Annotated in this window: 45 protein-coding genes (1 of these 45 running past the window's edge); 21 read left to right on the top strand and 24 right to left on the bottom strand. The window is 69.3% G+C overall.

Annotation, left to right across the window (positions count from 1 at the left end):
* On the top strand, window positions 1–315 hold the 3' portion of the coding sequence (wrbA, locus tag CSC78_RS12350; protein WP_162338153.1) for an NAD(P)H:quinone oxidoreductase. 285 nt of this gene lie to the left of the window's left edge; the window shows 315 of its 600 coding nt (coding positions 286–600); its start codon lies beyond the left edge, outside the window; the stop codon is at window positions 313–315.
* 15 nt (window positions 316–330) lie between these two features.
* Here the strand turns inward: wrbA and mobA are convergent, their stop codons facing one another.
* The 21 genes from mobA to CSC78_RS12245 all read right to left on the bottom strand — a co-directional run bounded on the left by mobA (window position 331) and on the right by CSC78_RS12245 (window position 33,079).
* Window positions 331–879, bottom strand: coding sequence for a molybdenum cofactor guanylyltransferase (gene mobA / locus CSC78_RS12345; RefSeq protein ID WP_162338152.1), 549 nt, complete (start codon window positions 877–879; stop codon window positions 331–333).
* A complete protein-coding gene (locus CSC78_RS12340) occupies window positions 876–2,123 on the bottom strand; it encodes a molybdopterin molybdotransferase MoeA (RefSeq protein WP_162338151.1) in 1,248 nt (415 codons plus the stop codon). The genes mobA and CSC78_RS12340 overlap by 4 nt, the downstream gene beginning before the upstream one ends.
* A gap of 478 nt (window positions 2,124–2,601) precedes the next feature.
* Window positions 2,602–3,969: an ATP-binding protein gene (locus CSC78_RS12335; protein WP_162338180.1), complete on the bottom strand. Its 1,368-nt coding sequence runs from the start codon at window positions 3,967–3,969 to the stop codon at window positions 2,602–2,604.
* Window positions 3,970–3,986: 17 nt separating this feature from the next.
* Window positions 3,987–4,661 carry a response regulator transcription factor gene (locus tag CSC78_RS12330; protein ID WP_162338150.1) on the bottom strand — a complete coding sequence of 225 codons (675 nt, stop codon included), beginning with the start codon at window positions 4,659–4,661 and terminating at the stop codon, window positions 3,987–3,989.
* Between the two features lie 24 nt (window positions 4,662–4,685).
* Window positions 4,686–5,315: a tetratricopeptide repeat protein gene (locus CSC78_RS12325; RefSeq protein WP_238391266.1), complete on the bottom strand. Its 630-nt coding sequence runs from the start codon at window positions 5,313–5,315 to the stop codon at window positions 4,686–4,688.
* A gap of 16 nt (window positions 5,316–5,331) precedes the next feature.
* Entirely contained in the window at window positions 5,332–6,174 is an 843-nt protein-coding gene (locus CSC78_RS12320; RefSeq protein WP_162338178.1) for an SDR family oxidoreductase, read from the bottom strand.
* Window positions 6,174–6,848, bottom strand: coding sequence for a TenA family transcriptional regulator (locus CSC78_RS12315; RefSeq protein ID WP_162338149.1), 675 nt, complete (start codon window positions 6,846–6,848; stop codon window positions 6,174–6,176). The genes CSC78_RS12320 and CSC78_RS12315 overlap by 1 nt, the downstream gene beginning before the upstream one ends.
* Window positions 6,845–8,350, bottom strand: a complete 1,506-nt coding sequence (locus tag CSC78_RS12310; RefSeq protein WP_238391265.1) for an AMP-binding protein — start codon at window positions 8,348–8,350, stop codon at window positions 6,845–6,847. Before CSC78_RS12310 ends, CSC78_RS12315 begins: the two co-directional genes overlap by 4 nt.
* Window positions 8,347–9,006, bottom strand: coding sequence for a thermostable hemolysin (locus tag CSC78_RS12305; RefSeq protein WP_162338148.1), 660 nt, complete (start codon window positions 9,004–9,006; stop codon window positions 8,347–8,349). Before CSC78_RS12305 ends, CSC78_RS12310 begins: the two co-directional genes overlap by 4 nt.
* A 127-nt stretch (window positions 9,007–9,133) precedes the next feature.
* Entirely contained in the window at window positions 9,134–10,696 is a 1,563-nt protein-coding gene (locus CSC78_RS12300; protein ID WP_162338147.1) for a sodium/sugar symporter, read from the bottom strand.
* Between the two features lie 73 nt (window positions 10,697–10,769).
* Complete coding sequence (locus CSC78_RS12295) at window positions 10,770–13,334, bottom strand: glycoside hydrolase family 3 protein (protein ID WP_379609039.1); 2,565 nt, start codon at window positions 13,332–13,334, stop codon at window positions 10,770–10,772.
* Window positions 13,331–14,740, bottom strand: coding sequence for a sugar porter family MFS transporter (locus CSC78_RS12290; RefSeq protein WP_162338145.1), 1,410 nt, complete (start codon window positions 14,738–14,740; stop codon window positions 13,331–13,333). The genes CSC78_RS12295 and CSC78_RS12290 overlap by 4 nt, the downstream gene beginning before the upstream one ends.
* A gap of 47 nt (window positions 14,741–14,787) precedes the next feature.
* Window positions 14,788–16,122 (bottom strand): xylose isomerase, encoded by a 1,335-nt coding sequence (xylA, locus tag CSC78_RS12285; protein WP_162338144.1) that lies wholly within the window; start codon window positions 16,120–16,122, stop codon window positions 14,788–14,790.
* A gap of 33 nt (window positions 16,123–16,155) precedes the next feature.
* On the bottom strand, window positions 16,156–17,649 hold the full coding sequence (xylB, locus tag CSC78_RS12280) for a xylulokinase (protein WP_162338143.1): 1,494 nt from the start codon (window positions 17,647–17,649) through the stop codon (window positions 16,156–16,158).
* Window positions 17,650–17,662: 13 nt separating this feature from the next.
* Window positions 17,663–20,026, bottom strand: coding sequence for a glycoside hydrolase family 95 protein (locus tag CSC78_RS12275; protein WP_162338142.1), 2,364 nt, complete (start codon window positions 20,024–20,026; stop codon window positions 17,663–17,665).
* A 7-nt stretch (window positions 20,027–20,033) separates the two neighbouring features.
* Complete coding sequence (locus tag CSC78_RS12270) at window positions 20,034–22,868, bottom strand: TIM-barrel domain-containing protein (protein ID WP_162338141.1); 2,835 nt, start codon at window positions 22,866–22,868, stop codon at window positions 20,034–20,036.
* Between the two features lie 68 nt (window positions 22,869–22,936).
* Complete coding sequence (locus CSC78_RS12265; RefSeq protein WP_162338140.1) at window positions 22,937–24,613, bottom strand: DUF5597 domain-containing protein; 1,677 nt, start codon at window positions 24,611–24,613, stop codon at window positions 22,937–22,939.
* Window positions 24,614–24,629: 16 nt separating this feature from the next.
* Complete coding sequence (locus tag CSC78_RS12260) at window positions 24,630–26,540, bottom strand: sialate O-acetylesterase (protein WP_162338139.1); 1,911 nt, start codon at window positions 26,538–26,540, stop codon at window positions 24,630–24,632.
* Complete coding sequence (locus CSC78_RS12255) at window positions 26,537–28,735, bottom strand: sialidase family protein (RefSeq protein ID WP_238391264.1); 2,199 nt, start codon at window positions 28,733–28,735, stop codon at window positions 26,537–26,539. The genes CSC78_RS12260 and CSC78_RS12255 overlap by 4 nt, the downstream gene beginning before the upstream one ends.
* A gap of 96 nt (window positions 28,736–28,831) precedes the next feature.
* On the bottom strand, window positions 28,832–31,789 hold the full coding sequence (locus tag CSC78_RS12250) for a TonB-dependent receptor (RefSeq protein ID WP_238391263.1): 2,958 nt from the start codon (window positions 31,787–31,789) through the stop codon (window positions 28,832–28,834).
* Between the two features lie 288 nt (window positions 31,790–32,077).
* Window positions 32,078–33,079, bottom strand: coding sequence for a LysR substrate-binding domain-containing protein (locus CSC78_RS12245; RefSeq protein ID WP_162338138.1), 1,002 nt, complete (start codon window positions 33,077–33,079; stop codon window positions 32,078–32,080).
* A gap of 290 nt (window positions 33,080–33,369) precedes the next feature.
* Between CSC78_RS12245 and CSC78_RS12240 the strand changes: the two genes are divergently transcribed.
* From CSC78_RS12240 to CSC78_RS12210, 7 genes are read left to right on the top strand one after another with little or no spacing between them, the layout of a single operon-like run.
* Complete coding sequence (locus CSC78_RS12240; protein WP_162338137.1) at window positions 33,370–34,110, top strand: SDR family oxidoreductase; 741 nt, start codon at window positions 33,370–33,372, stop codon at window positions 34,108–34,110.
* 4 nt (window positions 34,111–34,114) lie between these two features.
* Entirely contained in the window at window positions 34,115–34,738 is a 624-nt protein-coding gene (locus tag CSC78_RS12235; RefSeq protein ID WP_162338136.1) for a 2-dehydro-3-deoxy-6-phosphogalactonate aldolase, read from the top strand.
* Window positions 34,735–35,886, top strand: a complete 1,152-nt coding sequence (gene dgoD / locus CSC78_RS12230) for a galactonate dehydratase (RefSeq protein WP_162338135.1) — start codon at window positions 34,735–34,737, stop codon at window positions 35,884–35,886. Before CSC78_RS12235 ends, dgoD begins: the two co-directional genes overlap by 4 nt.
* Window positions 35,864–36,790, top strand: coding sequence for an SMP-30/gluconolactonase/LRE family protein (locus CSC78_RS12225; RefSeq protein WP_162338134.1), 927 nt, complete (start codon window positions 35,864–35,866; stop codon window positions 36,788–36,790). The genes dgoD and CSC78_RS12225 overlap by 23 nt, the downstream gene beginning before the upstream one ends.
* Entirely contained in the window at window positions 36,787–37,695 is a 909-nt protein-coding gene (locus CSC78_RS12220) for a 2-dehydro-3-deoxygalactonokinase (protein WP_162338133.1), read from the top strand. Before CSC78_RS12225 ends, CSC78_RS12220 begins: the two co-directional genes overlap by 4 nt.
* A 10-nt stretch (window positions 37,696–37,705) precedes the next feature.
* Window positions 37,706–39,382: a glycoside hydrolase family 43 protein gene (locus tag CSC78_RS12215; RefSeq protein ID WP_379609033.1), complete on the top strand. Its 1,677-nt coding sequence runs from the start codon at window positions 37,706–37,708 to the stop codon at window positions 39,380–39,382.
* Between the two features lie 21 nt (window positions 39,383–39,403).
* Window positions 39,404–41,014 (top strand): family 43 glycosylhydrolase, encoded by a 1,611-nt coding sequence (locus CSC78_RS12210; protein WP_162338132.1) that lies wholly within the window; start codon window positions 39,404–39,406, stop codon window positions 41,012–41,014.
* Window positions 41,015–41,023: 9 nt separating this feature from the next.
* Here CSC78_RS12210 and cydX read toward each other — a convergent pair whose 3' ends face one another.
* The 3 genes from cydX to CSC78_RS12195 are packed head-to-tail and all read right to left on the bottom strand — an operon-like array spanning window position 41,024 to window position 43,891.
* Entirely contained in the window at window positions 41,024–41,149 is a 126-nt protein-coding gene (gene cydX, locus CSC78_RS12205; RefSeq protein ID WP_162338131.1) for a cytochrome bd-I oxidase subunit CydX, read from the bottom strand.
* Window positions 41,150–41,160: 11 nt separating this feature from the next.
* A complete protein-coding gene (gene cydB, locus CSC78_RS12200) occupies window positions 41,161–42,306 on the bottom strand; it encodes a cytochrome d ubiquinol oxidase subunit II (RefSeq protein WP_162338130.1) in 1,146 nt (381 codons plus the stop codon).
* Window positions 42,307–42,319: 13 nt separating this feature from the next.
* Window positions 42,320–43,891: a cytochrome ubiquinol oxidase subunit I gene (locus CSC78_RS12195; RefSeq protein WP_162338129.1), complete on the bottom strand. Its 1,572-nt coding sequence runs from the start codon at window positions 43,889–43,891 to the stop codon at window positions 42,320–42,322.
* Window positions 43,892–44,094: 203 nt separating this feature from the next.
* Between CSC78_RS12195 and ccoN the strand changes: the two genes are divergently transcribed.
* The 13 genes from ccoN (at window position 44,095) to CSC78_RS12130 (ending at window position 57,565) form a co-directional block, all read left to right on the top strand.
* Window positions 44,095–45,534, top strand: a complete 1,440-nt coding sequence (gene ccoN / locus CSC78_RS12190) for a cytochrome-c oxidase, cbb3-type subunit I (protein WP_162338128.1) — start codon at window positions 44,095–44,097, stop codon at window positions 45,532–45,534.
* Between the two features lie 12 nt (window positions 45,535–45,546).
* Window positions 45,547–46,167, top strand: coding sequence for a cytochrome-c oxidase, cbb3-type subunit II (ccoO, locus tag CSC78_RS12185; protein ID WP_162338127.1), 621 nt, complete (start codon window positions 45,547–45,549; stop codon window positions 46,165–46,167).
* A gap of 3 nt (window positions 46,168–46,170) precedes the next feature.
* Complete coding sequence (locus CSC78_RS12180) at window positions 46,171–46,311, top strand: cbb3-type cytochrome oxidase subunit 3 (protein WP_162338126.1); 141 nt, start codon at window positions 46,171–46,173, stop codon at window positions 46,309–46,311.
* A complete protein-coding gene (ccoP, locus tag CSC78_RS12175) occupies window positions 46,308–47,243 on the top strand; it encodes a cytochrome-c oxidase, cbb3-type subunit III (RefSeq protein ID WP_162338125.1) in 936 nt (311 codons plus the stop codon). The genes CSC78_RS12180 and ccoP overlap by 4 nt, the downstream gene beginning before the upstream one ends.
* The gene (locus CSC78_RS12170) at window positions 47,240–47,536 is read left to right on the top strand and encodes a hypothetical protein (RefSeq protein ID WP_056880835.1); all 297 of its coding nucleotides are present in this window, start codon (window positions 47,240–47,242) and stop codon (window positions 47,534–47,536) included. The genes ccoP and CSC78_RS12170 overlap by 4 nt, the downstream gene beginning before the upstream one ends.
* 121 nt (window positions 47,537–47,657) lie before the next feature.
* Window positions 47,658–49,247, top strand: a complete 1,590-nt coding sequence (locus CSC78_RS12165) for a 4Fe-4S dicluster domain-containing protein (protein WP_162338124.1) — start codon at window positions 47,658–47,660, stop codon at window positions 49,245–49,247.
* Complete coding sequence (locus tag CSC78_RS12160; protein ID WP_238391262.1) at window positions 49,244–49,780, top strand: FixH family protein; 537 nt, start codon at window positions 49,244–49,246, stop codon at window positions 49,778–49,780. Before CSC78_RS12165 ends, CSC78_RS12160 begins: the two co-directional genes overlap by 4 nt.
* An 8-nt stretch (window positions 49,781–49,788) precedes the next feature.
* The gene (locus CSC78_RS12155; RefSeq protein ID WP_162338123.1) at window positions 49,789–52,161 is read left to right on the top strand and encodes a heavy metal translocating P-type ATPase; all 2,373 of its coding nucleotides are present in this window, start codon (window positions 49,789–49,791) and stop codon (window positions 52,159–52,161) included.
* Window positions 52,158–52,352: a cbb3-type cytochrome oxidase assembly protein CcoS gene (ccoS, locus tag CSC78_RS12150; protein ID WP_062351317.1), complete on the top strand. Its 195-nt coding sequence runs from the start codon at window positions 52,158–52,160 to the stop codon at window positions 52,350–52,352. The genes CSC78_RS12155 and ccoS overlap by 4 nt, the downstream gene beginning before the upstream one ends.
* Entirely contained in the window at window positions 52,342–53,067 is a 726-nt protein-coding gene (locus CSC78_RS12145; protein WP_162338122.1) for a sulfite exporter TauE/SafE family protein, read from the top strand. Before ccoS ends, CSC78_RS12145 begins: the two co-directional genes overlap by 11 nt.
* Window positions 53,064–54,752 carry a thiol reductant ABC exporter subunit CydD gene (cydD, locus tag CSC78_RS12140; RefSeq protein ID WP_162338121.1) on the top strand — a complete coding sequence of 563 codons (1,689 nt, stop codon included), beginning with the start codon at window positions 53,064–53,066 and terminating at the stop codon, window positions 54,750–54,752. Before CSC78_RS12145 ends, cydD begins: the two co-directional genes overlap by 4 nt.
* Complete coding sequence (cydC, locus tag CSC78_RS12135; RefSeq protein ID WP_162338120.1) at window positions 54,749–56,428, top strand: thiol reductant ABC exporter subunit CydC; 1,680 nt, start codon at window positions 54,749–54,751, stop codon at window positions 56,426–56,428. Before cydD ends, cydC begins: the two co-directional genes overlap by 4 nt.
* A gap of 261 nt (window positions 56,429–56,689) precedes the next feature.
* On the top strand, window positions 56,690–57,565 hold the full coding sequence (locus tag CSC78_RS12130; protein ID WP_238391261.1) for an ankyrin repeat domain-containing protein: 876 nt from the start codon (window positions 56,690–56,692) through the stop codon (window positions 57,563–57,565).
* The last annotated feature ends 106 nt before the right edge of the window (window positions 57,566–57,671 follow it).

Raw genomic sequence — 57,671 nt, 5'->3', positions numbered from 1 at the left:
GGCCTGTGGGCGCGCGGCGCCCTGCACGGGAAGGTCGGTGCGGCGTTCACCTCCACCGCCACCCAGCACGGCGGCCAGGAAACCACGCTGTTCTCCATCATCACCAACCTGCTGCATTTCGGCATGGTCATCGTCGGCCTGGACTACGGTCACGCCGGCCAGATGACGCTGGACGAAATCACCGGCGGTTCGCCGTACGGCGCCAGCACCATCGCCGGCGGCGATGGCTCACGGCAGCCGTCGGAGAACGAGTTGAAGGGCGCGCGCTACCAGGGCCGCGTGGTCGCGGAGACCGCGATCAAGCTGCACGGGTGATCCGGGGCGACGCGCTCAGCGCATCGTCCTGAGCGCGCCCCACTCTTCCGGCGTGTTGCCGTTGCGCAGCGCTTCCCGCCACGGCGGCGCGGGCACGTACGTTGCCCGCAACCGATCATGCAATGCACGCAACGAACGCACGCGCCCTTCGCGCGCGCCGATGTCGGCCAGCACCGCGCGCACGCCGGCATCGAGCCGCAGCGCCATCGGCAGCGGATGGTCTTCCACGCATGCGCAGGCGGCGTCGACGGACAACAACGCGTGCACCAGTTCCACCGTCAGCAGCGGCATGTCGACCGGCACCACCAGCCACTGGCCTTCCTGCAGCTGCGGTGCGAGCTGCGCGAGTGCACCCATCGGGCCGGTGCCGGGTTGCGCGTCCGGCACACCGTCGAATTCCGGCCGATGCCCGCTGACGACGACCTGTCGTGCGCCCGCCGTCAACAACAGCGCATGCATGTGCGCGATCAGCGTGCCTGCTCCCCACGGCAGCATCGCCTTGTCGGTGCCCATGCGTGAGGAGCGGCCGCCCGCCAACAGCACCGCACGCCAGTCCCGTGTCATGCCGGCATCCACGACGGTGGCCGCAGGTGGCTGTGGCCATGCACCTGCACGAGCGCTCCTGCCTGGATGCGCGCCGTGTCTTCCGGCAGCGTGATCCACGCCGACGACTGCGAGAACGGCAGCAGGCGGAACGACGCCTGCGCGTCGGCGACACAGGCCTGCAACCGGCCTTCGCTATCGCAGCGCAGCGTGCCGTGGAACGCGGCGTGCAGGCCGGCGCGCGTGTCGCAGGCGGCGGCCAGCGGCAGGCGGCGCACCGGTTCGGGTGCCATGCCGAGCCACGCCCGCAGCAGTGGTTCGACCAGGAAGCGGAACCCCACCGCCGTCGACAGCGGATTGCCCGGCAACCCGACGACCATCGCGCCTTCGCGCAGGCGCGCCGCCAGCACGGGCTTGCCGGGGCGCATCGCCACACCATGGAACAGCCGCTCGGCGCCGCGCGCAGCGAGCGCATCGGGCACGAAGTCGTAGCAGCCTTTCGACACTGCGCCCGTGCTGAGCACCAGGTCGACACCGCGGGACAGCGCCGCGTCGATGGCGGCCTGGAAGTTCGCCACGTCGTCACCGACGTGCGAGACCTGGATCATCTCCGCGCCTGCGGCGGCGACCGACGCCGCGAGGTACGGCGACGTCGCATCGTGGATGCCGCCCGCCGGTAGCGGCTCGCCCGCCGCGACGATTTCACGGCCGGTCGCCAGCAGGGCCACGCGCGGACGCCGCGCCACCTCGACGCGGTCGACGCCGGTGCCCGCCAGCAGCAACAGTTGCGCCGTGTCGATGAATGTCCCGGCGTCCAGCACCCGCTGGCCCGGCAGCACGTCCTCGCCGCGGCGCCGGATGTTCGCGCCCGGCAACGCGTCGGCCAGCAGGCGTACGCGCGGCGCCTGGCCCAGCGTGTGCGACGGCAGCCGGTCGATGCGCTCCACCGGCACGACCGTGTCGGCGCGCGCAGGCAGCGGCGCGCCGGTCATGATGTCCCACGCGGATGCGTCGTCATGTGGCGGCGTGTCGCCGGCGCCGATGCGCGCGACGATCGCCCACTCGCTGCCGGCCCGCGCGGCCCGGTCTGTCGATGCCAATGCCACGCCATCCATCGCCGCGTTGTCGAACGGCGGCAGCGCGAGCGTCGCCACGACATCGCCGGCGAGCACGCGACCGAACGCATCGGCCAGCGCAACCTGCTGCACGGCCAGGCGACGCGCGCCGTCCGTCAGCCTCGCCACTGCTTCGTGGTAACCGATCACTGCGCCTCCCTGTCCACGTACGCCGCGGCGACAGCCAGCCTAGTGTGGGGCCTGTCACTTGCCAATCCCGGACTTCCGCATCGCTTCACGACGCTGAAGCCGGTAGCGACGCCGGCTTCTTCTGCAGCTTTCCCCGGACACTCCACCCCGATGAAGGGAGCGCCGGTCGCCACCACATAAGCAGGACGCAGGTGGCGGCGCCACCCGTTATGGAGTCCGCGATCTCGATCCTGCCGCCATCACCAACGTGGCGCCGACTACCGGCGCCCTGCGGTGCTCGACCTGCGCAACGGCCGCGGAACTGCTGCATGCGTTTGCCGATGCCGGCTACCTCGTGATGCCCCACGCGATCGAACGTGCCGTCGGCGTGTTGCGACGGTTGCAGCGGATGATGGCGCACGTCGTCCATGGCCCTGCGCCGGCGGTGTGCATGCACACGCGGGCAGCGGCGCGACTGCGCCCGCCGCCTTGGCACCGCTCATGCCAGACAGGGCAGCTCCACCTGCACCGACAGGCCACCCCACTGCGGGGACTGCGCCAGCCGGATCGTGCCCATGTGCGCGGCGACCACTTCCCGGACGATCGCCAGGCCCAGCCCGCTGCCCTCGTGGCGGCTGCCCAGCCGCCGGTAGAAGCGATCGAACACGCGCTCACGCTCGTCCTCGGGGATGCCCGGGCCGCTGTCCTCGACCGACAGGCATGCCCGGTCTTCCAACTGCCACGTGCGTACGTCGACGGTGGCGCCGGCCGGGGCATAGCGCGACGCGTTCTCCACCAGGTTGCGCACCAGCAGGCCGAGCGCGAACTCGTCGCCCGATACCTGGACAGGCTGCAGGTCCATGCGCAGGACCTGCTCCTTGGCATCGAGCAACGGACGGGCCGCGTCGATCTCCGTTGCCGCCAGCGCGGCCAGGTCCAGCCGCACCTGCTCTGGCACCCGTCCCGCGCTTTCCGCACGGCTCAGCGACAACAGCTGCGCCACCAGCCGCTCGACGCGCAGCACGCTGGCCGCGAGCATGCGTTGGGATACGTCGCGCTCGGACTCGTCGTGCGCCTGGCGCGCATTGTCGGCGTGGACCTTCAGTGCGCTGATCGGCGTGCGCAGCTCGTGCGCAGCGTCGGCCACGAAGGTGCGTTCGCGCGCCAGCGCGGCATCCAGGCGCTGCAGCAGCCCGTTGATGGCGTCGACCAGGCCGCGCGCCTCCTGCGGCACCTCGGCGGGATCCAGCGGCGCCAGGCGCTCCGGATCGCGCTGCCCGATCTCGTGCGACATCCGGCGCAACGAGCGGGTTGCCAGCGCCACGCTCCACCAGACCACCAGCGCGACCAGCGGGAGCGCGAGCAGCAGCGGCAGCAGCGTACCGCCGGCGATGTCGCCGGCGAGTTCCTCGCGGATGTCGGTGAGCTCGGCGGACTGGAACCAGCGTCCGTTCGGCGAGCGCAGGGTGAACGCACGCCAGTGCGCACCCTCCACCACCACGTCCTCGTAGCCCGCCTGCAAGGTCGCCAGCGGACGCACGGGCGCACTGTCCGACCGCAGCAGCAGGTGACCGTCCGCGTCCCACACCTGGAAGGCGAGCTTGTTCTCGTAGGCGTGGCCATCGTTGAACGCGAGCGCTTCGCCGACGCCGTGCGCTTCCCCGTGCCAGCCGCGCAGCACGATCGGCTCGCCCGGATAGGCGTTGAGTTCGCTGAGTGGTTCGTCGACCAGGCTCACCAGCACGCGGGTGGACTGCACCAGCCGTGCATCGAACATCTCGCCGGCCTCCTGCAGGCCGGCGCGGTAACTGAGCAGGCCGGCCACGGCCATCACCACCGCCAGCGCCCCCAGCAGGAGCCACAGCAAGGTGGCGCGCATCGACCTCATGGCGCGTCTCCGCCGGCATCGCCGAGCGCATAGCCCAGCCCGCGCACGGTGCGGATGATGCCGGGCTCGAGCTTGCGGCGCAGCTGGTGGACATGGACATCGACCGCATTGCTCGCCACGTCGGCATCCCATCCATACAGGTGCTGCTGGATGGCGTCGCGCGTCATCGGGCGTCCGCGTTGTTCCATCAGCACGCGCAGCAACGCGAACTCGCGCCGGGTCAGGTCGAGCGGACGCCCTTTCCAGGTCGCGGCGAGCGTGGCCGGATCGAGCCGCAACGGGCCGGCCTCGAGCGAGGGATTCGCACGGCCGGCGCTGCGGCGGATCAGTGCGCGCACGCGCGCCAGCAGTTCGGCGGTGTCGAACGGCTTGCCCAGGTAGTCGTCGGCGCCGACATCCAGGCCCAAGGTGCGGTCGGCGGGGCGCTCTCGCGCACTCAGCACCAGGACCGGCACGGCATCGCCGGCCGCACGCAGCTGCCGGATCACTTCGATGCCGTCCATCCGCGGCAGCCCCAGGTCCAGCACCATCAGGTCGAATCCGCCATCGCGCACGGCCAGCAGACCGCTCGCACCGTCCTGCACCCAGTCGACGGCGAAGGCACCGCGCCGCAGTGCGGTACGGATGCCTTCGCCCAGCGACAGGTCGTCTTCCACCAGCAGGATGCGCATGCAACCAGTCTGGTGCGCGCTCCGTCAGTGCGCAAGGTGGGCCGTCACGTCCTTGAGCTTGAGTTGCGCCTCCTGCCGGCGGCCCGCATCGGCGACGTCGCGTCCGGGCCGTGCCGGCGCGGAGAGCGCCTTCTGCAGCGCGGCGCGCGCACCCGCCCAATCCTTCTGGTCGCGCAGGAAGTCGCCGTAGAAGTAGTTGGCGTCGATGCCGTCCGGATCGATCGCCAGCCCCTTGCGCAGCATCGCGCGGGCGGTGTCGTCGTCGCCGAAACCCAGCGGCCAGCCGGGCACCTGGTAGTACAGCGCCCCCAGGCTGGTATACGCCGCGCCATCGAGCGCATTCGCATCGAGCTTGATCGCCGCCTCGAAGTCCGCACGCGCCCGCTTCACCAGCCCGAGCGCACCCATGCCGCCCTGCTCCCCTGCGAGGCTGGACAGCACGATGCCCTCCCAGATCAGTGCGGAGGCATCGCGCGGGTTCGCCTGGCGCAACGCCTGCGCCTGCGTCAGCAGGTCCTCGAACGCGGATTCGCGCTGCGCCTTGGGCACCTGGTAGTTGATCTGCGCCCAGCGGTCGCGCACCTGCGCCACCGTGGACGCCGCCGGCTCGCCGGCGATCGCGATGCCGATGAGCAGGACGGTGGACATGAGCATGAGGACAAGCATGGATTTACCGTAACGAGGGGACTTCATGGCGAGCATTCTCCGCAGTGGACGGTCGGGGTCGTCGCGCATGGCGACGGACGATGGGCAGGCTGGCGCGCAGGTTGCGGTCGACGAGGCCGGGCGCCAGCCCGTTGAGGCGGGCGAACAGCTTCTCCGGCCAACCGACCTGCAGCCGCGAGGTTCCCTGCGCGATCGCGGCCACCAGCTGGCGCGCGACCTCGCCGGGCGCGTCGCTGGCCACCTTGAGTTCGGCGTTCAGCGCATCGACGGCCGCCGTGTTGAACGGGGTGCGGGTGGCGCGCGGCGACAGGTACTGGAAACGCAGCGGGGTGTCGGCGTATTCCCGCGCCAGCGCTTCGGTCAGGCCACGCAGGCCGAACTTGCTGGCGCTGTAGGCGGCGAAGCCGGGGAACGCGAGGCTGCCGAAGGTGGACCCGACCACCACCACCGACGCGCTGGCATGCGCCAGCAGGACCGGCAGCATGCCGTGCAGGAGCAGCATCGGCGCGACCAGGTTGGTGTGCATCAGCTGCGCCATTGCGTCCGGCGACTGCTCGTCGAACAGGCCGAACGCGGCCTGCGCATGCGCCAGCACCAGCACCGACGGCGTCGGCTGCGCGGCCCGCGCCGCCTGCAGCAGGCGTTCGCGCCCCGCCGGCGTGGAGACATCCGCGGCGACGCACGTCACGCGGCCGGTCGGCAGCGCCTGCGCGACATGCTGCAGGCGGGCTTCGTCGCGGCCGACCGCCAGCACCTGCGCGCCGGCGGCCACCAGCGCCGCGCACAGCGGCGCGCCGATGCCGCCGCTCGCGCCGGTGACCATCACCGTCCTGCCGGCAAGGTCCATCACGCGGCCTCCGCCAGGCGCACGCCGTCGTCGCGCAGCGTGCGGAAGATGTCGCCGTAGAGCACGTAGAAGCGGCGTGCCGCGTGCACGATGGCGGCCTGGTCGCCGGCATCGTCGATGCGGTCCATCAGCTGCCGGAAGAAGCCGACGTGCTCGACGTCCAGGTCGCCATGCGAGAGCAGGTAGCTGAAGGCGTTGCGCGGCAACTCCAGCGATTGCTGGATCGTGTTGGCCGCGCGCGTGGCCAGCGCCACGCTGGTACCTTCCAGCACCAGCACCATGCCGAAGAAGCCGACCGGATTGCCGCGCTGGATGGTGTCGTAGGCGTAGCTGACCATCAGTTCGGTCGCCAGCGAAGGCGAGGACGCTTCGGCGGCGGCGCGGTCCTCGCCGCAGGCGGCGATGTCGTCCAGCACCCATTCGTGGTGCCCCATCTCCTCTTCGATGTACTCGCCGACCGCGGTGCGCAGCCATTCCAGGCGCGCCGGCAGGCGCGCGCCGCACGCCATAAGCAGCGGCACGGTGTGGCGGACGTGATGGAAGGCCTGGCGCAGGAACGCGACGTAGTCGTCGCGCGCGATGCGGCCCGCCAGCGCGGACTGGATGATCGGAATGGACAGCAATCCATTGCGTTCGTGCGTGGTCTGCGCGACCAGCGCGTCATGGAAACTCATGCGGGGACTCCGGAGGGGGAAAGGTCGGATGGCTGCCGGTAGCAGGCGTCGACTTCGGCCTGGTAGCGGGACAGGATCGCGTCGCGCCGGGGACGGCCGTTGGCCGTCAGCAGGCCGGCGTCGGCGGTGAAGGGGGCGGCGGCACGCACGAAACGCGCAACGCGGGCGTAGTCGGGCAGGCCGGCGTTGACCTCCGCCAGCGCACGGCGCAGGCGCGCGTCGTCCACCTCGGCGCGTCGCGGCACCAGCACCGCGACGTTGTCGGCCTGGCCTTCGCCCCACACCACGGCCTGGCCGATGGCCGGATGCGCCAGCAGCTCGCTTTCGACCCACTCCGGCGACACGTTGCGGCCGAATGCGGTGATGAAGACGTTCTTGCGGCGCCCGGTGATGTGGATGAAGCCGTCCTCGTCCTGGTGGCCCAGGTCGCCGGTGCGCACGGGGCCCGCTGGCAGCGGTTCGCCGCCGAGATAGGCGAGCGCACGCGCGCCCTCGACGAGGATCTCGTCGTCCACGATCGACACGCGTGCGTGCGGCAGCGGCCGACCCACGCTGCCTTCGCGCAGCGCACCGGGACGGTTGAGACAGACCACCGATCCGCATTCGGTCAGGCCGTAGCCCTCGAACACCGGCAGCCCGAGCGCGCGCGCGCGCCGCAGCAGACCGGGGCCGACGCGACCGCCGCCGACGGCGAGGTAGCGCAGCGATGCGGGCAAGGGCGCGCCCTGCTCGGCCGCCATCACCAGCGCCAGCAGCAGCTGCGGCACCAGGATCACGCTTTCCGGCTGATAGCGGTGCAGGCAGCGCAGCAGCGTAGGCACGTCCAGGCCGGTGGCGCCGGTGTAGCCGATCTCCGACAGCGAGGGCAGCGCGATCTCGGCATCCGCCAGCAGGGCCGCATACAGACCGGCCACGTTCTCCAGCAGCGTCGCCAGCGGCATCAGGCACAGGTGGCGGCGTGGCGCGATGGCCGCGGCGGCGTCCACGAGCGAACCCGCCACGGTGAACAGCGTGTCCGCGTCCAGGCACACGCCGCGCGGACGCCCGGTGGTGCCGGAGGTGTAGGTGATGCAGGCGGTACGCGGCGGCAGCGTGGACGCCATCGCATCCCCGCCCTGTACGCGCCAGCACGCCAGGCGATCGCCTTCGACGAAACCGGTCAGCGCCTCCACACCGGGCGGCATGGCGTCCTCACGCGCGGTCAGCACGCATTGCACGCCGCTGTTCGCCAGCGCATGGCGCACCTGCGCTTCGGAAAAGAACATCGGCAGCGGCACGTGCACGCCACCGACCTCGCGCAGGGCCAGGTCCAGCACGAACCAGGACGGACCATTGTCCAGCCGGCTCGCGACACGGCGGATGCCGGTCTTCGCCAGCCATGCGACCACCGCGTCGATCCGCGCCGCCAGCGTGTGGTCGTCCAGCACGCCCTGCGCGGTGACGATGCGCGGCGCGCGGCGGTCGCCGGCGCTGCGCAGCACCACGTCCATCGGCCGGATCATGGCGCACCCGCCAGGCAGAGCGCCGGGGCATCGCAGGCCGGCGGGCGCTGCATGCCACGCAGGTAGGCGACGCCCTCGGCGAGGTTGCCGCAGATCAGGCGCGGCCGCGACGCGTAATAGCGGCCCCAGTCGGCGCCGGCGTCCCCCAGCCGGTCGGCACGCGCCTCGGCCAGGTCCAGCATCGGCAGGTGCAGGCGCTCGAACGCGTTGCGCAGCTGCTGCGTCGCCACCAGCAGCACCCATTCCATGCCGGCGGCCTGCAGGGTCATGGCCAGTTGCAGGATCAGCTCGCGCGCGATGCCCGGCGACGTGGCGGCGAAATTGCCCACCTCCACCACGCGACTCCGGTCGACCGCGACGATCCGCTGTTGCGACATCGCCTGTTCGACGGGTACGTCCAGGTAGTGTTCGACGAACAGCGGCCCCTCACCCCCGGCGCGGATGCCGACGGCGGCGGCGAGCCGGCCTTCGCTGTCGCGATAGGCGAGCAGGCGCGGAAAGAAGCTGCGCAGCACCGCCCCGTGGCGATCGCGATAGACGCGGGCGATGAACGCTTCCACCTCGTCCCGACCGGGGTCGTCCTGGTCGACCAGGTGGACGCTGACGAAGCGGCCGGGGAGGGGTGCAAGCGCGAGGTGGGAGCGGATCCAGTGCATGGGGCGCATGCTGGAAGCGCTGGATTAAGGCCAAATTAGCCGGAAGTTAAGTGCTTATTAGCTTCCCGGCAGGAAATCGTGAGGATGGATCGCTGCGGCTCGCCCAGCTAAATCGCGTCTGAATCCGCTACCAGAACAGCGTGTACAGCGCCGCGAGAATACCCAGCACCGCGACCGCGCCGATGTTGAACGAGGTCCCCGTGCGGTAGTCGACATCGTCCGTGCGGATGACATCCTTCTCCGGCGCATGCGCCGTCGCCAGCGACACCACCACCGCGAGCACCAGCGCCAGCAGGAACACCAGGCCGACGCGGTCGATGAAGGGCAGCGCCGGCCACGCCAGCTTCAACACGATGGACAGCGCGAACGAACCGATCGCCGCCGCCAGCGCGCCGGCCTCGTTGGCGCGCTTCCAGAACAGGCCCAGCATGAAGATCACCACGATGCCCGGGGTGAAGAAGCCGGTGTATTCCTGGATGTACTGGAAGGCCTGGTCGAAGCTGCCGAGCAGCGGCTTCGCGGCGAGGATGCCGAGCAGCACGGTGACGACGGCGGCGATGCGGCCGACGCGCACCAGTCGCGCCTCGTCGTGCTGGCGCTTGCCCTTGGCGTAGAAGTCGAGGGTGAAGATGGTCGCCACCGAATTGATCTTCGACGCCAGCGACGCGACGATCGCCGCCACCAATGCGGCGAACACCAGGCCGAGGATGCCGGTCGGCAGCAGCCGCATCATCGTCGGGTACGCCTGGTCGGGCTTGTCGAGGCCCGGCGCCAGCATCACCGCGGCGATGCCCGGCAGGACCACGATCACCGGCATCAGCAGCTTGAGGAACGCGGCGAACAGCACGCCCTTCTGCGCTTCGCCGATATCCTTCGCGGCGAGTGCGCGCTGGATGATGTACTGGTTGAAGCCCCAGTAGCTGATGTTCATGATCCACATGCCGCCGATCAGCACGCTGAGGCCCGGCAGGTCCTTGTAGAACGGATTGTCCTTGTCGAGGATCATTTCGAAGTGACCCGGCTGCGCGGCCCAGAGCTTGTGGAAGCCGGCGACGACACCGGCGCCCTCGCCCAGTTCGCTGAGCGTCAGGCCCGCCACCAGCAGTCCGCCCAGCACCAGCAGCGAGACCTGCACGATGTCGGTCAGCGCGACCGCCTTCAGCCCGCCGTACAGCTGGTACAGCAGCGCGAACACGCCGATCAGCACCACCGCCAGCATCTGGTCCATGCCGGTGACCTGCGACACCGCGATGGCACCGAGCCACAGGATGGAGGTGACGTTGACGAACACGTACAGCCCCAGCCAGAACACGGCCATCAGCGTGCGGATGCGGGTGCCGTACCGCTGTTCGAGGAACTGCGGCATCGTGTAGATGCCGTTGCGCAGGAACACCGGCAGGAACCACTTGCCGACGATCAGCAGGGTGGCCGCGGCCATCCATTCGTACGAGGCGATGGCCAGGCCGATGGCGTAACCCGAGCCCGACATGCCGATGATCTGTTCGGCGGAAATGTTGGCGGCGATCAGCGAGGCGCCGATGGCCCACCACGGCAGCGACTTGCTGGCGAGGAAATAGTCCTTCGCGTCCTTGGTATGCCCCGCCTTCTCGCGCGACACCCATTGCGCCAGCACGAAGATGGCGGCCAGGTAGGCCACCACGATGCCGATATCCAGTCCCGACAGTGTCATTCCGCTCCCCTTCCCCGTTCGTTCGCCATCGCGGACGACCCGGGCGCCTGCGCGCCCGGATCATCCATCGTGCTCAGCGTGCGCAGTCGACCGTCTGTTCCGCCTGATCCAGCGCACCCAGCGCCACGCGCGACACCGAGACCGTCATCGCGCCCGCCGTACCGATGGACCACGGACGGTCCAGCTTGGCGACATCGGCACCCGCCTTGGCCAGGCACTTCAGCGGCACGCCCACGCGCGTCCACTGGCCGACCGGCAGCTTGGCCAGCGTCGGCGCCAGCGCCACGCGCGCGGTGCAGCCGGTGCCGCAGCCGACCGACAGCCAGGCCTCGCCGGTCGGGGCGACATCGACACGTAGCGTGGTCAGCAGCATCACATCGCCGTTGCTCTCGCGCTGCAGGTCCAGCGCCGTATGCGACTGCAGCGCCGCGACCGCCTCGCCCTTGCCCGACCAGGCCAGGCGCCGACCGTCTTCCTGCGCCTGGTGATCCACGCCGGTGACCTTCAGCAGATCGCCGTCCAGCGCTTCCGGCACCTGGGTGACCGTCACGCCCTGGCCATCGGCGGTCTCCAGCCGCAGCGCCATGCCGGAACCGGCATCGCCGCGTGCGAAGAACACACCCGGCGCACCCTCGTCACCGGTCACGCCAGCGTCTTCCGGCAGCGCCGCCAGGTCGCCCTTGTCGGCATAGGTCAGGCCGAAGCCGAAGGCGAACAGCGGGTCGTAGCCCGCCTGCCCCACGTTGTTGGCGTACTGCACCGCCGTGCGCGGCCAGCTGAAGCTGAGCTTGCCTTTGAAGTCATGCTGCACGCCGCCATCGGCCTTGCGCAGCAGCACGTCGGCGATGCCCGCACCTTCCGAGCCGGGCAGCCAGGCGGCCACGAACGCATCGGACGCATTGATCTCGCGGTTCATCCACAGCGGGCGGCCGCTCAGGAACACGGCGACCACCGGGATGCCCTCGGCCTTCAGGCGCTTGAGCAGCGCCAGGTCGGCCTCGTCGCCCGGCTTGTACGCCAGCGTCTGCAGGTCGCCTTGGAACTCGGCATACGGGTTCTCGCCGAACACCACCACCGCCACGTCCGGCTTCTGCGTGTACGTGCCGTCGACGGACAGGATGGCTTCGCCGCCGGCCGCCCTGGCCTGCTGGGCGATGCCCTCGTAGATCGTGTCGGCGTTGGGGAAGTCCTTGCGCGTGGTGCCGGTGCCCTGCCAGTTCAGCGTCCAGCCGCCGGCCTGCTTGCCGACATCGTCGGCGCCATCACCGGCCACCAGGATGCGCTGCTTGGGCGAGATCGGCAGCACGCCGCCCTGGTTCTTCAGCAGCACCAGCGATTCGCGCACGGCCTGGCGCGCGATGGCGCGATGCTCCGGCACACCGAGCAGGGCGAACTGCCCGCCCACCGCACGCGAGGACGGCTTGCCGGCTTCGAACAGCCCCAGGCGGAGCTTCACCCGCAGGATCCGGCGTACCGCATCGTCCAGCCGTGCCTGGCTGATCGTGCCGGCCTTCACCGCCGCCAGCGTGCTCTCGTAGAAGCCCTTCCAGCTGTCCGAGGCCATCGCCATGTCCAGGCCGGCATTGATCGTCGCCGGGCAGTCGGTGTTGGTGCAGCCCTTGACCTGGCCATGGCCGTTCCAGTCGCCGACCACGAAGCCGCCGAAGGCCATGCGGCCCTTCAGCGCGTCGGTCAGGTACGGCTTGTGGCCGTGCATCTTCTCGCCGTTGACGCTGTTGAACGAGGCCATCGCCGTCTGCGCGCCGGCCGCGATGGCCGGCGGATAGCCGGCGGCGTGGATGCGCACCAGCTCGGCTTCGCTGATCTTCGTGTCGCCCTGGTCCTTGCCGTTCGTGGTGCCGCCATCGCCGAGGAAGTGCTTGACCGAGGCGATCACGTGGCGGCCATCGAGGAAGTCCGGCGAGCCGACCTTGCCCTGCAGGCCTTCGACCATCGCAGCGGAATAGCTCGCGACCACGTCCGGCGACTCGGAGTAACCCTCGTAGGTGCGCCCCCAGCGATCGTCCTGCGGTACCGCCACGGTCGGGGCGAAGGTCCACTCCATGCCGGTGGCGCGCGTCTCCAGCGCGGTGATCTCGCCGATCCGGCGCAGCAGCTCCGGATTGCGCGCCGCGCCCAGGCCGATGTTGTGCGGGAACAGCGTGGCGCCGACGATGTTGCTCTGCCCGTGCACGGCGTCGATGCCGAAGAGGATCGGGATGGCCTTGCCGCCCTGCGAGGTATCCATCGACGCCTCGTAGAAGGCATCGGCCAGTGCCAGCCACTCGGCCGGCGAGGCGTCGTAGCGGCCGCCGGGGTCGGAGTTGCCGCCGGCCAGGATCGAACCGAGCCGGTACTTGCGGATGTCATCCGGCGTGATGCTGGCGATGTCGCCCTGCACCAGCTGGCCGACCTTCTCCTCCACCGTCATCGTGGCCATCAGCTCGGTGATGCGCTGCTCGAGCGCGGCGTCCTCGGCCAGCGGCCAGGCGACCTGCGGCCAGGGGTTGGCATCGGCTGTCGTCGCGGGCGCTGCGGCCTTGTCCTCGCCCTTGCAGGCGCCGAGCGCGATCACCAGCGCTGCGATCAGCACGCCGCTGCGCACGCGCAGGGAACTCCGGTTCGTCATCGTCTTCATCCTTCCATCTGCTCCAGTTCCTTGCCCTTGGTCTCGTGCACGTACTTCATGACGAAGACGACCGAGATGATCGCCGAAACCAGATAGATGCTGTAGGTGGCCGCCAGCCCGATGGCCGCCAGCAGGATCGGGAAGCTCACCGTGATGGCGAAATTGGACGTCCATTGCGCCGCACCGGCCACCGCCAGCGCCGAGCCGCGGATCTGGTTGGGGAACATCTCGCCGAGCATGACCCACATCACCGGCCCCCACGAGATGTTGAAGAACACCACGTAGAGGTTGGCCGCCACCAGCGCCAGCGTCCCCATGCCTTCGGGCAGCTGCAGGTGGCCGTCGACCAGTGACCCGCTGGCGAACGCCACCACCACCAGTGCCAGCGACACCGCCATGCCGGCCGAACCGATCCACAGCAGCGGCTTGCGGCCAATGCGGTCGATCAGCAGCACGGTGACGATGCAGGCGCCGATGCTGAGCGCGCCGGACAGCACGTTGATCGCCAGCGCGTCGTTCTCGGAGAAGCCGACCGCCTGCCACAGCACCGCGCCGTAGTAGAACACCACGTTGATGCCGACCAGCTGCTGGAACGTGGCCAGGCCGATGCCGATCCAGACGATGGGACGGATCTTGCCGGTCACCTTGTTCTTCAGGTCAGACAGTTGCGGGCGGTGGTGATCCTGCGACAGCGACGCGTCGATCTCGGCCAGCTTGTTCTGCGCTTCGGCGCCACCGAACAACCGCGTCAGCACGCGCAGGGCTTCGTCCTTGCGGCGCTTCACCACCAGGTAGCGCGGACTCTCGGGAATGACCAGCAGCAACGCGAGGAAGACCAGCGACGGCACCGCCTGCATCCAGAACATCCAGCGCCATGCCGCATGCCCGCCCCACAGTGCCTCGGTGGACGCGCCGGCCTTGGCGGCCAGCAGGTAGTTGGACAGGAACGCCGCGGTGAGGCCGCTGATGATGGCGATCTGCTGCACCGTGGCCAGGCGGCCGCGGTAGCGGGCCGGCGCGACCTCGGCGATGTAGGCCGGCGAGATCACGCTGGCCGCACCGACGGCGAAACCGCCGATCACGCGCGCAATGACGAATACCACCGACGACGTCGCCGCACCCGCCCCGATCGCGGACAGCAGGAACAGCACCGCCGAGATGATCAGCACGTTGCGGCGACCGAGGCTGTCGGCGAGCCGGCCGGCGCTGAACGCACCCACCGCGCAACCGAGCAGCATCGAGGCGACTTCGAAGCCGAGGCCCGCCTTGGTGGACCCGAACGCCTGCTGCAGGCCGTCGACGGTGCCGTTGATGACGCCGCTGTCGAAGCCGAACAGGAATCCGCCGATTGTCGCCACCACGCTGATCAGCACGATCAGCCGGGTGTTCTCGCCCCCCGTCATTGCCTGGTTCATTGCCGTCCCCTTCCTCGATGCGATGGTGTCGATGCCATGTGACGCGCTCAGCGCAGCAGGTACTGGTTGAGCAGGTTCTCGTAACGCTCCTGCTTGCCGCTGACCTGCCTGGGCTCGCCCAGCTGCGTGGCCAGCGTGGCCAGGCCGGCCAGATCCAGCGCACCGGTCTCGAAGTCCCTGCCCTTGCCGGTATCGAAGCTGGCGTAGCGCTCGGTGCGCCACTGCTCCCACGGCGACTCGGTCAGCAGCGCATGCGCCACTTCCAGCCCGCGCGCGAACGCGTCCATGCCGCCGATGTGGGCAATGAACAGGTCTTCCAGGTCGGTGGACTCGCGGCGCACCTTGGCATCGAAGTTCAGGCCGCCCTCCAGTCCGCCCTGGCGCAGCACGACCAGCATCGCGCCGACGGTGTCGTACAGGTCGGTGGGGAACTGGTCGGTGTCCCAGCCGTTCTGCGCATTGCCGCGGTTGGCATCGATGCTGCCCAGCAGGCCATGGTCGGACGCGACCTGCAGGTCGTGCTCGAACGTGTGCCCGGACAGCGTGGCGTGGTTGGCCTCGATGTTGAGCTTGAAGTCCTGCTCCAGCCCGTGCTCCTTCAGGAAGCCGGCCACGGTGGCGCTGTCGAAGTCGTACTGGTGCTTCATCGGCTCCATCGGCTTGGGCTCGATCAGGAAGTTGCTCTTCAGTCCGATGCTGCGACCGTAGTCGCGCGCCATGGTCAGGAAGCGGGCGAAGTGCGCGACCTCGCGCTTCATGTCGGTGTTGACCAGCGAGGCATAGCCTTCGCGACCGCCCCAGAACACGTAATGCTCGCCACCCAGTTCGACGGTGGCCTCCAGCGCGGCCTTGACCTGCACCGCGGCACGCGCCACGACGGCGAAGTCGGGGTTGGTCGAGGCGCCGTTCATGTAGCGCGGATGCGAGAACAGGTTGGCCGTGCCCCACAGCAGCTTGATGCCGGTGGCGTCCTGGCGCGCCTTGGCAAGACCGACCATGTGCGTGAGGTTCTTCTGGTACTGGCCGATGTCATCCGCATCAGGCGCCAGGTCGATGTCGTGGAAGCACCAGTACGGCACGCCCAGCTTGGTGAAGAACTCGAAGGCCGCATCGACCTTGGCCTCGGCCGTGGCCATCGGGCTGCCGGCCTCCCAGGGGAAGTGGCGCGTGCCCGGACCGAACGGATCGTGGCCGGCGTTGCAGAAGGTGTGCCAGTAGCAGACCGCAAAGCGCAGGTGCTCCTGCATGGTCTTGCCGCCGATGGTCTTGTTGGCGTCGTAGACCTTGAAGGCCAGCGGGTTGTCCGAGCCGCGCCCTTCGAAGGGAATGCGGCCGATGCCGGGGAAGTATTCCTGGGCGCCGATGAAGGGCTGGGTGCTCATGGTGCGGGATCCTGTGGGGGTGCGTGAGGGACGTCAGCCGCGCTGCAGCGGGGTGACGGCATCGAGGTAGCGGAGGAAGCGGGTGTAGGCCGTCGCGTAGGCGCGCGTGCGGTCGGGATCGGGGCGTGCGGACAGGGCCGGATCGACGGCCACGTGCGTGCGGGCGATATCGGCGATGGACGCCGTGTCGCCACCGGCGCGTCCGATGGCCCACAGCGCCTGCAGTGCCGCACCGAACGCCGCGCCTTCCGACTGCACCGGCACATCGACCGGCAGGCCGAACACGTCGGCCACCAGTTGCCGCCACGCCGCACTGTTGCTGCCGCCGCCGGTCAGCACGATGCGATCGAAGGCCATGCCGGCCCGCACGAAGGCATCGAAGCCGTACTTCAGGCTGTAGGTCGCCCCTTCCATCGCCGCGCGATACAGATGCGCCGGCGAGAAGTTCGTCGGATCCAGCCCGGCCAGCACGCCCTTGCCCAGCGGCAGATCGGGCGTGCGCTCGCCGTTGAGGAAGGGCAGCATCGCCAGCCCGTCGGCGCCGGGCGGGGTGGCGTGCAGGTGCGCATCGCCCTCGCGCGTACTGAAGCCGAAGGCCTTGGCCACCTGCTCGGTGGCCACGGTGCAGTTCATCGTGCAGATCAGCGGCAGCCAGCCGCCGGTGGAGGAGCAGAACGCGGCCCAGGCACCGGCCGGATCGACGACGGGCGTGTCGGAGTAGGCGAACAGCGTGCCCGAGGTACCCAGGCTCATCGCCAGCCGGCCTTCTTCCACGCAGCCCGTGCCGATGGCGGCCATCATGTTGTCGCCGCCGCCGACGGCGACCTTTGCCGTGGCCGGCAGTCCGAGTTGCGCCGCCATGGCCGGATCGATATCGAACAGCGCGTCCGGCGCGGCGATCGGCGGCAGGCAGTCGGCCAGGTCGCGGTCCGCATCGGTCGCACGCAACAGGTCCTTCGACCACGTGCGCGTGCGCACGTCGAGCCAGCCGGTGCCGGAGGCATCGCCCCACTCGCAGAAGCGTTGGCCGGTCAGCACGAAGTTCAGGTAATCGTGCGGCAGCAGGATGGTCGCCAGCCGGGCGTAGGCCTCGGGCCGGTGTGTCTTCGTCCACGGCAGCTTGGAGGCGGTGTAACCGGCGAGGATCGGATTGCCGGCGAGTGCGATGGCACCCGTCGCGCCACCGACGGCGTCCATGATCTGCGTGCACTCGGCGGTCGTGCTGGTATCGCACCACAGCTTGGCCGGGGCCAGCACCTGGCCGTCCGCATCCACCGGCACGAAACCGTGCTGCTGGCCGGACACCGCGAGCGCCACGATGCGCGCACGCAACGCAGGATCGATGCGGGAGAAGCACGTCTGCATCGCGGCGACCCAGTCGGCCGGTTGCTGCTCGCGGCGGCCGTCCTCGCCACTGGTCAACTCGAGCGGCATGCTGGCCGTCGCCACGAGCGTGCGCGTGGCCGGGTCGTAGACCACCACCTTCAGGCTCTGCGTGCCTGCGTCGATACCGGCGACCAGGCTCATGCCGTTTCCTTCTTCATGCGTGCACCAGCGCGCCATCGCGCAGTCGTACCGTGGCGGATGCAGCCGCGGCGAGGTCGAGATCGAGCGTGCGGCCCGCATGCACCAGCTGGTAACGACCGCCCTTGTCCGAGTGCAGCGTCGCCCGCGCGAGGCGTCCACCCTTCCACGACAGATCGAGGCGCGCCGCATTGCGCACGCGGATGCCTTCGAGTTCGCCGTCGCGCCACGCGCCGGGCAACGCGGGCAGCAGGAAGATCGACCCACCCCAGCTCTGCACCAGCATCTCGACGATGCCGGCGGCGCCGCCGAAATTGCCGTCGATCTGGAACGGCGGGTGTGCATCGAACAGGTTGGGATAGCTGCGCTGCGGCGACAGCAGCATGCGCAGGATCTTCAGGCTGTGCTCGCCGTCCCACAGGCGCGCCCAGAAGTTCAGCCGCCATGCGATGCCCCAGCCGGTCGCATCGTCGCCGCGGATCTCGAGGGTGCGCTTCGCGGCGCGTGCGAGATCGGGCGTGTCGCGCAGGTTGATCTGCGCACTCGGGTGCAGGCCGTACAGGTGCGAGATGTGGCGGTGGTGGATTTCGGGCGCCTGCATGTCCCAGTCCTGTTGCCATTCCTGCAACTGGCCTGCCTTGCCGATGCGGTTGGGCGGCAGTTGCTCGCGCAGCGCGGCCAGCTCGCTGGCGAATGCGGCATCCACGTCGAGTATTTCCGCCGCTTCGATGCACTGGCCGAACAGGTCGCGCAGGATCTGCGCGTCCATCGTCGGGCCGGCGCAGAGCGTGGCCCCGAAGGGATGCACGTTCTCCGGCGAGATCGACGGCACCGTGACCATCGCGCCGGTCGTGGGATCGCGCTGCAGTGTCGCGGCGAAGAACGCCGCCGCACCGCGCAGCCATGGCCACAGGCGGCGCAGGTCGGCCGGATCGCGGCCGTAGTCCCAGCGGTCCCACAGCTGCTGCAGCAACCAGGCCCCGCCCATCGGCCACAGGCCCCATTGCGCGCCGTCGATCGGACCGGTCTGGCGCCACAGATCGGTGTTGTGGTGCGCCATCCAGCCCGGCGCGCCGTACATCTCGCGCGCCATGCGCGCGCCGGTTTCCGCCAGGTCGCCGATCATGCGTTCGAGCGGCTCGACGCATTCCGCCAGCGCATTGGCCTCGGCCGGCCAGTAGTTCATCTCGGTATTGACGTTGATGGTGTACTTGCTCTCCCACGGCGGGTCCATCAGGTCGTTCCAGATGCCCTGCAGGTTGGCCGGCTGCGTGCCCGGCCGCGAGCTGCAGATCAGCAGATACCGCCCGTAGGCGTGGTACAGCGACACCAGCGCGGGATCGTCGCCATGCGCGAATGCCGCGATGCGTTCGTCGGTCGGCTGGTCGGCGGCCGCCGTGCGACCGAGGTCCAGGCGGACGCGGTGGAACAGGCGGCGGTGTTCGGCGAGATGATCGGCCTGCAGCGCGGCGAACGACTTCGCCTGGGCAAGGGCAAGTTGGCGCGCCGTGATGGCATCGGGATCGCCGCTGACATCGTCGTAGCGCACGTAGCTGGTTGCCGCGACGAGCCGCAGCTCCAGTTCGCGCACGCCATCGAACACGATCTGGTCCTGCTCGACGCGCACCCGGCCGCCCTGGTGGCGGACCTGCACGCGGAACGCGAACCGGAGCCGACCCGCGATGCCGTGCTTGTCGACGTTGCGACCGCTGACCAGCCAGCCGTCGCCATCGACGCGGGTCGTGGTCGCGTGTTCGTTGGCGGTGCGGATGCGGCCGATCAGGGCATCGCCGCCCTCGACCGTGCAGCGCATGACCAGGCACTGGTCGACCGGCGACACGAACACCTCGCGCCGGTGCAGGCCGGCACCGACACGGAACGACGTGCGCGCGACGGCGGCATCGAGATCCAGCTCGCGCATGTAGTCGGACACCCCGTCCAGCCGGTCGAACTGCAGCCACAGGTTGCCCAGCGGCTGGAACGGCATCTGCTTCAGCGGCTCCGCCATCAGCGTGGCATTGGCCAGCGCCTCGGCCTCGGCGTAGCGGCCGGCGAACACCGCCTCGCGCACGCGCGGCAGATTCTCCTTCGCCCGGGGATTGATCGCGAAGTACGGCCCCCCGGCGTACAGCGTGTCCTCGTTGAGCTGCAGGCGCTCCAGTGCGACGCCGCCGAACACCATCGCGCCCAGGCGGCCGTTGCCGACCGGCAGGGCTTCCACCCAGACGCGTGCGGGCTCGCGGTACCACAGCCGCAGGTCGGCGGTGGACGGCGCGCGGCGGCCAGCGTCGGCGGATCGCGCCGCGCGCGTGAGTGGCGCGGCAGCGACGGCCAGGCCGGCCGCCGTCGCCTTCAGCAGTTCGCGTCGCTTCAGCGTCACGGGGCGATCAACGCTTCTTCACCACCAGCGCCTTGCCGTCGTAGCGCACGGTGACGTCGGCGGCCGGCTCCAGCGTGCCGGAATCGGCGCGCGGACCATCGATGAAACGCACCCGCACCTCGCGCGTCGCGACCATGCCGGGATAACGCCCTTCGCGCGCCCCGATGCGCAGCTCGCCCGCCTTCTCGTTCCATGCCAGCGGAATGCGGCTGGACTCGCCACGCTCGTAGCCGTAGCTGCGGCCGTTGTCCTCGTACAGCGAGAACGTGCCGTCGGCGCCGGTGTAGACCTCGATCGTCAGTGGTGCATCCGGCTTTTCGTCCACGTACTGCTGCACCACCGTGCGCGGCACGATGGACCCTGCCCGCACGAACAGCGGCATGCGCTGCAACGGCGCGGCAGCGTCGATGGTCTGGCCGCCGTCATGGCGCGTGCCGGTTTCGAAGTCGATCCAGCTGGTGCCGGCCGGCAGGTAGACCTTGCGCGTGGTCGCCTGGAATGACGTCACCGGCGCCACCAGGAACGCCGGGCCGAACAGGTACTGGTCGGCGATGTCACGCACGTTCGGGTCGGACGGGAAGTCCATCGCCAGCGTCCGCAGGATCGTGCCGTCCTTCTGCCAGGTATCGCCGGCCAGCGTGTAGATGTAGGGCAGCAGCGTGTAGCGCAACTTCAGGTAGTGCACGAAGCTGTCGTAGTGCGGCGTGCCTTCCGGCGCGATCTCCCAGATCTCGCGGTACGGGAACTGGCCGTGCAGGCGGAAGATCGGCACGAACGCGCCATGCTGGAACCAGCGCAGGCTCAGCTCGCGCCATTCGGCCAGGTGCGCCGGGTCCTTGTCTTCGTAGCGCTTCTCCGGCGAGAAGCCGCCGATGTCGAAGCTGACATTGGGTGCGCCTGCCATCGAGGCGTTGACCAGGCCGGAGATCTGCTCGCGCAGGTCGTCCCAGCGCGGCACGATGTCGCCGCTCCAGAACGCCGCGCCGGCACGCTGCTGGCCCGCGAAGAAGGCGCGCGACAGGATGAAGACGCGCTTGTCCGGATCCTGCTCGCGCGAGCCGCGGTAGACGCCTTCCGAATGCACCAGCGGATACGAATTGAAGAATTCCGTCGATGGGCCCAGCGACGTCGGCGTGGTGCGCGCCTTGCGCTCGCCGATGTCGATGTTGCTGTGCAGGTCGGGCTCGCTGGCGTCCAGCCACCACGCATCGAAGCCCTTGCGGTTGAGCTTGCCGTTGACCTGGCGCCAGAAGATGTCCTGCGCCTCCTTCGAATAGGGGTCGTAGAACGAATTCAGGTAACCCTTGCCGATCCAGTCCAGCTCACCGACCTCGACGTTGCGGTGGTACATGTGGCCGGCCGCATCGAGTTCTTTGTAGTTCGCCGTGGTCGGATAGAACTTCGGCCACACCGAGATCATGATCTGCGCATGCTGGTCATGCACGTGCTTGACCATGCCGTCCGGGTCCGGGAAGTTCTTCGCATCGAAATCGTGCGACCCCCAGGCGTCCTCGGGCCAGTACGACCAGTCGAGCACGATCGCATCGATCGGCAGCTTGCGCTTGCGGTACTCGTCCAGCGCGCCGGTCAGTTCGGCCTGCGTCTTGTAGCGCTCGCGGCTCTGCCAGAAGCCGTACGACCACTTCGGCAGCAGCACGGCCTTGCCGGTCAGCGTGCGGTAGCCGGCCAGCACCTGGTCGGCGTCGTCGCCGGCGACCACGTAGTAGTCGATGGCCTGCGCGGCCTCGGACCAGATCGACAGGTCGGTCGCCTCGTCGGCCGGCAGCGGATCGCGGTGCAGCAGCGCGATGTAGGCGGGCTCGATGCGGTCCCACACCAGCTTGACCTTGTGCCGCTGGCCGGCCTTCATCTCCAGCGCGAACTCATGGTGCCAGGGATTCCAGTTCTGGCGCCAACGGTCGATCACCAGCTTGCCGTCGACGTAGAGTTTGGCGTACTCGCTGTTGTAGAGCGAGAACGTATGGCGGCCGTCGCTGCGTGCGGCGACCTCGCCTTCCCAGACCACGTCGCTGCGGCCGCCGGTGGCCAGGTTCTTCCCCTTCTCCGGGAAGTTCGCCAGATCCTTGATGTACTGGTAGTTCACCGCGCTTTCGCGGCGCTCGACCACCTGCTTGCCGTTGACGGTGTAGCGCGCGGTCAGCGCGCCCGGCTTGCCCTGCGCATCGAACAGGTCGAGCGATGCGCCCAGCGGCTGCAGGCCACGCGGATCGCCGTAGCGGGTGATCGCGTTGCTGTCCCACAGGATGCCGTAGTGGCGCGTGGAGACGAGGTAGGGAATCGCCTTGTCGATGTTGTGCTGGAGCAGTTCGACGTCGCGGCCCTTGAGGTTCATCCAGCCCTGCTGGTGCAGGCCGGTGCCGTAGAAGGCCTCGTCGGACGGCGATTCGAAGCGCTGGCGGATGCTGTAGTAGTCCTTGCCCTCGACCTTCGTTGGCGTGAACGTGCGTGCGCGCTCGGCAAGCAGCGGCTTGCCGGCGGCGTCGAAGAAGCTGACCCGCCCGGTGCGGGCATCGACCGTCGCCGAGATGCCTTGCGTGCTGATCGACACCTGCCCGCCGGACTCGCCCACCTTCACCGCCGGCGGCGCGCCGGTCTCCGCGCGCATCAGGCTCGGCGTGCGCGCGAAGTCGCCATCGGGATCGGCCATCACCCGCAGGATGCCTGGTGCGACCGCTTCGACCTTGACGTCGGCGGCGGACGCCTCGGTCGGGCGCACGATCACGCCATACGCGGTCTTCTCGACCGCACCGGTGTCGGCGGCGTTGGCGCCCGCTGCGGCCAGGGCCAGCAGCGGCACCGTCAACGTCTTCAAGTAACCCATCGCATGCTCCTCGTGGGCGCCCGCAGGCGTCCCGGTTCATGGGGCGAAGAAGCCGCCCCGTGGATCGTTCAGTAGGTCGCCAACTTCACCCGCAGCAGCTGCGGGGCGTCGGAGAAGTTGAGGCCGTAGTCGGTCTGGTCGCCGTTCCAGCGGCGGCGGAAGACCCATTTGCCGTCGACGTAGGTGCCTTCGTCGACGTATTCGTAGATCTGACGCGCGGCGACGGCCGGATCCACCGCATCGATGTTGATGCGCGCATGCGCGCCCGCCACCAGGAACTCGTCCGGACCGAGCTGCACCACCAGCGCGCGCCCGATCGGTTCGGGGTTGCCGGGCGCCTCGCCCTGGAACCAGAACTGCGGCACGCCGTAGGTGACCACCATGTTCCAGCGGTCGTCGATCTTCACCGTCTGCACGGGCTGGCCCGGCTGCTCGGCGGTGCCGCGCACCTTGCCCTCGAAGCTGGCCTGGGCGATGACGCCCGCTGCCGGTCGCACGATGGCGTAGTTCAACGCGAACGAGGCCAGCGTCTCCGGGTCCACCTTCTTCGCGCCCAGTGGCCAGTTGGTGTAGTGCGAGAAATCGACGCCGAAAGGCGACCAGCCGATCGCCTGTTCCCCCAGCGCTGAGAAGAAGTAGCGCGCGTACTCGTCGCGGTTGCCGGTCTCGGACACGAACAGTGCGTTGTCGGGCCGCGCATAGCGGTCCAGCACCGTGGTGTAGTGCGTGTACTCCGGCATGTAGATGTCGGGCGTCAGCAGGTCGATGTGCGGCGCCGCGGCCTTGTACACGTCGAGTACGTTGTCGGTGGGACCGCCACTGGCGTACTGGCCCGGCTGGCCCGGGTTGAACGGTCCGCGCAACGCGGCGTTGATGTACATCGGCAGCGGATAGACCGCCTTGCCCGCTTCCGCGACCTGGTCGATGTAATGCGCGATATGCCACGCGTGGAAGAACTCGTCGGCATCGGCGCCGAACACGTCGCGCCACGTGCCGGGCGACTTGCCGAGCTTCTTCAGCAGGGCGTCGGGGACAGGCCCCTCGAACACCTTCTGTGCCAGCGGCGAAAAGTCGCGCACGCTGCCGTAGGTGCCGGGCTCGTTCTGCGGCTGCACCATGATGACGGTGCGCTGCGGGTCGGCGGCCTTCAGGTGCGTCATCAGCGCGACGAAGGCCTTGCGGTCCGCCTCCAGCGTGGCCTGCGCGTGCGGCGACAGCGAATTCAGCGTGCGTCCGTCGGCGGTGACGACGCGCGGGAACCGCACGTTGTCCAGCTTGACCCACGCCGGGGCGTAGTTGGGCCCGTTGTTCTTCCATGTCGCGAACCACAGCAGGATCAGGCGCACCTTCTTCTCGCGAGCCTGCTTGAGCAGCACGTCGACGAAGGAGAAGTCGAACGTTCCCTCCGTCGCCTCCACCTGTTCCCATGCCACCGGCACCATCACCGTGTTCGGCTTCACCACGTCGATGGCGGGCCATACGTCGTCCAGCGCCGGCGGCCAGTTGCTGGAATTGTTGACCTGCGCACCGAGGATCAGGAACGGCGCACCGTCGACCAGCAGCGCGTGGCGGCCCTCCTTGCTGACGATCTCCGGAATCGGTGCCCCGCGGCCGTCGCCTGGATCAGCCGCCGTCGCGTCGGCGCCCGCCTTCGCCGGATCGCTGCCGGGCTGGCAGGCGGCCTGCAACAGGATGGCGGCCAGCAGGCCGGAAGACGCGAGTACACGGAACAGGCGAGGCATCATCAAGAAGACTCCAGGTTCACCAGGTGTCGCTGCGGAACGGCGAGGCCGGCAGGCCGGCGGCGTTCACCAGATCGGCGTCCGGGGCGTCGTCGTGCCACCCATAACGCACGGCGACCGGAGACGGCACCGCCTCGCTGCGCACCACGATGCGGTGCCCTTCGATGGTCGCCGTCGCGGGATGGAACACCCGGTCGGCACCGGCCAGCGCGAAACCATGCACGGCCGTGCCGCCGCCACGCACCGCGAGCGCGCTGCCCTGGTCGCGGAACACCACCTGCGCAGTGCTCCCGGCGAACGTGGTGTCGGCAGGGGACGGGCCTGAGTACACAAGCGACTCGCCGTACGCGACATGCCGTGCCGCCAGCGCAAGGCGCTTGCCGACGTCCTGCTTGTTGGCAGGATGAATGTCGGCGGCGTCGCCGATGTCGATCGCGACTGCCTGCGCAGTCGCCGGCAGCGACAATGTCGCCGTCTGCGACTCGCGCAACACCGACCACGGGCTGATATCGCCCGTGTCGCTGCCGGAACGCCAGCTGGCCAGTTGCACCCAGAGGAACGGCAGCCGAGGTGCGTCCCACTGCCGGCGCCACTGGCCGATCAGCGCCGGGAACTGGGTGCGGTACGCCAGCGACCGCTCGACGCTGCCGGCATTGGATTCGCCCTGGTACCAGATCACGCCCCGCAGCGCGAACGGTTGCAGGGGATGGATCATCGCGTTGTAGAGGAGCGTCGGGCGCTGGTTCTTGTCGCCATCGAGCGCCAGCGAACTGACGAGAGCGGGGCGGAACTTCCACTGGCCGGCCAGCGGACGCGGCGTGCCGCCCGCAGGCTGCACGAACAGTTCGCTCTCAGGACCATGGATTCCGCCACCGCCACCGGTATCGGTCACGCGCACGGCGATGTGGTTCACGCCGGCCCTCAGCGCCGATGCCGGCACGGCGTAGGCGCGCGGCACGTTGTACTGCATGTGGGTACGCCCGACTTCCACGCCATTGACCCACGCGGTATCGCTGTCGTCGATGCGTCCCAGGCCGAGCACGATTCCCTGCGCGGCCTCGGCAGCGCCCAGCGTGAATGTCGTGCGATACCACGCGATGCCGTCCATGCCATTCCAGCCTGCGCTCTCCCACAGGCCAGGCACCTGCAGCGTGTCCCATCGCGCTTCATCGAGTCCGGCGGACTGCCAGTCGCCATCGTCGGCCGGCAGCGTCCATCGCGCGAGCCGCGCCCGCGTGTCCGCCAACGCCTTGTCCTCCTCCTCGCGCAACTGGCGGTCGAGGCCTGCCATGCCCGCAGCGTCGATGCCTTGCGTGGCGGCATCCATCCAGGCCTCGATCGCGCTGCCGCCCCAGGTGCTGTCGATGATGCCGATCGGCACGCCGGTCACCTTGCGCAGCTCGCGCGCGAAGAAGTGGGCCACGGCCGAGAACGAGCCCGCCACCTGGGGCGACGACGCCACCCATTCGCCGCCGGCCAACTGCGCCTGCGGCTCACCCGACCAGGCGCGCGGAACCTTGAAATGGCGGATCTGCGGATCGGTGGCGCGTGCGATCTCGGCATCGGCATCGGCCGACTGCGCCAAGGGCCACTCCATGTTCGACTGCCCGCTGGCAAGCCACACGTCGCCCACCAGCACGTCGTGCAGCACGCGCGGTTGCGTGCCGTCGTCGATGCGCATCACGTGCGGGCCACCGGCCGTCTGCGGCGGCAGCGCCAGCGACCAGCGGCCATCGGGGCCAGCCTGCGTGGCGGCATCGCGGCCGGCGAAAGTCACACGCACGCGCACACCCGGCGCCGCCTGGCCCCACACGCTGATCGGCTGATCGCGTTGCACGACCATGCCATCGGCGAAGAGGCGGGGCAGTTCGACCGCCTGCACGGCGGGGATCGACAGCAGGCCCAGCAACAACACAACGACTCGAATCATTGGGAATCTCCGTACCAGATGCCACGTCCTTCGGTGCCGAAGTAGACGCGACCGTGCAGGCGGGGATCGCCCGTCACATGGCGGATGATGCCGCCAAACCGCAGTGCGTCACTGTCGATCCGCTGCCAGCGCCGTCCGCCGTCGTCGGAGCGGTAAAGGCCACGCTGGCCCCGCACTTCGCCAAACACGAACAGCACCGGCGCATCGCCGTCCTTCGCCGGCTTGCCCAGGCCCACCGACATGACGTTGTCCACGCCGGGTACGCGCTGGAGCTTGCCGGGCGACAGATGCAGCAGCCCGCGCCATGAGGCGGCGATCCAGGCTTCGCCCGACCTGTCCGGATGCGGCCGGATCTCGGCGCGATACCAGTCGCCGATCTCGCCGACGGGCGCGCGCACTTCCTCGAAAGCGACGCCACCGTTGCCGCTGACATAGAGCTTTCCGCTGATCGCATCGAAGCCGTAGTAGATGCCTTCGTCGACGCGGTCGGCTTCCACCACGGCTGTCTTCGGCAGGCCTTTCACCTGCTGCCAGCGTCCGCCCATGTCGGCGGTGATCCAATGGTGCTCGCCGTTGCGCGGACGCCAGATGGCACGCTTGCCGTCGGCCGCCAGCGTGATCTGTCCGGCGCCCTCGCCATCCGGCGGCTCGCTCGCGAACGCCGTCCACGTGCGCCCACCATCGTTCGACCAGGCGCCACGGACTGCGCCCTCCGGCCGGTTGTGGAAATAGCCGGTGCGTACCATCACCTGCGGCGCACGACCGGCGAACGCCAGGCTCTCGGTGTTGGAGAAGCGCACGCCGGCGAAGCGTTGCTGCGAGACGTCCAGTGAGTCGTGCACGAAGCCATCGACATCGCCCAGCCCGCTCACCAGGTGCGCGCCCTGCGGCGGGCTGGCCAGTGCCAGCGGCACGGTCTCCTCGAAGCCGGCCTGTTCGAAGCGCCACTGCAGGTCGGCACCGCCGTCGAACGCACGCGCATTGGTGGACGCCCACACGCCGTAGCCCGTCACGAACAGCAGGCGGTCGGGATCGAACGGATCGATCTCGATGTCGGCCATCCAGTGCGGCTTGGCATCGGAGGTCCACGGTGCTGAGGCATGATCGAACTGCGAGCGCGGGAACAGCGCCGTCCACGAGCGCCCGCCATCGAGGCTGCGGTAGAGGTCGTCGTGCGGCTGGTAGCGGCGGAACGTGCTGGCGATGATGACGTCGGGATTGTCGGCCTGCACGGCGACCGCACCCCAGCCGAAGCCGCCGTCGGTCTTCGCGCGCCGCACCGGCGTGATGTCCTCCCACCGGTCGCCGGCGGGGTCGAAGCGCCATACCGCGCCATCGGCCATGTTGTTCGGACCCGGCTCGTCGCCGTAGCTCAGCAGCCAGCGCCCGCGCGCGTCGCGCACCATGTGGCTGGGCCGCAGGCCGACCGGCTGGCCGGGCACCGCCTCCCAGCTCGCGCCGCCGTCGCGCGAACGGAACAGGCTGGTCTCCTTCGTGGACACGCCGGCATACAGCGTCTTCGATGCGCTGCCGCGCGTGCCGCTGGCGGGATCGAACACCACGAACGCGATGCCGACCGGGCGCAGGTCGCGCCAGCCGGCGGCCCACGCCGAGCGCGATTTCGCCACGGCAGGAAAGCCCTTCACTTCGTGCCATTGCGCGCCGGCGTCGTCGCTGCGCCACAGGCCGTCGGCGCGCGTGCCGAACATCACGACGCGGCCATCGTTCGGATCGACGGCAAGACGCTCGCCGTTGCCGCGCCCCTGCTCGTTGCCGCCGAACTTGAACGGCAGGGTGGTCCGCTGGAACGTCGCGCCGCGGTCGCGCGAGCGCAGGATCGCGCCATCGGCGCCGCGCTCATGCAGATAGGTACCGACGGCCAGGTAGAGGCGGTCCGGATCGGACGGATCCAGCGCCAGGCTTTCCACACCGAAGCGCCCGCTGTCCTCGTAACCCATCCAGTCCATCAGCGGCTGCCAGCGGCGCTCGCCCGGCAGCCAGCGGTAGGCGCCCCCGATGTCGGTGCGCGCGTACAGCAGGTCTTTCTCATGTGGGTGGAACACCAGCCCGCTGACGAAGCCACCACCGCCGATGGCGACATTGCGCCAGCGGTAGCCGGTCACGTCATCCTTCGCCGCCGCGCCGGGCACCAGCAGGAAAACGGAAAGCGCGAGGATCAGGCGAAGCGTGAGCACGGTGTCTCCTGTCGGGGGGAACAGCCGGTGCGCCGGCAGGATGCGCACCCTGCGACGGAACGGCCGGAGTGCCCGGCCGTCCCGCGCGATGCAGCGTCAGAACGTGAAGCGCAGCGTCGCGGCGTACCGCCGATCGTTGACGTACCACGAGGTGATGCGCTTGCCGGCGCCGTTCTGGTCCATCAGCGTGCGCTGCTCGGCGTTGTTGAGGTTGTTCATCTCCAGGCCGAACTGCACGTTGTCGGAGATCTTGTAGAAAATGGATCCGTCCAGCTGGCCGAAGCTGTCGCTGTAGACGGGCAGCTTCCACGGGATGCCGCCATCGCCGCCGTTGTAGCCGTTCGGTCCGATCGACAGCAGGTACTCGCTGCGCCAGTTGTAGGCCAGCCGGATCTGCCACGGCCCCTTCTCGTAGAAGGCAGCGACGTTGTAGGAGTTCTTCGACAGGCCGTCGGCCGGCAGGTCGTCGAACAGCGAACCGTCGGTGTCGACCGGCACCGCATTCGATGCCTCCGGGATCTTCGTGGTGCTGTCGATGTAGGTGTAGTTTGCCGACATGCCGAAACCGTCGAACGGCGCCGGCAGGAAGTCGAAGAACTGGTTCCAGCCGATCTCCGCGCCCTGGATCTTCGCCTTGCCGACGTTGACCAGCTGCGACACGCGGTAGTCGTAGTCGTTGCCATCGATGCCGGGATAGGTCAGGAGCTGGGTCTGCTGGCGGAAATAGTCCTTGATGTCCTTGTAGAAGAAGTTCACCCAGGCCATGCCGCCGCTGTCCGGCGCGAAGTACCACTCCAGCGACAGATCGAACTGGTTGGCCTTCATCGGCGTCAGGTACGGGTTGTCGGTGGAACTGCCGGTGAGCTCCAGATCGCCCGGTTGCAGCAGGTCGCCCGGCTGGGTGACGACACCGTCGCGGACCGCGACACTGAGCACCTGATAGGCCTGCATGTCGCTGAAGGCCGGGCGCGCGATCGCCTTCGACGCAGCGAATCGCACGACCCAGTTCTCCGCCGGCTCCCACTTCACGTTGGCGCTCGGCAACACATCGGTGTAGGAATTCTCAGCAGAGACCGGCTCGGACTGGCCGTTGCCGAGGTAGGGCGCGAATTCGTTGTTCGGGTACACCAGGTAACCGCTCGCGCTGTTCTCGGTGCGCACCACGCGCACGCCGAAATTGCCGTCGATGCGTGCGTCGTCCATCGCGAAGTTGACCATGGCGTAAGCCGCGTAGGTCTTCTCGTTCTGCACGTTGCCCCACTGCGGGTCGGCCAGGTTGCGCGGGGTGATCTGGCCGTAGCAGCAGGTGTAGTAGGGCGCGGCCGCCCCATGGATGTCGAGATAGCTGTTCGGGAAGCCGAGCGCGGTCGCCAGCACCGGCGAGTAGAACGATCCCGGCGTCGCAGCGCCGCCCCGGTAGAAATTGTTGAACGTGATCAGGTTGGTCAGGCTGGAATTGACCGTGCCGTTGAGGTCCAGGCCGGGCAGCGGCGGCGGCGGATCGCCCCCCGGCAGCGCCCACCCCTGCATCCACGTCTGGAACACGGGCTGCCAGTCGTAACCGGTGTCGATGCTGTGGGCATCGCGATCGGTGACACGCACGCCGACCTTGAAGGAGTCGAAGAAGGTGCTGTCGAAGCTGTGCTTCAGGTCCGCACGCCACGCCACCTCGTCGGCGGTGTTGTCGTCCTGGTGGTCCATGGTGAACCCCCAGTAATAGTTCGCGGGGTTCGCGGTGAACTGGTTGTCCACGCCGATGCGCGGTACGCCATGACCCAGGTCGATGTCGATGTAGGGCACGTTGAGGCCGAGCGAGACGGTGGAGTCCAGTGCCTCGGTGTTCGCCTTGATGTACTGCAGATCGGTGGAGAACTCGGTGCGGTCGCTGAACAGCCACTTCAGGCCGAACGAGTAGTCGGTGGTGTCGGACTTGCGGTGCGAGGCGCGGATGTCCGTGCCCATGGGGATGTCGCCGTTCGAGCGCAGGCGGCCGGAGACGAAGACGTTGCCGTTCATCTCGTAGGGCTGGCTGGCGTCGACACGCACCTGCAGCGGGTCGTTGGACACGAAGATCGCGTCTTCGTACCAGAGTTCGTCGTAGCGGCTCTGGAACGCCGTGGCGGACAGCTCCAGGCTGTCGCTCGGGCGCCATTGCAGCGCGACGTACGCGCCCTGGCGCTCGCGCTCGTATTCCAGCGTGCGCCAGTCGGCGCCGCGTGGCAGCCACAGGTTCTCGTTGGTGCCGTCGTTGTCGAGGTCGGAGTTGGCGGTGTTGAAGAACGGCCGCACGAACATGCCGTCGGTGCGCGTGGCCAGTTCGGAATGGGCCACGTTGACCAGCACGCCGAACTCGCCCGCATCGGTGTCCCAGCGGTTGCTGAAAAGCACCGAGCCCGCAGGCTTGACCTGCTTGGCGAAGTCACCGCGATTGGCGCTGAACGACATGCCGATGCGACGGCCCTCGATGTCCAGCGGCATGAAGGTGCGCAGGTCGACGCTGCCGCCCAGGCCGCCTTCGATCATGTCGGCCTTCTGGTTCTTGTAGACGTCGACGCCAGCCATCAGCTCGGCGGGTACGTCCTGGAAGCTCAGCGCACGACCGCCCGAAGCGGAGAAGCTGTCGCGTCCGTTGAGTTCCGAACGCACCTGGGTGAGGCCGCGCACCTGCACGCCACCACCCTCGGCGGAGAAGTGCTCGGGATCGCCGACGGTCAGGAAGCGGTCGATGGTCACGCCCGGGATGCGCGACAGCGTCTCGGTGACGCTGCGGTCCGGCAGCGCACCGATGTCCAGCGCGGTGACCGAATCGACGAAGGTGTCGGCATCGCGCTTGATGTCCTGCGCCCTGTACACGGAGCCACGGATGCCGGTGACGACGACGGCATCGAGTTCGGTGGCCTTCTCGGCCTCCTGCGCCGGCGCGGCATCCTGGGCGTAGGCGGGCGCCGCCAGCATCACGGCGATGCCGAGCGCCAGCAGGGTGGGTTGCAGCTTGCGGCCGTCGGAACGGCCGGCACGAACGGCCGCCGCGGGGCGACGCTGGAGCGTTGACATGGATGTTCCCTCCCAGGACACATGACAAGCGATGGAGTTGTGGTCCCGGCCCGCGGATGTCTGCGCATCGCGTGGCCGGATGAAGCGTCCGGCAACCCCGCCCCCTTGGTCGTGGTCGTCGGTGATGCGATCGCCTCCGTGGCGGAAGTCACGCCGGCTCCGGGCGATCAGGCGGTGGCCGTGGGACCACCGTTGTGTGACTGCGGCGGGAGCATAGGCGGCGCTGACATGCCGGACCAATGAAATATTGATCGCCAGCTATATCGAACGCGAATACATGGAGGACATTCAGTCGCCGGCGCCCTCGCCGACCGGCGGTGCGTCGCCCGCACGGGAGGCGTCCGGCTCGGCATACAGGCGGCGGGCGGTGGCCCGGAGCGCCTCCAGCACACGCTCGGCCCCCGGCGACAGCAACTGGTCGCGGCGGCGCACGATGCCGAAAAACTCCATGCGCACGCCCAGTTCGATAGGCAGCACGCACATCTGCCCGGTCTGCAGGTACGGACCGACCGATTCGGCCGGCAGCGCCGTCAGCAGGTCGCTGTGCCGCAGCAGGTGGATGATCACCGGCAGCGAGGCGGTTTCCACGATGTTCTGCGGCGGCGGCTGGCCGTGTTCCAGAAACACCGCGTCCAGCCGCGAGCGCAGCACGCTGGCGGACGGCGGCATGATCCAGCCGTAGTCGGACAGGTCGGCATGGGTGATGCGCTGACGCCGTGTCAGCGGATGGCCGGCGCGCACGATGACCGCATGCGGCTCGTCGGCCAGCGGCTCGAAATCCAGCTCGCCGGCCCCTTCCGGGCCCATGATGCGGCCGACCACGATGTCGAGCTGCCCGTCCAGCAGCTTGGCGACCAGCGGCCGGCTGTAGTCCATCTCCACGCGGATCAGGATGTCGGGAAAGTCGCGCTTCACCGCCGCGATGGCCTGTGGCACCAGCGTCGTCCCCGGATTCACCACCGTGCCGATGGCGGCCTGTCCCATCCGGCCGCTGCGCAGCGCAGCGATCTCGTCATGCGCGCGGCCGATCTCGGACAGCGCCGAGCGCGCCCGCCGGATCAGCACCTGGCCGTACCAGGTGGGCTCCACGCCGCGCGCATGCCGCTCGAACAGCGGCACGCCGAGCAGGCTCTCCATCTCCGCCAGCAGCTTGGACGCGGCGGGCTGGGTCATGTTGGCGGCCTCGGCCGCGCGCAGCACCGAACGCTGTTCGTACAGGTGCAGCAGCAGGGAAAGATGGCGGGTCTTCAGGCGGGTGGCGCCGAACCAGCCGGTGGTGGGATGGACCATGGAAGCCTCCGAGCGGATGACCTATTCGCGTGCGGAATAGCCTATGACAAAAATTTCATTTGTCGTACATAGATGCCCACGCGAGGCTATGCCACGCTTCGAACGCGGCCCGGCGGCCATGCCCGCCCGACTGCGAAGGGGATGCCCGGGGACGGCCGGCACAGGTCCGCCACGGGAGGTCCCGCATCCGATCACCGCCGGGAGGAGGGTCCCATGGCGACACCGCAGTCCGACGGCACCCCGCGTGCCGCCGCCATCGCCGCGTCCACGTCCCACGGACGCCGGCGCGCATGACACGTCGCCTGTCCGGCAAGGTCGCGCTGGTCACCGGTGCCGCCAGCGGCATCGGCGCGGCGACCGCGCGCCTGTTCGCACGCGAGGGCGCCACGGTCATCGGCCTCGACCGCCAGCCCGCACCCGCCGCCGATGACGGCGTGGCCCACCATCTCGCCGACATCACCGACGCCGCCGCCGTCGACGCCGCCGTGCATGCGGCACGCGAACGCCACGGCCGCATCGACGTGCTGGTCAACAATGCCGGTGCCGACGTGTTCTCCGACCCGCTGTCGCTGTCGGACGACGACTGGGAACGCTGCATGGCGCTGAATCTCAAGGGCGCATGGCACCTGTGCCGCGCGGTGCTGCCGGCCATGCTGGCGCAGGGCAGCGGCTCGATCGTCAACATCGCGTCGGTGCACGGTCACAAGATCATCGCCGGCTGCTTCCCGTATCCGGTCGCGAAGCACGGGCTGATCGGGCTGACCCGCTCGCTCGGCATCGAATACGCCGCGCACGGCATCCGGGTGAATTCGATTTCGCCCGGCCTGATCCTGGTGCCGCGCATCGAAGCGTGGTTCGAACGCGAACCCGGGACGCGCGATAAACAAACGGCGCTGCTGCCGCCGCAGCGCATCGGCACGCCGGAGGAAGTCGCCTACACCGCGCTGTTCTTGGCCAGCGACGAAGCGCGCTTCATCAACGCCACCGACATCACCATCGACGGCGGCCGTTCGCAGGTCTACCACGACTGACCGCATGCACGCGCCTACCCTCCCCTTCGCCCTGCCGCTGATTGCGATCCTGCGCGGCATCACGCCCGACGAGGCGCATGCGCACGTCGGCGCGCTGGTGGACGAGGGTTACGACGCCATCGAGATCCCGGCCAATTCGCCGGACTGGGAGCGCAGCGTACGCATCGCGTCGGACGCGTTCGGCGAGCGCGCGCTGATCGGTGCAGGCACCGTGCTGACGACCGGCGACGTCGATGCGCTGGTGGCCGCCGGTGGCCGCCTGATGGTGACGCCGAACACGCGGCCGCCGGTGATCCGGCATGCCGTCGACCGCGGCCTGCACGTCGCCGCCGGCGTCGCCACCGCCAGCGAGGCTTTCGATGCGCTCGAGGCGGGCGCGCAGATGCTCAAGCTGTTCCCCGCTTCCGTCTACGGACCGGCGATGGTGCGCGCCCTGCGCAGCGTGCTGCCGCCGGTTCCCCTATTCGCCGTCGGTGGCGTCACGCCCGACACCCTCTCCGGCTACCTCTCAGCCGGCTGTCAGGGCGCCGGCATCGGCGGCGAACTCTACACGCCCGGCCAGGCGGTCGAACGCACGCGCGAGCACGCGCGACGCTTCCGCCAGGCCTACCTGGACCACGCCGCATGAAGATCGTCCGCCTCACCACGTACCACGCGGCACCGCGCTGGCTGTTCCTCAAGGTGGAGACCGACGAGGGCATCAGCGGCTGGGGCGAGCCGGTCATCGAGGGACGCGCGCACGCGGTGGAAGCCGCCGTGCACGAACTCGGCGACTATCTCGTCGGCCAGGATCCGGCGCGCATCAACGACCTGTGGCAGGTGCTGTACCGCGGCGGCTTCTATCGCGGCGGCGCGATCCTGATGAGCGCCATCGCCGGCATCGACCAGGCGCTGTGGGACATCAAGGGCAAGGCCCTCGGCGTGCCGGTGTACCAGTTGCTCGGCGGGCTCGTCCGCGACCGCATGAAGACCTACCGCTGGGTCGGTGGCGACCGTCCTGCCGACATCGTCGCGCAGATGCAGCGCTACCAGGCGCAGGGGTTCGATACGTTCAAGTTCAACGGCACCGAGGAGCTGAAGCTGATCGACAGCCCGCGCGCGATCGATGCCGCCGTCGCCAAGGTCGCCGCGATCCGCGAGGCGATGGGCGACCGCGTCGATTTCGGCATCGACTTCCACGGCCGCGTCAGCGCGCCGATGGCCCGCGTGCTGCTGCGCGAACTGGCGCCGTTCAAGCCGCTGTTCGTCGAGGAGCCGGTGCTGCCGGAGCAGTGGGAGTACTACCGGCCACTGTCCGATGCGACCTCGATTCCGCTCGCCGCGGGCGAGCGCATGTATTCCCGCGCCGAGTTCAAGCCGGTGCTCGCCGCCGGCGGCCTGGCCATCCTGCAACCCGACCTGTCGCACGCCGGCGGCATCACCGAATGCGTGAAGATCGCGGCGATGGCCGAAGCCCACGACGTTGCGCTGGCACCGCACTGTCCGCTGGGCCCGGTGGCGCTGGCCGCCTGCCTGCAGGTGGACTTCGTTGCCCACAACGCGATGCTGCAGGAACAGAGCATCGGCATCCATTACAACGAGGGCGCCGACCTGCTGGACTACGTCGCCAACAAGGACGATTTCCGCTGCGACGCCACCGGCAGCATCGCCGCGCTGCCGAAACCCGGCCTGGGCGTGGAGATCGACGAGGCGCGTCTGGTCGACGCGAACCGGCAGCCGCCGCGCTGGCGCAACCCGCTGTGGCGGCATGCCGATGGCAGCGTGGCCGAGTGGTGAGCCCGTGACCGCGGCGCTGGCGACCCTGGCCGTCGACAGCCGCTGTGCGCTGGGCGAAGGCATCCTGTGGTGCGAGCGTCGGCGCGTGCTGTACTGGACCGACATCCTGGCCGCGGAACTGTGGCGGCACGATCCCGCGAGCGGCCACACGCATACGTGGTCGTTGCCGGCGCCGCTCGGCTGCTTGGCGCTGGCCGAGGATGGGCGGCTGCTGCTCGGCCTGGCCAAGGCGCTGCACGCGGGCGATGTCGAAGCGCAGCTGGACCGGCGCGACCTGCTGACGACGAAGCTCGCGGATGTCGAGGCGGACGAGCCGTCGACCCGCGTCAACGACGGTCGCGCCGACCGCCATGGCGGCTTCGTCTTCGGCACCAAGAGCGAACATGCGGACCTGCGGCCCATCGGCCGCTTCCACCAGTACACCGCCGCGCACGGGCTGCGCGAACTCGCGCTGCCGCGCGCGGCGATACCGAACTCGATCTGCTTCGACGCCGACGGGACGACGATGTACTTCTGCGACTCGGTGGTGCCGCGCATCCTGCGCTGCCGCTACGACGCGGCGACTGCGACGGTGTCGGACATCGGCGTGTTCGTCGGCCTGGACACGCCGGGCGCGGAGCCCGACGGTTCGATCATCGACCATGAAGGCGCGCTGTGGAACGCGCAATGGGGCGCGGGGCGCGTCGTGCGCTACCTGCCCGACGGCCGGCTGGACCGCATCGTGCGCACGCCGGCATCGCAGCCGTCGTGCTGCGTACTGGCGGGCGACACGCTCTACCTCACCAGCGCGCGCGTCGGTCTGGACGACGCCGCGCTGGCAGAGCAGCCGCTGGCCGGCGGCGTGTTCGCGCATGACGCCGGGCGAGCGCTCACCCGCGCGACGGACCGGGTGCGCCTGCCATGATCGCGGTCGACTGGGGTACCAGCAGCCTGCGCCTGTACCGGCTGGCCGACGACGGCCAGGTCCGCGAGCGCCGCCGCAGCGACCAGGGCGTGCTGGCCTGCGACGGCCGCTTCGGCGACGTGCTCGCACGCGAGATCGCCGGCTGGGACGATGGCGACGTCCTGCTGTGCGGCATGGTGGGCGGGCGCGGCGGTTGGCACGAGATGCCTTACCTGCCCTGCCCCGCCGGCAACCACGCACTCGCGCTCGGGATGCAGCGCTTCCAGCCGCCGGGTTTCGACGGACGCGCGCTCTGGCTTGTGCCGGGCCTGCGCGACAGCGATTCCGACCGCGTGCCCGACGTGATGCGCGGCGAGGAAACGCAACTGGCCGCCCTGCTGGATGTGCTCACCGCCGGCACCCACCTGGTCTGTCTGCCCGGCACCCACAGCAAGTGGGTCACGGTGCGCGACGGCCAGGTGCGGCGCATCGCCACCGCAATGACCGGCGAACTGTATGCGCTGCTGCGCCAGCACAGCATCCTGGGTCGGCTGATGCCGGCCGGCGACGTGCGCTTCGATGGCTATGCGTTCGACGCGGGCCTCAAGCGCAGCGAAGACGCTGGCGGCCTGCTGCACCACCTGTTCGGCGTGCGCACGACCGGCCTGTTCCAGCAGTTCGCCGAGCCCGCGCTGCCGTCGTACCTCTCCGGGCTGCTGATCGGACACGAACTGCGCGCCTCGGGCCTGTTCTCGCACGCACCACGGCCGGCGCAGGTCCACCTGATCGGCAACGACCGCCTGCTGGCGTCGTACGCCCACGCCCTCACCACGCTCGGGGTGGGCGTGCAGCGCCATCCCGAAGACCTGGCCGCACGCGGCCTGCATGCCCTGTGGGCGCGGCGCATGAGCGCCGCCACGACCTGAGGAATACACGATGCTGACGCGGTGCGCGCTGACACTGGTGATGACGCTGTCGATGATGGCTCCAGCCCTGGCCGGCGACGCGGTCTTCCGCGACGTGCGCTACAGCGGCGACGACGGAGGCCCGGCGGTCGATGCCACGCAGTACAGGAATCCGGTGGTCGCCGGCTTCTATCCGGATCCCTCGGCGATCCGCGTCGGCGACGACTTCTACCTGGTCACCTCGACGTTCGGCTACTTCCCGGGCCTGCCGGTCTTCCACAGCACCGACCTGGTGTCGTGGACGCAGGTCGGCAATGCGATCCATCGTCCGGACCAGATCAACTATGGCGAGAAGGAAGAACTGACGCGTGGCCTGTTCGCCGCCACGCTCGCGCACCACGACGGCACGTTCTACATCGCCAATACCTGCTTCTACTGCGACCGCGGCAACTTCGTCGTCACCGCGAAGGACCCGGCCGGACCATGGTCGGATCCAATCTGGCTGGGCGTCAGCGGCATCGATCCCTCGCTGTTCTTCGACGACGACGGCAGCGCGTGGGTGGTCCACAACGACGTGCCCGACGGCAAGCTGCGTTACGACGGCCACCGCGCGATCTGGCTGCAGCGCTTCGATTTCGGCAAGCGCGAACGCGTCGGCGAGCGCCTCCTGCTGGTGGACGGCGGCGCCGATCCGGCGACGAACCCGGAACACATCGAGGGGCCGCACGTCTTCAAGCACGACGGCTGGTATTACCTGACCGCCGCCGAGGGCGGCACGGGCGAGCAGCATGCGCAGATGGTGTGGCGCAGCCGCGCACTCACCGGCCCCTATGTGCCGTCGCCCTCCAACCCGTCGCTGACCCAGCGCGACCTCAACCCGGCACGTCCGGATCCGGTGACCTCCACCGGCCATGCGCAGTTCGTGAAGCTCAAGGATGGCACGTGGTGGGCGGTGTTCCTGGCCACGCGTCCGTACCGCGGCAACCAGTACAACCTGGGGCGTGAGACCTTCCTGCTGCCGGTGACGTGGAAGGACGGTTGGCCGGTGATCCTGCCGCGCGGCGAACGCGTGCCGATGGTCGTGCAGCGGCCCGACCTGCCACGCAATCCGCAGCCCTTGCCGACCAGCGGGCCGATGGCGTGGACCGAACGTTTCGATGCGCCCACGCTTCCGCTGTCGTGGATGACGCTGCATCCGCCGCAGACCCGCTGGTACACCACGGGCAAGGCGGGGCTGACGATCACGCCCGGCACGATGCCGCTGGGCGCGTTCGGCACGGCGCCGGGGCAGCCGTCCTACCTCGCGCATCGCCTGCAGCACCACAAGGCGACGCTGGAAACCACGCTCGCCTCGTTCGCACCGGTCGAGGGTGAACTGGCGGGACTCGCGCTGCTGCAGAACGAGTACGGCCACTACGTGCTCGGCGTCGAACGCGACGCGCAGGGACTGGCCGTGTCGCTGTATCGGCGCAGCAGCCGCGAGGGCGCGAAGACGGGCGACCGGCTGGCGCGGATCCCGCTGGACGGGAAACAGGGGCCCGTGTCGCTGCGTTTCCGCCTCGACGGCCCGCGGCTGGAGGCGGACTACGCGATGGCGTCCGGCGAGTGGAAGCCCGTCGCCACCGGCCTGGACGCCAGCCTGCTGAGCGTGGAGACGGCCGGCGGCTTCATCGGCAACACGTTCGGCCCCTACGCCGTACGTCGCTGACCGCACGATCCAGGAGTCCGCATGCCTGGCACTTCGCGTCGCGCCCTGTTCAAGGCCGGACTCGCCGGCCTGGCCACCTGGCCGCTGTCGTCGCGCGCGATGACGGACACGGCTTGCGTGCCGACGTCGCCAGCGCATGCGACCGGCGTCGAAGGCCAGCGCAAGGCCGAGCTCGGCGACGGCACCTACCTCAACCCCATCGTCGCCGGCGATCGCCCGGATCCGACCATCCTCAAGGACGGCGACAACTACTACCTGACGTTCTCGTCGTTCGACGCCTATCCCGGGCTGGTGATCTGGCATTCGACCGACCTGGTCAACTGGACGCCGCTGGGTCCTGCGCTGCACACGAACGTCGGGACCGTGTGGGCGGTCGACCTGTGCCGGCACGGCGACCGCTACTTCATCTACCTGCCGACGCTGGCACCGGGAGGCGCATGGAAGATCCACGCGATCTGGGCCGACGACATCCGCGGCCCGTGGAGCGCGCCGGTCGATCTGCGCATCGACGGCTGCATCGATCCCGGCCATGCGGTCGGTGAAGACGGCAAGCGCTATCTGTTCGTCAACGGCATCCGCAAGGTGCGCCTGACCGACGACGGCCTGGCGACCGATGGCGCGCTGGAACACGCCTACCGTCCGTGGCGCTATCCGGACGACTGGATCACCGAGAACTTCGCGCCGGAGGGCCCCAAGCTGACGCGGCGTGGCGACTGGTTCTATCTGGTCACCGCGGTCGGCGGCACCGCGGGCCCCGTGACCGGCCACATGGTGATCGCCGCGCGCTCGCGTTCGATCCACGGCCCCTGGGAACACTGTCCGCAAAATCCGCTGGTGCGCACGCTGAGCGAAGCCGAACCCTGGTGGTCGCGTGGCCATGCGACGCTGGTCGAAGGTCCCGCCGGCGACGGGTGGATGGTCTACCACGGCTACGAGAACGGCTATCGCACGCTCGGCCGGCAGACGCTGCTGGAGCCGATCGAATGGACGGAGGATGGCTGGTTCCGCGCGCGCGGCGGCGATCTCTCCAAACCTCTACCGTCACCTCGCGGCGGCGAGCAAAGCCGGGCCGGCATCGCATTGTCGGACGACTTCTCGAACAACCGGCTCGGGACGCAATGGACGTTCCATGCGCCGCGGCCGAACGAGATGCAGCGCGTGCGTTACGGAACGCGATCGATACGCCTGGCCGGTGCCGGCACGTCGCCTGCCGACGGCAGCCCCCTGACCTGCATCGTCGGCGACCGCAGCTATCAGGCCGAAGTCACGCTGACCCTGGTCGACGGCGGAGAAGGCGGCCTGCTGTTGTTCTACAACCCGAAGGCCTTCGTCGGCCTCGGCTGCACCGCGGACGGGCTGCGCGTGTTCCAGTACGCGGAGGAACAGACCTGGGCGCGGCAGGCACTGCCGACGCGACGGGTGCGCCTGCGCCTGACCAACGACCACCACGTCGTGACCTGGCATCACTCGCACGACGACGGCCGCACCTGGACGCGGCTGGATACGCGGATGGAAGTGTCCGGCCTGCACCACAACGTGTTCGGCGGCTTCCTCAGCCTGCGCATCGCGCTGTACAGCGCAGGCGCGGGCGCGGTGGCGTTCAGCGACTTCCGTTATCGCGCACTCGCCTGACGCGTGCCGCTATGCGTCGCGATCCTCGCGGTCGTTGTTCTCGCGGTCGTTCTCGCGCATCTCGTACCACATGCCGTTGAGGATGGCGAAGCTCGCCGCCAGGCCGGCGCCCAGGATCCAGCTGAAGTACCACATGGGGGTGCTCCTCAGTACGCGTTGGGGTTGCGGCCCATGCCGTCCTGGTCGACCTTGCCGCGCAGCACGCGGAAGACCCAGGCGGTGTAGAGCAGGACGATGGGCAGGAAGACCACCGTCGCCAGCAGCATGATGAAGAGCGTCATGTGGCTGGACGATGCGTCCCACAGCGTCAGGCTGGACCCGGGCTGCGTGGACGACGGCAGCAGGAACGGGAACGCCGCCACGCCGAGCGTCAGGATGATGGCCGCGATGCTCGACGACGACGACAGGAAGGCCAGGCCGGCGCGACCGGTGCGCAGCAGCGCCGCACTCGACAGCGCCCCCACCACGCCCAGCACCGGCAGCAGCCACGCCAGCGGCCAGCGCGCGTAGTTCTCCATCCACGCACCGGGTTGCGCCACCACCACCTTGGCCAGGGGATTCGAGGCACCGGCGGGATCCATCGCCACCTGCAGCGCATACCCGTCGATGCGCGCGACCCAGAGACCGCCGATCACGAACAGCACCGCCGTGGCCAGCGCCGCGATGCTGCCGTAGCGCCGGGCGCGCGCGGCAATGTCGCCGGAGGTCTTCATCGCCAGCATGCCGGCGCCGTGCATCACCAGCATCGCCACGCTGACCAGGCCGCACAGCAGCGCGAAGGGCGTCAGCAGGCCGAACAGCCCGCCCTCGTAGAAGATCCGCAGCGTGTCGTCGAAATGGAACGGCACGCCGAGCAGCACGTTGCCCATCGCAACGCCGAACACCAGCGACGGCACCAGCCCGCTGACGAACAGCGACCAGTCCCAGGCCGCACGCCAGCGCGGGTCGGGCACCTTGCTGCGGAACTTGAAGCCGACCGGCCGCAGGATCAGCGCGAACAGGATCAGGAACATCGCGATGTAGAACCCGGAGAAGCTGACCGCGTACAGCGGCGGAAACGCGGCGAAGATCGCGCCGCCGCCGAGGATCAGCCACACCTGGTTGCCTTCCCACACCGGGCCGATGACGTTCAGCACGATGCGGCGCTCCTCGTCGGTGCGCGCCACCGCGGGCAGCAGCGTCGCGATGCCCAGGTCGAAGCCGTCCATCACTGCGAAGCCGATCAGCAGGATGCCCAGCAGCAGCCACCAGACCAGGCGCAGCGTGGCGTAGTCGAGGGGAATGGTGTCCATGCGTCGTCTCCCGTCAGCCCGCAGGGGCCGGTTGCGGCACGCCGTCCGCGTCCGGCGCGGGTTCGGACAGATGCTCGGGGCCCTTGAGGATCAGCTTGCGCATCAGCCAGACCTCGATGATGGCCAGCACCGTGTAGACCAGCACGAAGCCGGTCAGCGTGATCATGATCTGGTGCAGCTTCAGGCCGGAGGCGGCCAGGAACGTCGGCAGCACGCCGTCGATGATCCATGGCTGCCGCCCGTACTCGGCGATCAGCCAGCCCGCCTCGATCGCCACCCACGGCAGCGGCAGGCTCCAGAACGCCAGCTTCAGGAACCAGCGGTAGCGGTCCAGCCGCTGCCGGCTGGCGAGGTAGAACGCGACGGCGAAGAAGGCGATGAAGTAGAAGCCCAGGCCCACCATCAGGCGGAAACTCCAGAACAGCGGCGCCACGTGCGGCACGGTGTCGTGCGCGGCGCGCACGATCTCCTCCTCGGTCGCGTTGCCGATGTCCTCGCGGTAGCGCTTCAGCAGCAGGGCATGGCCGATGTCGCGCCAGTGCGCCTCGAACACGTAGCGCGCGGTGCCGTCGTGCTTGTTGGCACGCAGCTTCTGCAGCGCCTCGTAACCGAGCAGGCCGTTGCGGATGCGACCTTCGGCACGCTCCACCAGGTCCAGGATGCCCGGCATCTCGGTGTTGAACGAGCGCGTGCCGATCAACCCCATCACGTAGGGGATGTGCAGCGCGTAGTGGTTGGTCCGGGTCTTCTGGTCGGGGATGGCGAAGGCGTTGAAGCCGGCCGGTGCGGGCTCGGTCTCCCACATGGCCTCGATCGCCGCCAGCTTCATCTTCTGGTGTTCGCTGGTGGCGTAGCCGCTCTCGTCGCCCAGCACCACCACCGACAGCGCCGCGGCCAGGCCGAAGCTGGCGGCCACCGCCATCGAACGCTTGGCGAAATCCGCGTTGCGCCCACGCAGCAGGTAGAACGCGCTGATCGCCATGACGAACATGGCGCCGGTCACGTAGCCGGCGGAAACCGTGTGCACGAACTTGGCCTGCGCCACCGGGTTGAAGATCACCGCCATGAAGTCGGTGATCTCCATGCGCATGGTCTCGGGATTGAACACCGCCCCGACCGGGTTCTGCATCCAGCCGTTGGCGACCAGGATCCACAGCGCCGAGAAGTTGGAACCCAGCGCCACCAGCCACGTGACCACCAGGTGCTGCACCTTGCTCAGCCTGTCCCAGCCGAAGAAGAACAGGCCGATGAAGGTGGCTTCCAGGAAGAAGGCCATCAGGCCCTCGATGGCCAGCGGCGCACCGAAGATGTCGCCCACGTAGTGGCTGTAGTAGGACCAGTTCATGCCGAACTGGAACTCCATCACGATGCCGGTGGCCACGCCCATGGCGAAGTTGATGCCGAACAGCGTGCCCCAGAACAGGGTCATGCGCCGCCAGATGTCGCGCCCGGTCATGACGTAGACGCTCTCCATGATGGCGATCATGAAGGAGAGCCCCAGCGTCAGCGGCACGAACAGGAAGTGGTACATCGCCGTCAGCGCGAACTGCAGGCGGGAAAGCTCGACGACGGTCATGTCCGGCATGGGGGAGCTCCTGGGGCCTCGGGGGGATTCTAGACCCGTCCGTCGGCGCGGAGGGGGCGACCTTATGTCGCACCCGTCCGGCGGCCGGATACTCCATCATCGCGCCCTCGCCGGGGTCGCCCCGGGGAAGGGCTTGATCAGGATCAATGCGGTCCCTGCACGCGGGGACCGAGAATTCCGCCGTGGATAACAGGAGAGGTCGCATGCAAGGCGTCCAGGGGACTTACAACGACAAGGTAGTGCGCCAGTTCACGGTGATGACCGTGGTCTGGGGCATCGTGGGGATGCTGGTGGGGGTGCTGATCGCCGCCCAGCTGTACTGGCCGGCCCTGAATTTCGATCTGCCGTGGCTGAGCTACGGCCGGCTGCGGCCGCTGCACACCAACGCGGTGATCTTCGCGTTCGGCGGCTGCGCGCTGTTCGCCACCAGCCTGCACGTGGTGCAGCGGACCAGCCATGTGCGGCTGATCTCCGACAAGCTGGCCGCCTTCGTGTTCTGGGGCTGGCAGCTGGTCATCGTGTCCGCCGCCGTCTCGCTGCCGCTGGGCCTGACCCAGGGCAAGGAATACGCCGAGCTGATCTGGCCGATCGACGTGCTGATCGCGGTGGTCTGGGTGTCCTACGCCGTGCTGTTCTTCGGCACCATCGCCAAGCGCGCGGTCAAGCACATCTACGTGGCCAACTGGTTCTTCGGCGCGTACATCATCGCCGTGGCGCTGCTGCACATCGTCAACAGCCTGGCGCTGCCGAGCGGCCTGCTGCACTCCTACCCGGTCTACAGCGGCGCGGTCGACGCCATGGTGCAGTGGTGGTACGGCCACAACGCGGTGGGCTTCTTCCTGACCGCCGGCTTCCTGGGGATGATGTACTACTTCGTGCCGAAGCAGGCGGGCCGTCCGATCTACTCGTACCGCCTGTCGATCGTGCACTTCTGGGCGCTGATCGCCATCTACATGTGGGCCGGCCCGCACCACCTGCACTACACCGCGCTGCCGGACTGGGCGCAGAGCCTGGGCATGGTGTTCTCGCTGATCCTGCTGGCGCCCAGCTGGGGCGGCGCGATCAACGGCGTGATGACCCTGTCGGGCGTGTGGCACAAGCTGCGCACCGACCCCATCCTCAAGTTCCTGATCGTCTCGCTGTCGTTCTACATGATGTCGACCTTCGAAGGTCCCATGATGTCGATCAAGACGGTCAACTCGCTGAGCCATTACACCGACTGGACCATCGGCCACGTGCACGCCGGTGCGCTGGGCTGGGTGGCGATGATCACCATCGGCTCGGTGTACGCGCTGCTGCCCAAGCTGCTGGGCCGCGAGCAGATGTTCTCGGTCAAGGCCATCGACACCCACTTCTGGCTGCACACCCTGGGTGTGGTGTTCTACATCGCCTCGATGTGGATCGCCGGCGTGATGCAGGGCCTGATGTGGCGCGCCACCAATGCCGACGGCACGCTGACCTACAGCTTCGTCGAAGCGCTGAACGCCACCTACCCGTACTACCTGGTCCGCCTGGGCGGCGGCCTGCTGGTATTCGTCGGCATGCTGCTGATGGCCTGGAACACCTGGAAGACCTTCCAGGCGGCCAAGTCCACCGTGCCGCAACCGATCCTGCCGCCCGATGCCAGCCAAGCGCGCGCCTGAGGACCTGACGACATGAGCAACGGAAATTCACACGAGAAAGTCGAGAAGAACGTCGGCCTGATGGCCGTGCTGATCGCGGTGGCGGTGTCGTTCGGCGGCCTGGCCGAGATCGTCCCGCTGATGTTCCAGGCCGAGGCGATCAAGCCGCTGGAGGGCGTCAAGCCCTATCCGGCGCTGCAACTGGCCGGCCGCGACATCTACATCCGCGAGGGCTGCTACAACTGCCACTCGCAGATGGTGCGCACGCTGCGGTTCGAAACCGAACGCTACGGCCACTACTCGCTGGCCGGCGAATCGGTCTACGACCGCCCGTTCCAGTGGGGCAGCAAGCGCACCGGGCCGGACCTGGCCCGCGTGGGCGGGCGCTACTCCGACGACTGGCACCGCGTGCACCTGATCAATCCGCGCGACGTGGTGCCGGAGTCGAACATGCCGTCCTTCCCCTGGCTGGAGAACGCCAAGGTCGACGGCGCCGACATCGCCCAGCGCATGAAGACGCTGCAGCGCATCGGCGACCCGTACACCGACGAAGACATCGACAACGCCGCCACCGACGTGGAAGGCAGGACAGAACTGGACGCCGTGGTCGCCTACCTGCAAGGGCTGGGCAAGGCCGCGCCGAGGGGAGGCTGAGCCATGGTATCGGGGATCGTGACCGGGGCACTGATCGTGCTCTTCATCGCCGGCTGGGTGTGGGCGTGGAGCCCGCGCCGCAAGGCGGATTTCGACAATGCGGCGCGCATGCCGCTGGGTGAGGAAGGGGAGAACAACCCATGAGCGCAGGCTGGATCGGATTCATCGTCGCGCTGGTCGTACTGAACATCCTGGGTTGCGTGTGGCTGCTGTGGTGGACCGGCCGCCGCCGCCCGGGCGACCCGGCACCGGAAGACACCTCGCACGTGTGGGACGGCGACCTCACCGAGTACAACAAGCCGCTGCCGCGCTGGTGGATCAACCTGTTCTACATCACCATCGTCTTCAGCATCGGCTACATCGCGTGGTACGGCGGCCTGGGCGTCATTCCCGGCTATGCCAAGTGGTCCTCCTCGGGCGAACACGACGAAGTGAAGGCGGTGCAGGACAAGAAGCTGGAAGCCACGTTCGCGCCGTTCGCCAACCAGCCGATCGACCAGCTGGCCAAGGATCCGAAGGCGCTGGCACTGGGCCGCTCGATCTTCAACAACACCTGCGCCACCTGCCACGGCTCCACCGGCCAGGGCGCGACCGGCTACCCCAACCTGACCGACGGCATCTGGCACTGGGGCGGCACGCCGGACCTGGTACTGCAGACGGTGCTGGACGGCCGCGAGGGCGTGATGCCGGAATGGGGCACCGCATTGACCAGCATGGGCGGCCCCAACGCCGTCGACTACGTCATCGCCTACGTCAACGTGCTCAACGATCCGCAGGAAGGCATGAGCAACAACTTCATGGCCGCCCAGGGCAAGCCGCTGTACGATGGCCTCTGCGTCGCCTGCCACGGTGTGGACGGCAAGGGCAACCAGGAACTGGGCGCACCCGACCTGACCGACGACTACTGGCTGTACGGCAACAGCAAGGAAAGCATGCGCACGACGATCACCAAGGGCCGTCATGGCGTGATGCCCGCCCACCGCGAACTGCTGGGCGAGACGCGCGCGCGCCTCGTGGCCTCGTACGTCTGGTCGCTGTCGCACAAGGAGGGGCAGGCGTCCGCCGGCGCGCAATGACCGACTTCACCGAGCCCCGCCTCGACCATCCGCCCCGGCCGCTCGCGCAGCGCGTCGGGGCGGTGCTCTGGCCCAGTTTCTTCGCCGCCGGCGTGGCGACGATGGTGTTCTTCGCCTTCGTCGACCCGCTGACGCTGCGCGACATGACGTTCCCCGACCTGGCGATCAGCCGCGAACTCGGCTACACGCTGGGTTTCTTCATGTTCTGGCTGGCGACCGCCGCCAGCAGCCTGTTCACCTGGATCCTGCTGCGCCCGGCCAGCCGCTTCAACCGCGCGTTGCCGCCGGACTGAGCGCGCGTCCGCGCGCCACCACGGCTGCCGCTGCGCGCCGGTGGCGCGACCTGCGACAAACCGTCGCTCCCCGCTGCGCGCCGCCGGCGCGAGCATGACGCCAGCCAAGACAGACACCGCCATGTCCACGCCAGCCCCGCCCTCCCCTGCTCCCGACAGCAAGCGCCGCATTCCGCTGGATGTGGTCGATGCGCAGGGCAATTCGTTCTACGTCAGCGAACGCAAGGTCTACCCCCGCGACGTGGCGGGCACGCTCAACCGCCTGCGCGTGGCCGCGGTGTGGTGGCTGCTGGGCATGTACTACGTGTTCCCGTGGCTGCGCTGGGACGACCGGCAGGCCGTGCTGTTCGACCTGCCGGCGCGCAAGTTCTACGTGTTCGGCCTGGTGTTCTGGCCGCAGGATTTCCTGTTCCTGTCCATGCTGCTGATCATCGCGGCGATGTCGCTGTTCTTCTTCACCGCGCTGGCCGGCCGCCTGTGGTGCGGCTATGCCTGCCCGCAGACGGTGTGGACGGAAGTGTTCCTGTGGATGGAGCGCTGGACCGAAGGCGACCGCAGCGCGCGCATCAAGCTGGATGCTGCGCCGTGGAGCGCCAACAAGCTGCTGCGCAAGGGCGGCAAGCACGTGCTGTGGGCCGTGTTCGCGCTGTGGACCGGCTTTACCTTCGTCGGCTTCTTCACGCCCATCCTCGACCTCGGTGCACGCCTGTGGCCGTTCGCCTGGGGCGGCTGGGAAACCTTCTGGGTGTTCTTCTACGCGCTGGCCACGTGGGGCTTCGCCGGCTTCCTGCGCGAACAGGTGTGCAAGTACATGTGCCCCTACGCGCGCTTCCAGAGCGCGATGTTCGACCGCAACACCCTGATCATCGCCTACGACCCGATGCGCGGCGAGCCGCGCGGTCCGCGCAAGCGCGGTCTGGGCAGCGTGCTGGAGCGCGCCCGCGGGCTGCTGCAGAGCGCCACCGCCTACGACTACGTCATGCGCGCCAATGCGCATCCCAGCGCCGCCGACCAGCGGCTGGGGGCGCACGGCACCATCACGTTCGCCGGGGCCGGCGCGGTGATCGAACCGCTGCCGAAGTTCGCGCCCGAGCAACTGGGCGACTGCATCGACTGCACGATCTGCGTGCAGGTCTGTCCCACCGGCATCGACATCCGCAACGGCCTGCAGTACGAGTGCATCGCCTGCGGTGCGTGCATCGACGCGTGCGACGACGTGATGGACAAGATGGGCTATCCGCATGGCCTGATCCGCTACACCACGCAGAACGCCATCGACGGCAAGCCCTCCAAGGTGCTGCGCCCGCGCATCTTCGTCTATGGCGCCCTGCTGCTGGGCCTGGTGGCGGCGTGGAGCTGGGGCGTGTTCAACCGCGACGTGCTGATCGCGGAAGTCCTGCGCGACCGCAACGCGCTGTACCGCGAGGTGGCGGGTGACATGGTCGAGAACAGCTACACGCTCAAGCTGGTCAACAAGGACCAGCAGCCGCACCGTTATGCGGTGACGCTGGCCTCGGCATCGCCCGGCATCCGCCTGCGCGACGGCGAGCTGACGGCACGCGCCGAACCCGAGGAAGTCCTGTCGCTGGCCGTCACCGCCACCGCTCCCGCCACCCTGCGCGGCCGCCATGCCGTGACGTTCACCGTCCGCGACGTCGACACCGGCACCGAGAAGACCGTGGACAGCAGTTACTTCGGACCCATCCAATGACCATGAAACCCGCTGCTCTCGCCGGCGATGCTCCCGCCGCCAACACCCGCCCGTTCTGGAAGGAGCCGATGGTGTGGCTGGTATGGGGCCTGCCGCTGGCCTCGGTCGTGGCCGGCCTCTGGCTGGTGGTGACCGCCGTCCGTGCCGGCGGTGCCGATCCCGTCATCGACGACGTGCAGCGCGTGTCGCAGATCCAGACCACCGACCTGGGACCGGACGAACGCGCCGCGCAGCGCCAGCTCAGCGCCATCGTGCAGGTCCGTCCCGACCACGTGGAACTGACCGCGGTGACCGGCGAGTTCGATCGCGAGACCGCGCTCGTCCTGGTGCTGACGCACCCCACCGAAGCCGCGCAGGACGTGCGCCTGCCGCTGGCGCGCACGACCACCGGCTGGACCGCGCCCGCCGAGATCGACACGCGCCACGACTGGAACCTGCAGCTGTCGCCCGACAACCACCACTGGCGCATCCGCGGCCGCCTGCAGAAGGACACGCAGGCCTCGCGCCTGGCGCCCTCCCTCGGGGGCGGCTGAGTCCCGCGATGGACGCGCCCGTGGTGCCCTGCCATCACTGCGGCGAACCGGTCGCCAGCGGGCACCCGGTCACGGCGGGCGACCATGTCTTCTGCTGCGAGGGCTGCGCCGCCGCCGCGGCGTGGATCGAGGACGCGGACCTGGGCAGCTACTATCGCCTGCGCAGCGCGAACGCCAATCGCGTGCAGCCCGACCGGCTGGACCTGGACAGCTGGGACCGCAGCGAACTGCTGGACGAGCACAGCCGTGCCGTCGAGGGCGGCCGCGAGATCGTGCTGCTCACCGACGGCATGCGCTGCGCCGCCTGCGCCTGGCTGATCGACCGCGCGCTCGCCCGTGAAGCCGGCGTGCTCGACACCACCGCCAACGCCGTCACCGGCCGCATCCGCATCGCCTGGGATCCGGCGCGCACGAAACTCTCCGCGCTGCTGCAGCGCCTGGCGATGCTCGGCTACCGCCCCTATCTCGCCACCGGCGATGCACGCGAACAGGCACGCCTGTCCGAACGCCGGCGCTGGCTGCTGCGGCTGGGCGTGGCGGGCCTCGGTTCGCTGCAGGCGATGATGCTGGCCGAAGCGCTGTATCTCGACGTCAACGCGACGATGCCGTTGCCGACGCGCGACCTGTTCCGCTGGCTGACCTTCCTGGTCAGCACGCCGGTGGTGTTCTACAGCGGCTGGCCGTTCCTGGCCGGCATGGCGCGCGAACTGCGCGCACGCCACGTGGGCATGGACACGCTGATCGCCAGCTCCACCCTGCTCGCCTACTTCGCCAGCCTGGTCGAGACCATCCGCGGCGGCACGCACGTCTGGTACGACGCGGCGGTGATGTTCGTGTTCCTGCTGCTGGCCGCGCGCATGCTGGAACAGCGCGCGCGCAACGTCGCCACCGCGCAGGTGGACGCGCTGGCGCGGGCGCAGCCGGTGTTCGCGATCCGCGAGCGCGACGACGGCACCCGGGAATCGGTACCGCCGTCCGCGCTGCGGAGGGACGACGTGGTCTGCCTGCCGGCCGGCGAAGGCGTGCCCGCCGACGGCGTACTGCTGGATGGCGCAGCGGATTTCGAGGAAGCGCTGTTGACCGGCGAATCCCGGCCCGTGCGCCGCCACGCGGGCGAGACGGTCTACGCCGGCACCACCTGCCGCGAACGGCCCGCGCGGCTGCGCGTCACCGCCACCGGCACATCGACACGCCTGTCGCAGCTGGCGGAACTGGTGGACCGCGCGCAGGGCCACCGCCCGCCGCTGGCACGCGCCGCCGACCGCATCGGGCGGCATTTCGTACTGACGCTGCTGGTGCTCGCGGTGGCCGTCTACACCGGCTGGCGGTTCTACCAGCCGGAGCGCGCGTTCGAAGTGACGCTGGCCCTGCTGGTGATCAGCTGCCCGTGCGCGCTGTCGCTGTCGGTGCCGGCGGTGCTGGCGGCCGCGCACGGCGCGCTGGCCCGCTGCGGCGTGCTCGCCCCGCGGCCCGAAGCGCTGGATACGCTGGCACGCGCGACCGACGTCGTGTTCGACAAGACCGGCACGCTCAGCGACGGCCGCCCTGCACGCGTCGCCGTGGACGTCTTCGGCGAACTGGGCACGGAGGCGGCCACGCGGGTGGTCGCCGCGCTGGAGCAGGACAGCGGCCATCCGATCGCCACCGCCTTCGCCGATGTCGACGCGCGCGATGCCGCCACGTCCGTCGTCGCCCGCGCAGGCCTGGGCGTGGAAGGCGATGTCGACGGCCGCCACTGGCGCTTCGGCCGCGCCGACTGGGCCGCAGGCCGCGACGACGACGGCGCGCTGTGGCTGGGCGATGGCGAACGCGGCGTGGCCCGCTTCACCCTCGACGAGAAGCCGCGCGACGATGCCGCGGCAGCCCTTGCGGCGCTGCGCGCGCAGGGCATGCGCATCCATCTGGCCAGCGGCGACGGCGATGCGGCGGTGCGGCGGCTGGCGCAGGCGCTCGGCATCGATGCGACGCTCGCCCGCCAATCACCGGAAGACAAGCTGGCGCGCGTGCGGCAACTGCAGTCCGAAGGCCGCATCGTCGCGATGGTCGGCGATGGCCTCAACGACGCGCCGGTGCTGGCCGGTGCCGACGTGTCGGTCGCGATGGGCGAAGGCGCGCCGCTGGCGCAACAGGCCGCGGATCTGGTGGCCACCGGACCTTCCCTGCTGCGCATCGCCGACGCCGTGCGCATCGCGCGCCTGTCGCGCCGGCTGGTGAAGCAGAACCTGGCCTGGTCGGCCGGCTACAACCTGCTCGCCGTGCCGCTGGCGGCCGCCGGCATGGTGACGCCGTGGATCGCGGCGCTGGGGATGGCGGTATCCTCGCTGGTGGTCACCCTCAACGCGCTGCGGCTGGCGCGCACGTCCACGGAGATGGCGGCATGAACATCCTGCTGATGCTGTTGCCGATCAGCCTGGTCCTGCTGGGCCTGGCGATCGCCGCGTTCGCGTGGGCGGTGCGCAAGGGCCAGTTCGACGACCTCGACACGCCCGCGCTGGACATCCTCGACGATGCACCCGCGAAGCCGCGTGCGCCGGCCGCGCCGCCCGTCCGCGAAGGCGACGATGGCGCCTGACGTTCCGGTCCTGCTCGCCGCGCTGCTGGCCGGCCTGGTGGGCAGTACGCATTGCGCGGTGATGTGCGGCGGCATCGCCACCGGTTTTTCCGCCGTGTCTTCGCGCCAGGGCTGGGGCAGCGCGCTGCAGCTCAACCTCGGACGCGTCGCCGGCTACACGCTCGCGGGTGCGCTGGTCGGTGCGTTCGGCGGTGGCCTGCTATCGCTGGCGCGGCACGAGACCGCCGTGCTCGCCATGCGCGTCGGCGTGGGACTGGCGCTGGTGGTGCTGGCGCTGCGCCTGCTCGACCAGCGTGGCCGGCTCGATTTCCTCGCCCGTCCAGGCGCGAAGCTGTGGCAGGCGCTGCGTCCGCTGCATGCGCGCGTGCTGCCGGCCGACACGCTGCCGCGCAGGCTGGCGGCGGGCGCGCTGTGGGGCTGGCTGCCGTGCGGACTGAGCCTCAGCCTGCTGACGGTGGCGTGGCTGCAGGCCAATGCGCGCGATGCCGCGCTGACGATGGCGATGTTCGGCCTGGGCACGCTGCCGATGATGGTGACGCTGACCTGGTCCGGCGCACGCCTCGGCCGCCACTGGCAGCGCACGTCGGTGCGTCGCGCGGCGGCCGGCTTCGTGCTCTTTGCTGGCGTGCTGACGATCGCCTCGCCGTGGCTGATGCGGCATCCCGCGCTGCACGGCGTGCTCGCCGCGCTCGGCTGCCAGCCGCTGGCCACATGAGCCGCGAAGCAACGGCGGCGCCGACGGGCGCCTCGGCGAAAGCACGTCTGCGGGCCATCGGCGATGTCGCGCGCAACCCGCTGCGCGCCGCCGCTGCATCGGGTGTGGCCGGCGGGGTGCTGGTACTGCCGCAGGCCGCGCTGATCGCGGCGTGCCTGCAGCGTGCGCTCGTCGACCATGCGCCGCCCGCCACGCTGCTGCCACTGCTCCTCGCGCTGCTCGCGACGCTGCTGCTCCGGGCCGGATTGGCGTGGGCGGGCCGGCGCCTCGCCGACCGCGCGGTCGAAACCATCCGCATCGACCTGCGCGCGCGCATCGCGCGCGGCCTGGTCGCGCGCGGGCCGGTCTGGGTACGGTCGCAGCAGAGCGGCGCGCTGGCCGAACGGATGGGTGCGCATGTGGATGCGCTGGAAGGGTACTTCGGCGGCTTCGTGCCGTTGCGGGCGGAAGTGGTGGGCGTGCCGCTGGCGATCCTGCTCGCCGCGTTCTTCGTCGACCGTACCGTCGGGCTGGTCCTGCTGCTGACGATGCCGCTGGTGCCCATCTTCATGATGCTGGTCGGCTGGGGCGCGCAGGCAGCCAGCCAACGGCAGTTGCAGGCGCTGACACGGATGGGGGGCCACTTCGCCGATCGCCTGCGTGGCCTCGGGCTGATCCGGCTGTACGGCCGGGGCGACGCCGAACTGCAGGGCATCCGCGCCGCCGCCGAGGAACTGCGCGTGCGCAGCCTGCGCGTGCTCCGCATCGCCTTCCTGTCGTCGGCGGTGCTGGAGTTCTTCGCCTCGCTCAGCGTCGCGATGATCGCGCTGTACCTGGGCCTGAGCTACCTGGGCATGCTGGACCTGCGCGCCACGCCGCTGACGCTCGGCATGGGCGTGTTCTGCCTGTTGCTGGCGCCGGAGTTCTACGCGCCGCTGCGGCGCCTCGCCACGCATTACCACGACCGCGCCGCAGCACTGGCGGCGATGGACGAGATCGCGATGGTGCTGGAAGACGATGTTCCTGTCGTCACGGACGACGGCGTCGGGACGTCGGACGCCTCGGCACCGCTCGTCAGCGCGCGCGGCATCGCGCTGCGCCATCCCGCCGCCACGCACGACGTACTGCGCGACATCACGCTCGACCTTGGACGCGATCAGCACGTCGCACTCACGGGCGCCAGCGGCGATGGCAAGAGCACGCTGCTGGAAGCGCTGGCCGGCTGGCTGCCGGTGCACTCGGGAAGCCTGCAGCGCGCGCCCGGCCTGCGCATCGGCTATGCGCCGCAGCGCCCGTTCCTGTTCGCCGGAACCTTGCGCGACAACCTTCGCATGGCGAAAGCCGATGCTTCCGATGCGGAACTGGAACAGGCTGCCGAGGCGGCGCAGGTGATGCGCTTCGCGGCACGGTTACCGGACGGGCTGGACACGGTGATCGGCGAACGCGGCTTCGGCCTGTCGGGCGGCGAAGCGCGACGCGTGGCGCTGGCGCGCGTGTTCCTGCGCGACCCCGACCTGCTGCTGCTCGACGAGCCCACCGCCTTCCTCGATCCCGACACCGAGGCCGCCGTACTGCTGGCGATCCTCCGGTTCGCGAAGGGCCGCGGCGTACTGATGGCCACCCACAGCGACGCGGCACAGGCGACGATGATGCAGGTCTGGCACGTGCGCGACGGTCGCCTGCACAGGGGAAGACACGCGCCATGAACGCGCACAAGGACGACCGCACGACCACGCTGCGCGACGTACTTGCGCGTCATCGCCTGCGCATCGCCTGGTCGGTCGGCCTGCTGTTGCTGACCCTGCTCGCGGGCACCGCCCTGCTCGGCCTGTCCGGGCACTTCCTCACGGCCGCCGCACTGGCAGGCAGCGCCGCGGTCGGCTTCAACTTCTTCGGGCCATCCGCCGGCATCCGCGCGCTGACCTTCGTGCGCATCCTGTCGCGCTACGGCGAGAAGCTGCTCGGCCACGACGTGACGCTGCGCATCGCGCGCGACCTGCGCACCTGGTTCTTCGCCCGCGCGCTGCCGCTGGCGCCGCTGGGACTCGGCCGTTTCCGCATCGGCGAACTGATGGCGCGGCTGATGGCCGACATCGATGCGGTCGACGGCCTGCTGGTGCGCGCTATCGGCCCCCTGCTCGCGGTACTGGCGCTGTGCCTGCTGGCGACGCTGGTGGCGCTCGCGGTACTGCCGGCGGCCGGCCTTGTGCTGCTGGCGGCGCTGTCGCTCATCGCGGCGCTGGCGCCCTGGCTGGCCGTGCGCAGCGTGGCAGCGCTGGAAGACGAACGCGCGATGGCACGCATGCGCCTGCGTGCCGCCGTGCAGGAAGGCGTCGAGGGCCAGCAGGATCTGGTGGCGATGGACGCCACCGCGGCGTGGCGGGCGGCGCTGGATGAGCGGAGTCGTGAGGTTGCCCGATGGGAAGACCGGCGCAAGCAGCGACTCGCACTGGCCACGCTGGCGCATGCGCTCGTCACCGCGGTCGCCTTGCCGTCGATGCTGTGGGTATTGCTGACGGCCGTGCACGCCGCTCGCATCGGTGCCGCCGCGGCAGGCGGACTGTTCTTCATGACGGTCGCCCTGCTGGAGGCCTGCGCGACGATCGCGCCGGCGTGGCAGGCATGGCGCGCAGCGATGGTTGCCGGACGGCGACTGGAAGCGGCGGTCGATGGGTCGTCCACCGTGGACGCCATGCGCGCCGGCCCGCAAGTACCGGCATCGCAGGGTGCGCTGGCGCTGGAGGATGTCGTATTCGCCTGGCCGGGCACGACGCGGCAAGTGCTGGACGGTGCCAGCCTCCGCATCGCGCCCGGCGAACGCGTGCTGGTCGCGGGCGACAGCGGCGAAGGCAAGTCGTCGCTGCTGGCGCTGGTGCTTGGATTGCAGGCACCCCAGGCAGGAAGGGTCTCGTTCGCTGGCGACGATCTGGCGACCCTGCACCCGGCGGATTGGCATGCGCGCATCGCGTGGTTGCCGCAGGACGCACCGGTGTTCTCAGGCAGCGTGCGCGAGAACCTGCGACTCGGTGATCCCGATGCCGACGACGAACGGTTATGGCGCGCGCTGGCCCAGGTGAAGCTGGACGCCCGCTTTCGCGATGCCGGCCTGGATACCTGGGTGGGCGAGAACGGCGCGACGCTGTCGGCCGGCCAATCACGCCGCCTCGCGCTGGCCCGCGCCCTGCTGCGCGACACGCCGCTGCTGCTGCTCGACGAGCCTACCGAAGGCCTCGACCAGGACACGGCGGATGCGCTGATGCGGGACTTCGCCGAGGTCGCCGGCGGGCGCAGCTTGCTCATCATCAGTCATGGCAGCGTGCCCGTGAGTGTCGTGCACGCGCGCTACCGCTTGCGCGATGGGCGACTGGAACGCTGCCCGTAGACGTTCATGGCAACGGTGTGAGCAGCGCGCGCCGATGAAGGCGCCAGATGCGTTCGCGACAAGAGCACCTCAGCACCCCGGATGATTGCCCCGGTTCAGAAACGAGCCCCTCCGATGCGGCAACGTGAGTTGCGCCGATAGACAAAACGCACTAGCTTCGTTCCGACGCAGCCGATTGGCCGGGTGATGCCCAGCCGGATGCGCTGGCGGACGGGCAGACACCCCGCCACCGATCGGATCGGACATGCGTGATCGCCGTCGTTGCAGGAAGCATCAGGGATCGGGATGGTGGCAGCCAATGCACTGACAAGGAAGCTGGTCCACGCCGTCGCCGGACTCTGCGCGGCACTGCTGCTGACCGCCTGCCTGCAGGCGCCGCCGCCGACCTCGCGGTCGTTCCTGGACCTGGAACAGTCCTTCCCCGGCAATCCCAAGGCGCAGGCGCTGGCGGTGGCCGCCGAGCACGGCGATACCCGCGAAGTCCGCCGGCTGATGAAGGAGGAAGGCGTCGACCCGGACACCGTCTTCAGCCCCGAAGGCCTGCCGCTGCTCGCTTGGCCGATCCTCACCGGCAACCCGGCCGGGCTGAAGGCGATGCTGGAGAATGGCGCCGATCCCAATGCCGCCGAACTTCATCCCCTGCAGCACACGACGCGATTCAAGGGCCGGATACGAAACAACGCCATGGTCTGGGCGGCCAAGGCCGATGATCCGATCTACCTGCGGCTGCTGCTGGATCATGGCGGCGATCCGGATACGCGCAACAGTAATGGCGAAACCCTCCTGCTGCAGGCCCGCCTGATGGGCAACCAGTGGGAGAACGTGAAGCTGCTGGTCGAGCGTGGGGCGGATGTGAATGCCAAGAGTCAGAGCATGGCTTTCGTTGATGAATACGCTGGCCTAGGGGGGTTCATGCACACCCATTGGCTGCTGGAGCACGGAGCCCGTCCGGAGCAGTACACCATCGAATCCATCTTCTGGCACCCGGGCGATTCCAAGAACCCGGAGTGGCAGCGCCGGTGCCAGCAATGGCTGCTCCAGCGCGGCTACCAGCGCCCCCCCATGCCCGACAGCTACCGCCGGATGCGCGAGGCCTTCGGCTTCCCAACCGACGAGAAGGACATCCCGTTGTTATGACAGGCATGGACGACAGGAACTCGAATGTTTGCCGTGATGAGGCCATCGACCGCAGGCATGCGAACCGCGACGACATGGGGCGGAACGCCAACGCAACGATGGTCGC

Source organism: Pseudoxanthomonas japonensis, from assembly GCF_010093445.1.
GTDB lineage: Bacteria > Pseudomonadota > Gammaproteobacteria > Xanthomonadales > Xanthomonadaceae > Pseudoxanthomonas_A > Pseudoxanthomonas_A japonensis.
Note: the sequence above shows the minus strand (reverse complement) of the source record. Positions and strands in the feature narration are given on the sequence as shown.

Excerpts from the sequence above, each read along its gene's own strand:
- CSC78_RS12245 (WP_162338138.1), bottom strand. The coding sequence starts at position 33,079 with ATGGTCCATCCCACCACCGGCTGGTTCGGCGCCACCCGCCTGAAGACC.
- CSC78_RS12210 (WP_162338132.1), top strand. The coding sequence starts at position 39,404 with ATGCCTGGCACTTCGCGTCGCGCCCTGTTCAAGGCCGGACTCGCCGGC.
- CSC78_RS12270 (WP_162338141.1), bottom strand. The coding sequence starts at position 22,868 with ATGGGTTACTTGAAGACGTTGACGGTGCCGCTGCTGGCCCTGGCCGCA.
- CSC78_RS12265 (WP_162338140.1), bottom strand. The coding sequence starts at position 24,613 with ATGATGCCTCGCCTGTTCCGTGTACTCGCGTCTTCCGGCCTGCTGGCC.
- CSC78_RS12235 (WP_162338136.1), top strand. The coding sequence starts at position 34,115 with ATGCACGCGCCTACCCTCCCCTTCGCCCTGCCGCTGATTGCGATCCTG.
- CSC78_RS12305 (WP_162338148.1), bottom strand. The coding sequence starts at position 9,006 with ATGCACTGGATCCGCTCCCACCTCGCGCTTGCACCCCTCCCCGGCCGC.
- CSC78_RS12145 (WP_162338122.1), top strand. The coding sequence starts at position 52,342 with ATGGCGCCTGACGTTCCGGTCCTGCTCGCCGCGCTGCTGGCCGGCCTG.
- ccoN (WP_162338128.1), top strand. The coding sequence starts at position 44,095 with ATGCAAGGCGTCCAGGGGACTTACAACGACAAGGTAGTGCGCCAGTTC.
- ccoO (WP_162338127.1), top strand. The coding sequence starts at position 45,547 with ATGAGCAACGGAAATTCACACGAGAAAGTCGAGAAGAACGTCGGCCTG.
- CSC78_RS12160 (WP_238391262.1), top strand. The coding sequence starts at position 49,244 with ATGACCATGAAACCCGCTGCTCTCGCCGGCGATGCTCCCGCCGCCAAC.
- CSC78_RS12290 (WP_162338145.1), bottom strand. The coding sequence starts at position 14,740 with ATGAACCAGGCAATGACGGGGGGCGAGAACACCCGGCTGATCGTGCTG.
- CSC78_RS12310 (WP_238391265.1), bottom strand. The coding sequence starts at position 8,350 with ATGATCCGGCCGATGGACGTGGTGCTGCGCAGCGCCGGCGACCGCCGC.
- xylA (WP_162338144.1), bottom strand. The coding sequence starts at position 16,122 with ATGAGCACCCAGCCCTTCATCGGCGCCCAGGAATACTTCCCCGGCATC.
- CSC78_RS12195 (WP_162338129.1), bottom strand. The coding sequence starts at position 43,891 with ATGCCGGACATGACCGTCGTCGAGCTTTCCCGCCTGCAGTTCGCGCTG.
- ccoP (WP_162338125.1), top strand. The coding sequence starts at position 46,308 with ATGAGCGCAGGCTGGATCGGATTCATCGTCGCGCTGGTCGTACTGAAC.
- CSC78_RS12250 (WP_238391263.1), bottom strand. The coding sequence starts at position 31,789 with ATGTCAACGCTCCAGCGTCGCCCCGCGGCGGCCGTTCGTGCCGGCCGT.
- CSC78_RS12165 (WP_162338124.1), top strand. The coding sequence starts at position 47,658 with ATGTCCACGCCAGCCCCGCCCTCCCCTGCTCCCGACAGCAAGCGCCGC.
- cydD (WP_162338121.1), top strand. The coding sequence starts at position 53,064 with ATGAGCCGCGAAGCAACGGCGGCGCCGACGGGCGCCTCGGCGAAAGCA.
- CSC78_RS12320 (WP_162338178.1), bottom strand. The coding sequence starts at position 6,174 with ATGGACCTTGCCGGCAGGACGGTGATGGTCACCGGCGCGAGCGGCGGC.
- CSC78_RS12155 (WP_162338123.1), top strand. The coding sequence starts at position 49,789 with ATGGACGCGCCCGTGGTGCCCTGCCATCACTGCGGCGAACCGGTCGCC.
- CSC78_RS12240 (WP_162338137.1), top strand. The coding sequence starts at position 33,370 with ATGACACGTCGCCTGTCCGGCAAGGTCGCGCTGGTCACCGGTGCCGCC.
- CSC78_RS12260 (WP_162338139.1), bottom strand. The coding sequence starts at position 26,540 with ATGATTCGAGTCGTTGTGTTGTTGCTGGGCCTGCTGTCGATCCCCGCC.
- CSC78_RS12180 (WP_162338126.1), top strand. The coding sequence starts at position 46,171 with ATGGTATCGGGGATCGTGACCGGGGCACTGATCGTGCTCTTCATCGCC.
- mobA (WP_162338152.1), bottom strand. The coding sequence starts at position 879 with ATGACACGGGACTGGCGTGCGGTGCTGTTGGCGGGCGGCCGCTCCTCA.
- dgoD (WP_162338135.1), top strand. The coding sequence starts at position 34,735 with ATGAAGATCGTCCGCCTCACCACGTACCACGCGGCACCGCGCTGGCTG.
- CSC78_RS12330 (WP_162338150.1), bottom strand. The coding sequence starts at position 4,661 with ATGCGCATCCTGCTGGTGGAAGACGACCTGTCGCTGGGCGAAGGCATC.
- CSC78_RS12325 (WP_238391266.1), bottom strand. The coding sequence starts at position 5,315 with ATGCTCATGTCCACCGTCCTGCTCATCGGCATCGCGATCGCCGGCGAG.
- CSC78_RS12300 (WP_162338147.1), bottom strand. The coding sequence starts at position 10,696 with ATGACACTGTCGGGACTGGATATCGGCATCGTGGTGGCCTACCTGGCC.
- xylB (WP_162338143.1), bottom strand. The coding sequence starts at position 17,649 with ATGAGCCTGGTCGCCGGTATCGACGCAGGCACGCAGAGCCTGAAGGTG.
- CSC78_RS12225 (WP_162338134.1), top strand. The coding sequence starts at position 35,864 with ATGGCAGCGTGGCCGAGTGGTGAGCCCGTGACCGCGGCGCTGGCGACC.
- cydB (WP_162338130.1), bottom strand. The coding sequence starts at position 42,306 with ATGGACACCATTCCCCTCGACTACGCCACGCTGCGCCTGGTCTGGTGG.
- CSC78_RS12315 (WP_162338149.1), bottom strand. The coding sequence starts at position 6,848 with ATGAGTTTCCATGACGCGCTGGTCGCGCAGACCACGCACGAACGCAAT.
- CSC78_RS12295 (WP_379609039.1), bottom strand. The coding sequence starts at position 13,334 with ATGAAGACGATGACGAACCGGAGTTCCCTGCGCGTGCGCAGCGGCGTG.
- CSC78_RS12170 (WP_056880835.1), top strand. The coding sequence starts at position 47,240 with ATGACCGACTTCACCGAGCCCCGCCTCGACCATCCGCCCCGGCCGCTC.
- cydX (WP_162338131.1), bottom strand. The coding sequence starts at position 41,149 with ATGTGGTACTTCAGCTGGATCCTGGGCGCCGGCCTGGCGGCGAGCTTC.
- CSC78_RS12220 (WP_162338133.1), top strand. The coding sequence starts at position 36,787 with ATGATCGCGGTCGACTGGGGTACCAGCAGCCTGCGCCTGTACCGGCTG.
- CSC78_RS12215 (WP_379609033.1), top strand. The coding sequence starts at position 37,706 with ATGCTGACGCGGTGCGCGCTGACACTGGTGATGACGCTGTCGATGATG.
- cydC (WP_162338120.1), top strand. The coding sequence starts at position 54,749 with ATGAACGCGCACAAGGACGACCGCACGACCACGCTGCGCGACGTACTT.
- ccoS (WP_062351317.1), top strand. The coding sequence starts at position 52,158 with ATGAACATCCTGCTGATGCTGTTGCCGATCAGCCTGGTCCTGCTGGGC.